Raw genomic sequence first — 49092 nt, 5'->3', positions numbered from 1 at the left:
GGCCCGGGACAATCCGGGCCTCGCGCTCGGCGCGGCCCTGGGCGCGGCGCCCGGCGAGGGCCGGCACACGGTCGCGCTGGTCCCCGACGGCACCGGACTCGACGGCCTGGGCCGCTGGGCGGGCGCGCTGCTCGCCGACGCGACCGGCGGACGGCTCCTGCCGGTGGCCGTGGAGTCCCCCGACTCCCCCGGCGCCACCGGGCCGGGCGTGCTCACAGTCGGTCTCGGCGGCGCCCTCGGCGCGGGCGTCGGCCCGGGCGTGGCCGCCGACGTCGCCGTCAACGGGCCGCTCGGCGCGCACCTGCTCACCTGGACCTACGCCGGCGCGACCGCCGCGGTGACGCTGCGGACCGACCCGTTCGCGGCGCCCGCCGCCGCGGCGGCCCACGACGAGGCGGACAGCGGGCCGCCGTCGTCGGTGGAGGACGCGATCGAGGTGTACGCCCCGAGCGGCGCGCCGGCCGACCTGACCGGCGCGCTGTGCTGGCTGCTCGACGGGCTGGGCGAACGAGAACACCTCGCGGTCACCGCGTACCTCGACCCGCGGGCCGACGCGGCGCTGGCCGGGCTGCGCCCGCTGCTGGCACGGCACACCCGGCGGCCGGTCACCTTCACCTGGGGACCGCGCCGGCCGGAGCACACGGACACCCGCGGCCGGCACCTCCAGATCACCGGTGCGGTCACCGATGATCTGGAAGTGCCCGGTCGTCCGTACACCTTCGCGCAGCTCCAGGCGGCCCAGGCCGCCGGTGACCGGCGGGCCCTGGCCGGCCGGGAACGACCGGTGCTGCGACTGCACCTGACCAAGCGGGCGGCTGGCGTCGCCCAGCTGCTGGATACGGCCGGACGGACATGCACGTGACGATCAATGACCTGGAATCAGCGGACCGAGACGCAGGAGGAGGTGGCCCGGTGAACCCGCTGCGCGACGTCCAGGACCGGCGGTTGCCCCGGATCCCCGAGCCGTGTGCCCTGGTGATCTTCGGGGTGACCGGCGATCTGGCCCGCAAGAAACTACTGCCGGCGGTCTACGACCTGGCCAACCGGGGGCTCCTGCCGCCCGGTTTCGTGGTGCTGGGCTTCGCCCGCCGGGACTGGGGCGACGGCGACTTCGAGTCGGTGGCGCACGAGGCGGCCAAGAAGCACGCCCGCACCCCGTGGCGGGAGGAGGTGTGGGCCCGGCTGGCCGGCAACATCAAGTTCGTCGGCGGCTCGTTCGACGACGACGCCGCGTTCGACCAGCTCGCCGCCACGCTCGACGAGCTGCGCGACTCGCACGGCATCGCCGGCAACGCCGCCTTCTACTTCTCCATCCCCCCGGCGGCCTTCCCGGTGGTGCTCAAGCAGCTCGCCCGCACCGGCATGGCGGACAACGACAGGTCCGGCGGCTGGCGCCGCGTGGTGGTGGAGAAGCCGTTCGGCAACGACCTGCCCTCGGCCAAGGCGCTCAACGACCTGGTCGACGACGTCTTCACCCGCCAGGACGTGTTCCGGATCGACCACTACCTGGGCAAGGAGACGGTCCAGAACATCCTGGCGCTGCGGTTCGCGAACAACCTGTTCGAGCCGCTGTGGAACTCCAAGTACGTCGACTCGGTGCAGATCACCATGGCCGAGGACGTCGGCATCGGCACCCGGGCCGCCTTCTACGACTCCGTCGGCACCGCCCGTGACGTGCTCCAGAACCACCTGCTCCAACTGCTCGCGCTGGTCGCGATGGAGGAGCCGACGAGCTTCGACGCCGACGAGATCCGCGCCGAGAAGCTCAAGGTGCTCAAGGCGATCACCGTGCCGCACGACGTCTCCGAGGACACCGTGCGGGGCCAGTACCTGCCCGGCTGGGTGGGCGGCGAGCGCGCCAAGGGCTACCTGGAGGAGGAGGGCGTCCCGGCGGGCTCCACCACCGAGACGTACGTGGCGGTGAAGCTGGGCATCCAGAACCGGCGCTGGGCCGGGGTGCCGTTCTACATCCGGGCCGGCAAGCGGCTGCCCCGGCGGGTCACCGAGGTGGCCATCATGTTCAAGAAGGCGCCGCACCTGCCGTTCAACGCCGCCGACATGGAGTCCCTCGGTCCCAACCAGCTCGTCATCCGCGTGCAGCCGGACGAGGGCGTGGTGCTGAAGTTCGGCTCCAAGGTGCCGGGCACCACGATGGAGGTCCGCGACATCGCGATGGACTTCCAGTACGGCGAGGCGTTCACCGAGTCCAGCCCCGAGGCGTACGAGCGGCTCGTGCTGGACGTGCTGATCGGCGACCGGACGCTGTTCCCGGACGCCGCCGAGGTCGAGCAGAGCTGGCAGGTCGTCGACCCGCTGGAACACGCCTGGGAGGGCACGACGCCGGAGCCGTACCGGGCCGGCGAGTGGGGACCCCGGGCCGCCGACGAGATGCTGGCCCGCGAGGGCCGGGCTTGGCGGAGAGCGTGAGCGAGCACTGCGAGCGAACCAGGAGGCTCCATTGATCGGGCTGTGGGACACCACCGGCAACGAGGTGGTCAAGGCGCTGGCCGCGGAACGGCGCAGCGCGGGCGGGGTGGCCAGCGGCATGGCGCTCACGCTGATCGTGGTGGTGGACGAGAAGCGGGTCCGGGAGGCCGAGGCGGCCGCCACCATCGCCGCGGCGGCGCACCCCTGCCGCCTGCTCGTGGTGGTCCGCTCCGACGTGGAGCGCGACCGCAACCGGCTGGACGCGGAGATCGTCGTGGGCGGCCGGCTCGGGCCGTGCGAGGCGGTGGTGACCCGGATGTACGGGCGGCTCGCGCTGCACGCCGAATCCGTGGTGATGCCGCTGCTGGTCCCGGACGTACCGGTGGTGACGTGGTGGCACGGCGAGCCGCCGGAGGAGATCGCCACCGACTTCCTCGGTGTGGTGGCCGACCGGCGGATCACCGACTCGGCGCAGGCGGCCGACCCGATCGCCGCGCTGCGGCAGCGGGCCCACGACTACGCCCCCGGCGACACCGACCTGGCGTGGACCCGGATCACCCCGTGGCGCACGCTGGTGGCGGGCGCGTTCGACACCACCCAGGCCCGGGTCACCGAGGCCAGCGTGGTGGCGCCCCCGTCGGATCCGACGGCCGCGCTGATGAGCGGGTGGCTCAAGGCCCGGCTCGGCATCGAACCGACCTGGGAGCGGACCGACGAGTTCCCGCGCATGCGTCAGGTGCAGCTGCGCTGCGCCAACGGCGACGAGCTGACGCTGACCCGCGACGACAGCATCGCGGTGTTCCGGCGTACCGGGCAGGAGGACCGCACGCTGCCGCTGGTGCGCCGGCCGCTCGGCGACGAGCTGGCCGAGGAGCTGCGCCGCCTCGACGCCGACCAGGTGTACGCGGAGGCGCTCGGCGCTGCGGCCGGGATCACCGGACTCGACCAGCGGCCGGCCCAGCGGGTGCACGTGTGGAAGGATCCGGCGACCGCCCAGCGGGCCGAGGCCGGCCTGACCGCGCACGCGGGCGCGACCGCGAACGAGTGACCGCCCGGACCGGGTGGTCGGAGGCACAGGTGACCGCCGGTGGGCGGTCGGAACACGAGGGCTCGACGGATGACTGAGGCGAGTGTCGCCGTACACGCCGACCCCGACCTGCTGGCGCAGGCGGTGGCGGCCCGGTTGGTGGTGAAGCTGCTCGACGCGCAGGCCGAGCGCGGCCAGGCGTCGGTGGTGCTGACCGGCGGGCGGATCGCCGCTGCGGTGTACCGGGCGGTCGGGCAGCTGCCCGCCCGGGACGCGGTCGACTGGTCCCGGGTCGACGTGTGGTGGGGCGACGAGCGGTTCCTGCCCGCCGGCGACCCGGAGCGCAACGAGACGCAGGCGCGGGCGGCGCTGCTGGACGCGGTGCCGCTGGACCCGGCCCGGGTGCACCCGATGCCGGCGTCCGACGGCCCGGCCGGTGACGACCCGGAGGCGGCCGCCGCCGGGTACGCGCGGGAGCTGGCCGCCGCCGCCCGGCCCGGGAACGCGATCGTGCCGCACTTCGACGTGCTGATGCTCGGCGTCGGCGAGGACGGGCACGTGGCGTCGGTGTTCCCGGAGCACCCGGTGCACCACGACAACCGCCCGGTCAGCGCGGTACGGGGCAGCCCGAAGCCGCCGCCGGTGCGTACCACGCTGACCCTGCCGACGATCAACACGGCCGAGGAGGTGTGGCTGATCGCCGCCGGGGCGGACAAGGCCCGGGCGGTGGGCATGGCGCTGGCCGGGGCCGGGCCGGTGCAGTTGCCGGCCGCCGGGGTGCAGGGCGTCTCCCGTACGCTCTGGCTGCTCGACCGGGCCGCGGCGGCCAACGTGCCGCCGCGCCTGCGCAGCCTCCGCTGAGGTGTAAGGAAGGGCCCCTTCTTAACGTCTCCGGTAGAGAAGGGGCCCCTTCTTAACGCCTCGGCTCAGTCGCGGCCACGACGTCGGCGCAGCGCGTCGAGGGCCTCGGCGAGCAGCGCCTCCCCCTCCTCCGGCGTGCGCCGCTCCTGCACGTACGCCAGGTGGGTCTTGTAGGGCTCGGCGCGCTGGCGGCCCGGCGGGTCGCCCGGGTCGGGGCCGGCCGGCTCGCCGCAGCGGGGGCACTCCCAGGTGGCCGGCGTCTCCGCCTCGGCGGCGATCAGGAACTCGACCCGGTGACCGTGGCGGCACCAGTAGACGACCGGGCGGCGCGGCGCGGGCTCCACGCGCTGGTCGAAGCGCTCGGGGGCGGACCCGATCCGGGTGCCGCGGATGACGTTGTTGCTGGGCACGGTTGCTCGCTCCCTGTCGTCGGAGGGGACCGCCGCCGGAGGGGGTGGGCGACGGGCGACGCGCGGAGAAACAAAACTGCGCGCGGTCCGTGACGGACCGCGCGCAGATTGTACGCTTCTCAGCGCCGACTCAGGTGCCGTTGGCCATCTGCAACCGCAGCCAGAGCCCGAGCCCGATGATGCAGGCGAACCAGACGATTCCCACCAGAACGGTGTAGCGGTCGAGGTTCTTCTCGGCCACGGACGAACCGGCCAGGCTGGAGCTGACGCCGCCCCCGAACATGCTCGACAACCCGCCGCCCTTACCGCGGTGCAGGAGGATCAGCAGGACGAGCAGCACGCTGGTGATGACCAGCAACGTGATCATCGTGTAGGCGAACCAGATCGGCATGGCGGGGGTCAGTCCTCTCGTTGCGATCACTGCCCGGACCTGTCGGGCACTGCGGCACCGGCCGGTGGACGGGCAGCGTCAAGGATAGCGAGCGATCAGCGGGCGGTGTGCTCCGGGAACCGGCAGATCTGCGCGAACTCCTCCGCGTCCAGGCTGGCGCCCCCGACCAGGGCCCCGTCCACGTCCGGCTGCGCCATGATCGCGGCGACGTTCGACGCCTTGACCGACCCGCCGTACAGGATCCGGACCTGCTCGGCGGTGCCCTCGTCGTAGGTCTCGGCGATGCGCTTGCGCACCGCGCCGCAGACCTCCTGGGCGTCCTCCGGCGTGGCCGTCTTGCCGGTGCCGATCGCCCAGACCGGCTCGTACGCGACGACGACCTTGGTGACCTGCTCGGCGGTGAGCCCCTTCAGCGCGCCGTCGAGCTGGTCGCAGCAGTGCCGCACCTGCCCCGACTGTTCCCGGACCTCCAGGCCCTCGCCGATGCAGAGGATCGGGGTGAGCCCGTTCGCCAGCGCCGCCGACACCTTCGCGTTGACCAGCGCGTCGTCCTCGTGGTGGTACTGCCGCCGCTCGGAGTGGCCGACCACCACGTAGCCGCAGCCCAGCTTCGCCAGCATCGGCCCGGCGATGTCACCGGTGTACGCGCCGGACGGATGCGGCGACAGGTCCTGCGCGCCGTAGCCGATCAGCAGCTTGTCGCCGTCCACCGCGGTCTGCACGGTACGCAGGTCGGTGAAGGGCGGCAGCACCACGCACTCGACGTCGGTGAGCTGCTTCTCGTTCAGGCTCGCGGCCAGCTTCTGCACCAGCAGGTTGGCCTCGAGGTGGTTCAGGTTCATCTTCCAGTTGCCGGCCATCAGCGGCCGGCGGGTCGTGCTCGCCATTCAGTTCTCCAGAGCCGCGATGCCGGGGAGGGTCTTGCCCTCCAGGTATTCCAGGGAGGCGCCACCGCCGGTGGAGATGTGCCCGAACGAGGACTCGTCCAGGCCCAGCGCGCGCACCGCCGCGGCCGAGTCGCCGCCACCGACCACGCTGAACGCGTCGGCCTTGGTGATCGCCTCGGCCACGCCCCGGGTGCCGTTGGCGAACGCCGCCATCTCGAACACGCCCATCGGGCCGTTCCAGAAGATGGTCTTCGCCTGCGACAGCGCGGCCGCGAAGCCGGCCACCGTCTCCGGGCCGATGTCCAGGCCCAGCCGGTGGCTGGGGATGCCGTCGGCGGGCACGGTGTCGTGCGCGGCGTCCGGCGCGAACGCGTCGGCGGCCACCACGTCGACCGGGAGCATGATCTTGCCGGGCGCGCGCTCCATCAGGTTGCGGCAGGTCTCGACCATGTCCTTCTCCAGCAGCGACGTGCCCACCTCGTGGCCCTGGGCCTTGAGGAAGGTGAAGCACATCCCGCCGCCGATGAGCAGCCGGTCCACGGTCGGCAGCAGCGCCTCGATCACGGCCAGCTTGTCGGAGACCTTCGAGCCGCCCAGCACCACCACGTACGGCCGCTCCGGGGAGCCGGTGAGGCGGCTGAGCACCTCGACCTCGCGCAGCACCAGCCGGCCGGCGAAGTGCGGCAGCCGGGCCGGCACGTCGTGCACGCTGGCGTGCTTGCGGTGCACAGCGCCGAACGCGTCGTCCACGTAGGCGTCGCCGAGCGCGGCGAGCTGGTCGGCGAACGCGCCCCGCTCCGCGTCGTCCTTGCTGGTCTCGCCCTTGTTGAACCGCAGGTTCTCCAGCAGCGCCACCTGGCCGTCGGCCAGGTCGGCCACGGTGGACCGCGCCGAGTCACCGACGGTGTCCTCGGCGAAGTGCACCGGGACGCCGAGCAGCTCACCGAGCCGCCCGGCGACCGGGCGGAGGCTGAACTGCGGGTCCGGCGCGCCCTTCGGGCGGCCCAGGTGCGAGCAGACGACCACCTTCGCGCCGGCCTGCACCAGCGCGCTCAGCGTCGGCAGGACGGCCCGGATCCGGCCGTCGTCCGTGATCTCACCGGTCTGCTTGTCGAGCGGGACGTTCAGGTCGGCGCGCACCAGCACGCGCCGACCCGACACCCCCTCGGCGAGCAGGTCGTCGAGGTTGCGGATGCTCACAGCGAGCTACCGACCAGCTTGACCAGGTCCACCAGGCGGTTCGAGTAGCCCCACTCGTTGTCGTACCAGCCGACGACCTTGACCTGGTTGCCGATCACCTTGGTCAGCGGCGCGTCGAAGATGCACGACGCCGGGTCGGTCACGATGTCGGCGGAGACGATCGGGTCCTCGTTGTAGGTGAGGATGCCCCGCAGCGGGCCCTCGGCGGCGGCCTTGAGCGCCGCGTTGACCTCGTCCACAGTGGTCTCCCGGCCGACCGTGACGGTCAGGTCGGTGGCCGAGCCGGTCGGGATCGGCACGCGCAGCGCGTAACCGTCCAGCTTGCCCTTCAGCTCCGGCAGCACCAGGCCGATCGCCTTCGCGGCGCCGGTCGAGGTCGGCACGATGTTCAGCGCGGCGGCGCGGGCCCGGCGCAGGTCCTTGTGCGGCGCGTCCTGCAGGTTCTGGTCCTGCGTGTACGCGTGGATGGTGGTCATCAGGCCCTGCTGGATGCCGAACGTGTCCTGCAGCACCTTCGCCATCGGCGCGAGGCAGTTCGTGGTGCAGGAGGCGTTCGAGATGATGTTGTGCTTGGCCGGGTCGTACTGGTCCTGGTTGACGCCCATGACCACGGTGACGTCCTCGTTCTTCGCCGGCGCGGAGATGATGACCTTCTTGGCCCCGCCGTCGAGGTGCGCCTTCGCCTTGGTGCCGTCGGTGAAGAAGCCGGTGGACTCGATGACGACGTCGGCGCCGACCTCGCCCCACGGCAGGTTCGCCGGGTCCTTCTCGGCGTACGCCTTGATGGTCTTGCCGCCCACGGTGATCTCGTCGGCGGTGGCCTTCACCTCGTGCGGGAGGCGACCCAGGATGCTGTCGTACTTGACAAGGTGGGCGAGCGTCGCGTTGTCGGTCAGGTCGTTGACCGCCACGACCTCGATGTCAGCGCCGGACGCCAGCACTGCCCGGAAGAAGTTGCGGCCGATCCGGCCGAAGCCGTTGATGCCAACCCGGATGGTCACAGGTCCCATCTCCTCGCGTTCTGGTCCGCCGGCGCCAGACCGGGGCCGGCGGAGGTGTGTGCGCCGACCGTTGGAGCCGGCCGTCGACATGTCATCTCGGCCACCCCGCCGCGGTCACGGAGACCTGACCGCCCGAGGCGGTGAGCACGGCGAGGGATGCCTGTGCGCGGCCCCCTTGCCGTACGCAGCGACCATATCCGAGCGTGCGGCGTCGCGCTGCGGCGGGTGGTGATCCCGCTCGCGTGCTCGCCGCCCGAGTCCTATCAGACCACGAGCATGTCGGGCGTGACTGCCGCTTCCGTATCCGGGATGCCCAGGTCGCGGGCGCGCTTGTCGGCCAGCGCGAGCAGCCGGCGGATCCGGCCGGCGATGGCGTCCTTGGTCAGCGGCGGCTCGGCGAGCGCGCCCAGCTCCTCCAGGGACGCCTGACGGTGCTCCAGCCGCAGCCGGCCGGCCGAGGTCAGGTGGTTGGGCGCGTCGTCGGCGAGGATCTCCAGCGCGCGGGTCACCCGGGCGGCGGCGGCCACCGCGGCCCGGGCCGAGCGGCGCAGATTGGCGTCGTCGAAGTTGGCCAGCCGGTTGGCGGTGGCGCGCACCTCCCGGCGTACCCGCCGCTCCTCCCAGGCCAGCACGCTGGAGTGCGCTCCTATGCGGGTGAGCAGCGCGGCGATCGCGTCGCCGTCCTTGACCACCACCCGGTCCACGCCGCGCACCTCGCGGTTCTTCGCGGTGATGCCGATGCGGCGGGCCGCGCCGACGAGCGCCAGCGCCGACTCCGGGCCGGGGCAGGTGATCTCCAGCGCGCTGGAGCGGCCCGGCTCGGTCAGCGAGCCGTGCGCCATGAACGCGCCCCGCCAGGCCGACACGGCGCAGCAGACGTTCGCGGCCACCACGTGCGGCGGCAGGCCGCGCACCGGGCGGCCCCGCACGTCGAGCAGGCCGGTCTGCCGGGCGAGCGCCTCGCCGTCCTTGACCACCCGCACGATGAAGTGGCTGCCCTTGCGCAGGCCGCCGGAGGCGAGCACGTGGATCTCGCTCGGGTAACCGTAGACCTCGGCCACCTCCCGCCGCAGCCGGCGGGCCACCGCGCCGGTGTCCAGCTCCGCCTCGACCACGACGCGGCCGGACACGATGTGCAGGCCGCCGGCGAAACGCAGCAGGGCGGCCATCTCCGCCCGCCGACAGCAGGGCTTGGGCACGTCGACCCGACTCAGCTCGTCCTTGACCGCAGCCGTCATCGCCATAGTGCGCCCCCTCACGGACCGGTTCCGGCGTGTCGCCGGTGATTACGTACGTGTCTAACGATCGGCGCGCAGGACAGGCACCAGCGCGGCGCCCAGTGCGGCTGGATCATGACGGGGCGTGCCGTCGAGGACGGCGACGGGAGCGAGGACCAGCCGGGCACCAAGCGATTCTGCCGCACGTTCGACCGCCGCGGGATCACCCACCGCCGTGGAGTCCGCCAGCACCCGGTCCACCTTCAGCTCGGGCAGATAGCGCCGCAGCGTGTCCAGATGGTCGGGCAGGGAGAGCCCCGAGGTCTCCTTCTCCGCCACCAGGTTGAGCGTCACCAGCCGCCGCGCCGGACTGGAGACGATCGCGTCGGCCAGGCCCGGCACCAGCAGGTGCGGCAGCACGCTCGTGTACCAGCTGCCCGGCCCGAAGATCAGCCAGTCCGCGGCGCGTACCGCTGTCACCGCCTCGGCGCACGCGGCCGGCGCGGGTGGGTTGAGCCGCAGCGACTCGACGGTGCCCGGGGTGACCGCGACCTGGTGCTGGCCGCGCACGGTGGACACCTCGTCCGGATGGGCCGGGTCCGCGCCGCGGACCCGGGCCTCGATGCCCACCGGCTGGCGGGACATCGGCAGCACCCGCCCCACCGCGCCGAGCATCGCGCCCGCGTGGTCGAGCGCGGCCACCGGATCGCCGAGCAGCTCGGTCAGGCCGTGCAGCAGCAGGTTGCCGACCGCGTGGCCGGCGAGCGAGTCGCCGGCGCGGGCGGGCGGGACCGGCGCGGCGAGCGTCGGCGGGGGCGGCGTCGCGGTGGTGAAGCGGTACTGGAACAGCGCCGCGCTGCGCCGGGTGGCCGGATGGTCGCCGGCCAGCGCCACGAGCGCCTGACGCAGGTCACCCGGGGGCAGGCCGCCGCGCTCCGCGCGCAGCCGCCCGCTGGACCCGCCGTCGTCGCCGACGGTGACCACCGCGGTGATGTCCAGGTCCAGTTCGGGTACGCAGTGCCGCAGCGCCCGCAGCGACGCCGAGAGCCCGTGCCCGCCACCGAAGGCGACCACCCTGGTCGGGGTCACTCCCGCCCCAGGTCCCGGTGCTGGGCGTTGGCGGCGATACCGGAGCGGCGCAGCCGGGCGGCCAGCTCCTCGGCGATCGCCACGCTGCGGTGCTTGCCGCCGGTGCAGCCGACCGCCACGGTCAGGTAGCGCTTGCCCTCCCGCTCGAAACCGGCGGTGGTGGCGTTGACCAGGTCGGCGTACCCGGCCACGAAGGCGTCCGCGCCCTCCTGGCCCAGCACGTACGCGCTGACCGCCTCCTCCCGGCCGGTGTGCTCGCGCAGCTCCGGCACCCAGTACGGGTTCGGCAGGAACCGGGCGTCCATCACGAAGTCGGCGTCCGGCGGCAGGCCGTACTTGAAGCCGAACGAGATCACGGTGATCCGCAGCCGGCGGGCGTCCTCGCCGCCGAACAGCTCCTCCACCCGGCGCCGAAGCTGGTTCACGTTCAGGTGGCTGGTGTCGATGATCACGTCGGCCTGCTCGCGTGCCTCCTCCAGCAGCGTCCGCTCGACGGCGATGCCGTCGGCCAGCCGCCCGTCGCCCTGCAGCGGGTGCGAGCGGCGCACGCTCTCGAACCGGCGGATCAGCACCTCGTCGTCGGCGTCGACGAAGACCACCCGGGGGGAGAAGCCGCGCTCGCGCAGCTCCCGGATCGCCCCGGCCAGGTCGGTGGAGAAGGCGCGCGAGCGCACGTCCAGCACCATCGCCGTACGCCGGGCCGCGCCGCCGGCCTTGAAGGCCAGCTCGGCCATGTCGAGCAGCAGCGCCTGGGGCAGGTTGTCGACCACGTAGTAGCCGACGTTCTCCAGCGCCCGGGCCACCGTGCTGCGCCCGCCGCCGGACAGCCCGGTCACCACCACCAGTGAGGTGTCCGACTCGGCCGGCGCCGTCTCCGCCTCGCTCGGCCCCAGGTCACCCGCTGTACGCGCCTCGCTCACCCGCTACCCCCAGCCGTGGCGCCGCGGCCGGTCGGCCGCGCATGGTCAATCAGCGACTCTAACGGCTGCGACCCCGTCCGGGATTCCACGGGGTGACCACCGGAACATGTCGCCACCCCCGGACCGGCTCGCCGGACGGGCGCTGTCGGGGGACGCTCGTAGACTGCGCGGATGGTCTCCCCCACCGACGAGCGGACCACCTCCGCACCGGCCGGCTCCCCACCGACCGGCGACGCGCTCGACGTGTTGCGGCGGGTCTTCGGGTACGACGCCTTCCGCGGCTTCCAGCAGGACGTCGTCGAACACGTGGTGTCCGGCGGCGACGCGCTGGTGCTCATGCCCACCGGTGGCGGCAAGTCGCTGTGCTACCAGATCCCCGCGCTGGTCCGCGACGGCGTGGCGGTAGTGGTCTCCCCGCTGATCGCGCTCATGCAGGACCAGGTCGACGCCCTCACCGCCGTCGGCGTACGCGCCGGTTTCCTCAACTCGACGCAGGACCCGGCGCAGCGGCGCCGGGTCGAGGCGGCCTACCTGGCCGGCGAGCTGGACCTGCTCTACCTCGCCCCGGAAGGGCTGGCGGTGCGGTCCACGCTCGGCCTGCTGGAACGCGGCCGGATCGCGCTGTTCGCGATCGACGAGGCGCACTGCGTGTCGCAGTGGGGGCACGACTTCCGCCCCGACTACCTCAACCTGTCGATGCTGCACGAACGCTGGCCGGACGTGCCGCGCATCGCGCTGACCGCCACCGCGACCCGGGCGACCCGCACCGAGATCGCCACCCGGCTGCGGCTCACCGAGGCCCGGCACTTCGTGGCCAGCTTCGACCGGCCCAACATCCAGTACCGGATCGTGCCGAAGCGGGAGCCCCGCCGCCAGTTGCTCAGCCTGCTGCGCGACGAGCACCCGGGCGACGCCGGCATCGTCTACTGCCTGTCCCGGGCCTCGGTGGAGAAGACGGCCGAGTTCCTGGTCGCCAACGGCATCCCCGCGCTGCCGTACCACGCCGGGCTGGACGCCACGACCCGCGCCACCAACCAGCAGCGCTTCCTGCGCGAGGACGGTCTGGTCATGGTCGCCACGATCGCGTTCGGCATGGGCATCGACAAGCCCGACGTACGCTTCGTCGCCCACCTGGACCTGCCGAAGTCGGTCGAGGGCTACTACCAGGAGACCGGCCGCGCCGGGCGCGACGGCTTGCCGTCCACCGCCTGGCTGGCGTACGGCCTGCAGGACGTGGTGCAGCAGCGCAAGATGATCGAGACGTCGGAGGGCGACCTGGCGCACCGGCGCAACCTCGCCGCCCACCTGGACGCGATGCTGGCGCTCTGCGAGACGGTTCGCTGCCGCCGCGCCCAGCTGCTCGAATACTTCGGCGAGACCGGTGTGGCCGCCTGCGGCAACTGCGACACCTGCCTCGACCCGCCCGAGTCCTGGGACGGCACTGTCGCCGCGCAGAAGCTGCTCTCCACCGTCTACCGGCTCGACCGCGAACGCAACCAGCGCTTCGGCGCCGGGCACAGCATCGACATCCTGCTCGGCAAGCACACCGACAAGATCGACCAGCACGGCCACGACTCGCTCAGCACGTTCGGCATCGGCACCGAGCTGCGCGAGACCGAGTGGCGGGGCGTGGTGCGGCAACTGCTCGCCGAGGGTCTGCTCGCCGTCGAGGGCGACTACGGCACGCTGGCGCTGACCGAGGCCAGCGCGGACGTGCTCGGCCGCCGCCGTACGGTCACGCTGCGCAAGGAGCCGGAGCGGCCGGCGGCCGGCCGGTCCGCCAAGCCCCGGGGCGCGGCCACTGTGGTCGCCGACCTCTCCCCCGCCGCCGCGCCGGTCTTCGAGCGGCTCCGCGCGTGGCGCGCGGCCACCGCCAAGGAGCAGGGCGTCCCGGCGTACGTCATCTTCCACGACGCGACGCTGCGGCAGATCGCCGCCGAGCCGCCGGCTTCCCTGGCCGAGCTGTCCCGGGTCAGCGGGGTGGGCGAGAACAAGCTCGCCAAGTACGGCGAGGCGATCCTGGCCGTACTCACCGATTCCTGACGTACGCGGAAGGGCCCGACCCCTGTGGTGGGGGGTCGGGCCCTTTCGGTGTGCGTGCTGCCTGTTCTTGCTCTGCAGCCATGGGTGCGGCGGTGTTGGTCTTAGCTGGTGCTGTAGCCGCGGGTGGCGATCCAGTCGGCGAGGTTGTCGATGCTCATCCGGTAGGTGGCGGTGTTGGGGTCGGCGCTGTCGGCGATGGTGACGGTCTTGCCGTCGTCGCGGTAGCCGATGACGCTGATGTAGTGGCCGCCTTCGAAGGAGTGGGTGGTGCCGTCGGTGTCGGTGGCGGTGCCGGCGATGTTGGCGACCACGGCACGGCCGGCGTCGACGGTCTTGACGACGTCGGCGCGCAGCTTGTCGGTCTGCTTGTCGTCGGCCTTGGGGGTGCTGATCTCGACCGACTTGTAGGCGTCCTTGGCGCCGGTCTCCTTGTTCAGCACCGGGGTGATGTCGTTGATGGAGTTGGTGCCGGCCTCGGTGGTGCCCATCTCCTCGGCCATGGCGTGCACGTCGATGTTCTTGCCCTGCACGCTCAGCGCGTTGCGGGCGGCGGCGGGGCCGCAGAAGTAGAAGTTGGGCTGCGCCTCGTAGCGCACGTCCAGCTCACGCTCACCATGACCGCTCTTGCGGTCGGCGACGATGGCGGCCTTCTCGGCCGGGGCGGCGTGGGCGGCGATGGCGGGGCCGGCGATGCCACCGGCGGTGGCGACGACACCGGCAGCGGTCAGAACGGTCTTGCGCAGCAGAGTGGTAGCCATGATGGTTGCCTCCCTGAAATGGGGGATACGCGGCGGGGGTGCCGCGGAGGGGAAAAGTCTTGGGGGGCGCCCGTCGAGCGGGCTGGCACGCGGGCGCCCCGAAAGGGGGCTGCTCCGCGGCTCGGGGATGTAACGACCACCGGGCCGAGGTCATTCCCGCCGGCGGGGGTGCTCGTCATCGGGGGATGTAACGACGGCCGGGCCGGGGCGATTCCCGTGACCTGACCCGTGGCGCCGGGCGGACCGGGTTGAGCGCTCGGCCCTGGTGCCTGGGCGGTCAGCCATGTACAACGCCTGCACCCCACCCCGGATTCCGCCGTGAGCATGGCGCCGACCACAACGCGCCACCCCGCAAACCGGACACCGGCCCCAGGGCGCACTGGGCGGCGCCTTCGCGGTGCACGCGCACGGCAGACCTTGCAGTCGGCCCCCCGGACAAGCCTCACAAAGCGGTCATACGTTAGGCGCGAACTGCAAGGTGGGCGGTTCCGCCCACCGGGAACAACCATGGCTGGAACGGCGTAGGTGTCAAAGGCGGGCGGAGACACCCATGGCGTTCCACCCGAGGCACCTGGCGACGGCGACTGGAGCGGCATGGGTGTCAAAAGCAGCCCGAGACACCCACGGCGTTCCACCCACGGCACGCGACGGCGGTGGCGGGCCGGCGGGCCGGACAACGGGCGTTTGTTGACGCACGCTGGACAGCGGCCGGGGGCCACGACGGCAGGCGCGAGCAGGCGCGAGCAGGCGCGAGCAGGCGCGAGCAGGCGCGAGCAGGCGCGAGCAGGCGAAGGGTCAGGAACGGGGGGCGGCCGTGGTGGCGTCGGTGGAGCCGTCCAGCGCGGCCAGGATCGCCTCGGCCGTACGCCTGCCCACCCCGGGCACCTCGGTGATCTCCTCCACGGTGGCCGACGACAGCCGCTTCAGCGAGCCGAAGTGCCGCAGCAGCGCCTTGCGGCGTACCTCGCCGAGGCCGGGGACGTTGTCCAGCGCCGATTCGGTCATCCGCTTGGAGCGCCGCTGCCGGTGGAACGTGATGGCGAAGCGGTGCGCCTCGTCGCGGACCCGTTGCAGCAGGTAGAGCGCCTCGGAGGTGCGGGGCAGGATCACCGGGAACTCGTCGTCGGGCAGCCACACCTCCTCCAGCCGCTTCGCCAGCCCGCACAGCGCCACGTCGTCGATGCCCAGCTCAGCGAGCGCCTTCGCGGCGGCGGCCACCTGCGGCGGGCCACCGTCGACCACCACGAGCTGCGGCGGGTACGCGAACTTGCGCGGCCGCCCGGTGGTCGGGTCGATGCCGGGGCGGTCCGGGTCGGAGGCGGTCTCCTCGCCCAGCTCCCCGGTCTCGGCGCGGGCGTCGAGGTAGCGGGCGAAGCGCCGCCGCAGCACCTCGGACATGGCCGACAGGTCGTCGGTGGCGCCGCGCACGATGAAGCGGCGGTACTCGCTCTTGCGGGGCAGCCCGTCCTCGAACACGACCATGCTGGCGACCACGTCGGTGCCCTGGATCTGGGAGACGTCGTAGCACTCGATGCGCAGCGGCGAGGTGTTCATGCCGAGCGCGTCGGCGATCTCGTCGAGCGCCTGGCTGCGGGTGGTCAGGTCGCCGGCCCGCTTGAGCTTGTGCCGGGCCAGCGCGTCCTTGGCGTTGCGCTCGACGGTCTCCAGCAGCGACCGCTTGTCGCCGCGCTGCGGCACCCGCAGCGACACCCGGCTGCCCCGGCGGGTGGAGAGCCAGTCGGCGAGCGCGTCGGCGTCGCCGGGTAGCTCGGGCACGAGCAGCTCGCGGGGCACGTCGGCCTCGCCCTGCTCGCCGCCGTACACCTGGGTGCAGAAGTGGTGCACGAGGTCGCCGGTGCTCAGCTCCTCGGTCTTCTCCACCACCCAGCCGCGCTGGCCGCGCACCCGGCCGCCGCGGACGTGGAACACCTGCACGGCGGCTTCGAGCGGGTCGTCGGCGAAGGCGACCACGTCGGCGTCGGTGCCGTCGCCGAGCACCACGGTCTGCTTCTCCATCGCCCGGCGCAGCGCCGCGACGTCGTCGCGCAGGCGGGCGGCCCGCTCGAACTCCAGTTGCTCGCTGGCGTCGAGCATCTCCTTCTCCAGCCGGCGGACCATGGTGTCGGTGCGGCCCGCCATGAAGTCGCAGAAACCGTCGACGATCTCCCGGTGGCGTTCGGCGGTGACGCTGCCGACGCACGGCGCGGAGCACTTGCCGATGTAACCGAGCAGGCAGGGCCGGCCGACCTGCCCGGCCCGCTTGAACACCCCGGACGAGCAGGTCCGCGCCGGGAAGACGCGCAGCAGCAGGTCGAGCGTCTCGCGGATCGCCCAGGCGTGGGAGTACGGCCCGAAGTAGCGCACGCCCTTGCGCTTCACCCCGCGCATCACCTGCAACCGGGGGTATTCCTCGTCGAGTGTGACCGCGAGATAGGGGTACGACTTGTCGTCGCGGTAGCGGACGTTGAACCTCGGGTCGTACTGCTTGATCCAGGTGTATTCCTGCTGGAGCGCCTCGACCTCGGTGGCGACGGTGATCCAGTCGACCGACTCGGCGGTGAAGACCATCTGCCGGGTGCGCTGGTGCAGGCCGACCGGGTCGGCGAAGTAGGAGTTGAGCCGGCTGCGCAGGTTGCGCGCCTTGCCGACGTAGATCACCCGGCCGGTGCCGTCGCGGAAGCGGTAGACCCCTGGCGACTCCGGGATGGTGCCGGGCGCGGGACGGTACGTCGAGGGGTCAGCCACGCTGTCAAGCCTAGTCCGCACCCCTGACACCCGGCCGCCGCCGCGCCCCCGGGTGACCGGGGGCGCGGCGGGTGGTCAGGCCAGGCGGATCTGGTCGCCGTCGACGGTGATGTCCTTCGCGGCGAGCGGCTTGGTGGCCGGGCCGCCCTTCACCGAGCCGTCGACGATGGAGAAGCGGCTGTTGTGGCAGGTGCAGTTGATCGTGCCGCCGTCGACGTTCGACACCGGGCAGCGCTGGTGCGTGCAGATCGGGTCGAACGCCTTGAACTGGCCGGCCTCGGGCTGGGTGATGACCACGCCCTGGCTGGCGAAGACCGCGCCGCCGCCGACCGGGATGTCCGAGGTGCGGGCCACGGAGTTGCTGCCGGCCCGGTCGCCGCCGCCGGCGTCCCCGGTGGCGGTGGCGCCGGGCGGGCCGCCGCTGGTCGGGGCGAGCCCGGGCGAGGCCTCGTCGTCGCTGCCGCAGCCCGCGAGGACCACTGCCGCGCCGACCGCCCCGGCTCCGGCGAGCAGGGCACGGCGGCTCTGGGTGACCGGTCGGGTCAACGCCTGATCATCACTCATATCCGGCCTTTCTCTCGGCTTACTGCGGAAACACGCACCAGCGTGGGGCACGGTTCATACTGGCGCGTCAACGTACCGGGCATCGCATGGAGGACGTCGGTCAGCGCGCCGCGGCCGGCACCTTGCGGGCCCGCGGCTTGGCGCCGCCGTTGCCGTTGGCCTTGGCCGCCCGGCTGGTGGCCGCCTTGGCGCCCTTGGCCTTGCCGTCGAGCTTGAGGATCGGCCGCAGGAACTGCCCGGTGTGGCTCTCCGGCACCTCGGCGACCTCCTCCGGCGTGCCGGTGGCGAGGACCGTGCCGCCCCGGTGGCCACCCTCGGGGCCCATGTCGATGAGCCAGTCGGCCGTCTTGATCACGTCGAGGTTGTGCTCGATGGTGATGACGGTGTTGCCCTTGTCGACCAGCCCCTCCAGCACCATCAGCAGCTTGCGGATGTCCTCGAAGTGCAGGCCGGTGGTCGGCTCGTCGAGCACGTAGACGGTGCGGCCGGTGGAGCGCTTCTGCAGCTCGGAGGCGAGCTTGACGCGCTGCGCCTCACCGCCGGACAGCGTCGGCGCGGGCTGGCCGAGGCGCACGTAGCCGAGGCCGACGTCGACCAGCGTCCGGAGGTGCCGGTGGATGGCCGGGATGGCGGAGAAGAACTCGGCCGCCTCCTCGATCGGCATGTCCAGCACCTCGGCGACCGTCTTGCCCTTGTAGTGCACCTCGAGTGTCTCGCGGTTGTAGCGCGCGCCCTTGCACACCTCGCAGGGGACGTAGACGTCCGGCAGGAAGTTCATCTCGATCTTGATGGTGCCGTCGCCGGAGCACGCCTCGCAGCGCCCGCCCTTGACGTTGAACGAGAACCGGCCCGGGCCGTACCCCCGGACCTTGGCCTCGGTGGTCTCGGCGAAGAGCTTGCGGATGTGGTCCCAGACGCCGGTGTAGGTGGCCGGGTTGGAGCGCGGGGTACGCCCGATCGGCGACTGGTCCACGCCGACGACCTTGTCCACGTGCTCCAGGCCGGTGATGCGGGTGTGCCGGCCGGGCACCAGCCGGGCGCCGTTGATCTGGTTGGCGAGCACCGTGTAGAGGATGTCGTTGACCAACGTCGACTTGCCCGAGCCGCTGACTCCGGTGACCGCGATGAGCTGGCCGAGCGGGAAGCTCACGGTGAGGTTGCGCAGATTGTGCTCGCGCGCGCCGTGCACCACCAGCTCGCGGCCCGGCGTCTGCGGCCGGCGGCCGGCAGGCGTCGGGATGGACTTGCGCCCCGAAAGGTACGCCCCGGTGACCGACTCGGTGTTGTCCAGCAGCGCCGGCACCGACCCGCTGTGCACGATCTTGCCGCCGTGCTCGCCCGCGCCCGGGCCGATGTCGACGATCCAGTCGGCCACCCGGATGGTGTCCTCGTCGTGCTCGACCACGATCAGCGTGTTGCCCAGGCCGCGCAGCCGCAGCAGCGTCTCGATGAGCCGGTGGTTGTCGCGCTGATGCAGGCCGATCGACGGCTCGTCGAGCACGTAGAGCACGCCGACCAGGCCGGAGCCGATCTGGGTGGCGAGCCGGATGCGCTGCGCCTCTCCGCCGGAGAGCGTGCCGGCGGGCCGGTCCAGGGAGAGGTAGTCCAGCCCGACGTCGAGCAGGAACTTCAGCCGGGCGTTGATCTCCTTGAGCACCCGCTCGGCGATCATCTTCTGCCGGTCGGTCAGCTCGATGCCGGCCAGCAGGTCGGCGGCCTCACCCACGGACAGGTTGCAGACCTCGGCGATGCTCTTGCCGGCCAGGGTGACCGCGAGCACCTCGGGCTTGAGCCGCGCGCCGCCGCAGGCCGCGCAGGGCACGTCCCGCATGTAGCCCTCGTACTTCTCCCGGGACCACTCCGACTCGGTGTCGGTGTGCCGGCGCTCGATCCACTGCACCACGCCCTCGAAGCCGGTGTAGTAGGAGCGCTCGCGGCCGTACTTGTTGCGGTAGCGCACGTGCACCTGGTCGTCGGAGCCGTGCAGGATCGTCTTCTGCGCCCGCGACGGCAGCTTCCGCCACGGCGTGTCGATGTCGAAGTGCTCGGCCTCGCCCAGCGCCTCCAGCAGCCGCAGGAAGTATTCGAGGTTGTGCCCGGTGGCCCACGGCTGGATCGCGCCCTCGCGCAGCGTGCGCTCCGGGTCGGGGATGACCAGCTCGGGGTCGACCTCCTTCTTCGTGCCCAGGCCGGTGCACTCGGGGCAGGCGCCGTAGGGCGCGTTGAAGGAGAAGACCCGGGGTTCCAGGTCCTCGATCGCGAGGGGGTGGTCGTTCGGGCAGGCCAGGTGCTCGGAGTAGCGGCGCTCCCGGGCCGGGTCGTCCTCCGGCAGGTCGACGAAGTCGAGCAGCACCAGGCCGCCGGAGAGACCGAGCGCGGCCTCGACCGAGTCGGTCAGCCGCTGCTTGGCGCTCGGCTTGACGCTGAGCCGGTCGATCACCACCTCGATGGTGTGCTTCTCCTGCTTCTTGAGCTTCGGCGGCTCGGTCAGCGGGTGCACCACGCCGTCGACCCGGGCCCGGGCGTAGCCCTTGGCCTGCAGCTCGGCGAACAGGTCGACGTACTCGCCCTTGCGGCCGCGCACCACCGGCGCGAGCACCATGAACCGGGTGCCCTCGGCCATGGCCAGGACCCGGTCGACGATCTGCTGCGGGCTCTGCTTGGAGATCCGCTCGCCGCAGATCGGGCAGTGCGGCTCGCCGATGCGGGCGAACAGCAGGCGGAGGTAGTCGTAGACCTCGGTGATGGTGCCGACGGTGGAGCGGGGGTTGCGCGAGGTGGACTTCTGGTCGATGGAGACGGCGGGGCTGAGGCCCTCGATGAAGTCGACGTCGGGCTTGTCCATCTGCCCGAGGAACTGCCGGGCGTACGACGACAGCGACTCCACGTAGCGGCGCTGCCCCTCGGCGAAGATGGTGTCGAACGCCAGGCTCGACTTGCCCGAACCGGACAGCCCGGTGAAGACGATCAGGGCGTCCCGGGGCAGGTCGAGACTGACGTCACGCAGGTTGTGCTCGCGCGCGCCACGGATGATCAGTCGGTCGGCCACGGTGCGTGTGCTCCCGGAAGAAGAATATGAGGCGGATCTGTGCACCAGACGCCGGGTCTGGGTGGTTTTCACAGGTTGTCGGGGCGCAGAGAAGACGCCTCGGCAACTCTAGCCCCGACGTATGACAACTTCCGTCTCGCGAACATTCCCCCAGCTCAGGCCGGTCGGGCGGGAACCACCCACGCCCACCCGACCGGCTCGCGCAGGTTCAGAATGCCCCGGGTGCCGGGGGCGGCGCCGGACGCCCGGTACGTCGCCGCCCGCCACGCCAGCCGCCCCGCCGTTCGGCCGCCAGCCGGGCCGCGCGCCGGCCGCCCTCGTACTCGATCTCCCGCTGCAACCGGCGCCAGCTCTCCCAGCGGCGCACCGGCAGCGCGCCGTCCTCCAGCGCGTCGCGCACCGCGCAGCCCGGCTCGGCATCGTGGGCGCAGTCGCCGTACCGGCAGCCGGCGGCCAGCTCGGCGATGTCGGCGAAGGCACGGTCCAGGCCGGCCGCGCCGTCGAGCAGGCCGACCGCCCGTACGCCGGGGGTGTCCAGCACCGCTCCCCCACCCGGCAGCGGCACCAGCGACCGCCAGGTGGTGGTGTGCCGGCCCTTGCCGTCGACGCGGCGGATCGCCTGGGTGCGCATCACGTCCGCCCCGGCCAGCGCGTTGACCAGGCTCGACTTGCCGGCACCGGAGGGGCCGAGCAGGCCGAGCGTGCGCCCGGGGCCGACGAACCCGCGCAGCGGCGCCAGGCCGGCGCCCCGCTCGGCGCTGACCGGCAGCACCGGCACGCCCGGCGCGAGGTCGGCCAGCTGCCGGGCCACCGCCTCCGGGTCGGCGGCCAGGTCGGCCTTGGTGAGCACGACGAGCGGCTGCGCCCCGGATTCGTGCGCCAGGGAGAGCAGCCGTTCGATCCGCGCGGCGTCCGGTTCCGGGTGCACCGGCTCGACCACCGCGGCGGCGTCGAGGTTGGCGGCCAGCACCTGGCCGCTGGCGTCCTTGCCGGCGGTACGGCGCACCAGCGCGGTACGCCGGGGCAGCACCGCCTCCACGGTGACCGGGCCGTCCGGCCAGGTGGACAGCAGTACCCAGTCGCCCGCGCAGGGCAGCACGGTCAGGTCACGGGCGGCGGCGGCGAGCACGGCGCCGCCGAGGCTGGCCCGCACCGGCCCCTGCGGGCTCAGCACGGTGCAGACGCCCCGGTCCACCCGGGCGACCCGCCCGGGACGGTGGCCGGCGCGCCGGTCGAGGTGGGCTGCCCAGCCGGCGTCCCAGCCGAGGGCGGTCAGGTCGAGAGTCATGGTGTCCTCTTCGGTGTCGAGGGATACGTGGTGGAGCACACGCGCTGCGACCGGCATGCACACCACCTCCTCTCCGACTCCCGGTGCCGCGTTGGCGACGACGCGGACCGGGCGGCCCAGGTCGTCGGCCCCGACGGTAGGTGCCGCGCCGACGCGCCGAAAGCGATTTCCCCGGCGGCGCGGCCCGCCCGGGCCCGCTACTGTCGAACCGTGAGAACGCGATGACCGCCGACCCCCTGCTGCTGACCGGTCCGCTGGCCGAGGCGAACGACCGTCTCCTGCGTACCGTGTCCGGCCTGACCGCGGCGGACGTCGCGGCGCCCTCGCTGCTGCCGGGCTGGTCCCGGGCGCACGTGCTCACCCACCTGGCCCGCAACGCCGACGGGTTCGTCAACCTGCTCACCTCCGCGCGCACCGGCGAGGACATCCCGATGTACGCCTCGGCGCAGGCCCGCGCCGCCGACATCGACGCCGGCGCCGACCGGGGTCCGGCCGACCTGCTCGACGACGTACGCCGCAGCGGCCAGCGCTTCGACGCGGCGGTCGCGGCGATGCCCGTGGACGCCTGGGGCGCCACCGTGCAGACCCGGCGCGGCCCCTGGCCGGCGGCGATGCTGGTCTGGGGCCGGCTGCGCGAGGTCGAGGTCCACCACGTCGACCTGGCGGCCGGTTACCTTCCGGCGGACTGGCCGGAGGCGTTCGCCCAGCGGCTGCTGCACGAGGTGGTGACCGGGCTGTCCGGCAATCCGGCCGCGCCGGCCATGGTGCTGCGCTTCGACGGCGCGGCCTCCGAACTCGTCGTGGGTGGCCCCGAGGGGGCGCCCACGGTCACCGGCCCCGCGCCGGAACTCGCCGCCTGGCTGACCGGCCGGGGCGCGGGCGAGCTGCTCACCGTCGACCCCGACGGCCCTCTGCCCAACCCACCGGAATGGATCTGAACATCGTCATGACCTACACCGGAGACGTCACGCCCGGCGGGCCGCCGGCCGTGCGCGAGCTCGACCGGCTCACCGTCACCAAGCTGTCGGTGGGCCCGATGGACAACAACGCCTACCTGCTGCGCTGCAACGCCACCGGCGAGCAGGTGCTGATCGACGCCGCGAACGAGGCGCCGCGCCTGCTGGAGTTGGCCGGCGACGGCGGGCTGGCCGCCGTGGTGACCACGCACCAGCACATGGACCACTGGGTCGCGCTGGAAGAGGTGGTGGCCAAGACCGGGGCGCGCGCGCTCGTGCACGCCGACGACGCCGAGGGCCTGCCCATCTCCGCCGAGCGGCTCGGCGAGGGCGACACGGTGCCGGTCGGCGACTGCGCGCTGGAGGTCATCCACCTGCGCGGGCACACGCCGGGCTCGATCGCGCTGCTCTACCGCGACCCCTCCGGCACCCCGCACCTGTTCACCGGCGACTCTCTCTTCCCGGGCGGCGTCGGCAACACCGACCAGGACCCGGAGCGCTTCGGGCAGCTCATCGACGACGTCGAGGCCAAGCTCTTCGACCGGCTGCCCGACGACACCTGGTTCTACCCGGGCCACGGCAAGGACAGCACCATCGGCGCCGAGCGGCCCGCGCTGCCGCAGTGGCGCGCCCGCGGCTGGTGAACACGCCCGGTCCGGCCTCCCCCGTGGCGGCCGGGCCGGGCGCGGTCAGCCGGTGACCGCGCGCAGGCGGCGCCGGGTGGCGAGCAGCACCGGGCCGGCGAGCAGCAGCCCGACCGCCATGGTCAGCACCGTGGGGTTGAGCGCCGCGGGCAGCAGCCCGGTCAGCGCCCGCGCGGTCAGGCCCAGCGCCACGTAGAGCCCGGCCCAGGCGGTCGCCCCCGCCGCCGCGCAGGCCAGGAACCGCCGGTACGACATCCGCAGCCCGCCGGCGGCCAGCGGCAGCAGCGCGTTGAACACCGGCAGGAACGGCGCCACCAGCACGATCCGTCCGCCACCGCGGTGCAGCAGCGTCTCGGCGGCGGTCCACCGGGACTCGCCGATCCAGCCGCCGACCCGGCTCTCCCGCAGCTGCCCGCCCCAGCGCCGTCCGGCGAAGAAGCTCAGCGACCAGCCGGCCAGGCAGCCGGTGACCACCGCGGCGACGGTCAGGGCCCCGCCGGCCGGGCGACCGGCGCCGACCGCCGCGAGGACCGCCGCGTCGCCGGGCACCAGCACCCCGATCAGGGGTACGGCGTCGGCGAGCATCACGATGCCCAGCAGACCCATCAGGAGGGTGGTGGGCAGCTCACCGGCGGCGGCCACGAGATCGTTCATGAGCTGCACGCTATGGCCCGCCGGTCACCCGGCACATCGGGCATGATCCCCCAGTGGCCCCCGACACCCGACCCGGAGATCCCTGAGGGTCATCGGGGTCGCAGCACCTGCACCCGGCGTACCGGGGAGTCGACGGAGGGCTCGGTGGTCGGCACCGGGTAGCTGGCCACCAGCTCCAGCCCGCCCGGCGGCAGGTGACCCCGGTCCGGGTCGCCGACCAGCACCTCGACGCCGTGGTCGGCGCAGCGCCGCAGGTAGGGCAGGACCCGCGCGGCCAGTCCGGCGTCGTAGAGCACGTCCCCGGCCACCAGCAGGTCGGCACCCGCGACGCCGTCGAGCAGGTCGTCGCCGTCGGCCGCCACCCGGACCCGGTTGGCGCGGGCGTTCACAGTGACGGCGGCCACCGCGTACGGGTCGATGTCGTTGGCGACCACCTCGTCCGCCCCGGCGAGCGCGGCGGCGATGGCGACCAGCCCCGATCCGGCGGCCAGGTCGAGCACGCGCCGCCCGGCGGCCAGTTCGGGGTGGTCGAGCAGGTGCCGGGCCAGCGCCTGCCCGCCGGCCCAGACCGACGCCCAGTACGGCGGCGGCAGCGACCGACCGGCGGCGGCCTCCATCCGGGCCCACCACAGGATGGCGTCCTCGGCCAGGTGCAGGCGCACCTCGGGCACGAACGGCGTGTCGACCAGTCGCAGGCGGTCCGGGCCCGCGCCGGGCACCGCGATCTCCTGTTCCAGGTCGGCCAGAGCCGTCTGCGTGCTCATCGGGGCAAGCATGCCGCGCCCCGCCCGGCGCCGGGGTCATTTTCCCGGCGCGGCACGTATTCACGGGCGCGCCGCGCGCTTCCGGCAGCGGATTGCGGTCCGGACGGTTACTGTCGGGGTGGTACAGGGCGACCACCGGCCGCGGGGCCGGCGCTCGCCCGCATTGAACAGGGAGAGACGCATGGCAACCGGCACGGTCAAGTGGTTCAACTCGGAAAAGGGCTTCGGCTTCATCGAGCAGGACGGCGGAGGCCCGGACGTGTTCGTCCACTACTCGGCCATCCAGAGCAGTGGCTACCGCGAGCTGAACGAGGGTCAGAAGGTCGAGTTCGAGGTGACCCAGGGCCAGAAGGGCCCGCAGGCGGACAACGTCCGTCCGATGTAGTGACGTGCCGGTGGCGGCGGTCGGGGCTCCGACCGCCGCCGCAGCGCATCATCAGGACGGCGCGGCCGGCAGGTCGCGCCGTCTCCGTAGCGGCCCGGCCAGCAGGATCAGCGGGGTCAGCGCCAGCCACGCGGTCATCACCCGGATCGCGCCACCCGGCCCCCAGGCCGCGCCCAGCGCGCCGGCGAGCAGGGCGGCCAGCGGAATGGTGCCGTAGTTGAGCAGATGCATGCTCACCGTGACGCGGCCGAGCAGCCGGTGCGGGGTGTACGTCTGCCGGAAGCTGCCCTTGACCACGTTGCCGATCGCGACGCCCAGGCTCACGAGCACACCGCCGAGCACCAGCCACGCCGTGCGAGCGCCGGGTCCGGCGAGCGGGATGAGCAGCGCGGGCGGCCCGGTGAGAGCGCCGGCGACCAGCAACGTCCGGGCGCTGCCGATCCGGCGGGCCAGGCGCGCGGCGAGCGCGGCGCCGATCACGCCGCCGAGGCTGGCGAGTCCGATCAGGAGGCCGACCAGGCCCGCCGGGAGTTCGGCCGAGCGCACCAGGAACACCACGAGCACCGCCTGGTAGCCGGTGAGCCCGATGTTGCTCGCCGCCCCGAAGACCGTCAGCACCCGCAGGTACGGGTCGCGGACGACGAACCGCAGTCCGGTGGCGACCTCGCGGCGCAGCGACGTCGTCCCGGCGTCCCGGTGCGGCCGGGCCTCGACCGCGCTGATCCGGCGCAGGCAGAGCGCGGACAGCAGGAAGGTGAGCGCGTCCAGCGCCACAGCGGTCACCGCGCCGACGAGCTGGGCGACGAGACCGGCCAGTCCCGGGCCGACGAGGTAACTCGCGGTCTGGGTGGCGTGCAGCCGGGCGTTCGCCTCGGGCACCTGCTCGGGACGCAGCAGCGTGGGCAGGTAGACCTGGTCGGCGGTCTCGAAGAAGACCCGGGCCAGGCCGGCGCCGAGCGCCACGACCAGCAGGTGCCCGACGGTGAGCATCCCGGCCAGGGCGGCCACCGGGACGCTCGCGAACAGCGCGGCGGCGGCGAGGTCGGCGGCGATCATCACGGGCCGGCGGCGCACCCGGTCGACCCACGCCCCGACCGGCAGGCCGGCGAGCAGCCAGGGCAGCCACGCCGCGGCGGTGAGCACCGCCACCTGGAACGTGCTCGCGTCGAGCACCGCGACCGCGACCAGGGGCAGCGCCACTGCGGTCATGTTGCTGCCGACGGCGCTCACCGTGTGGCCGGTCCAGAGCAGCCGGAAGTCCCGGTGCCGGAACAGCCCGCCGCGCGGCGGGGCGACCGGCCCGGACGTGCGCGCGGGGGCGGTCATGACGCGCGCCCCGGTAAGGCGCTCGCGGGCGGCGCCGGAACGCGGTGGGCGGTCACGGCCGGCCCGGGACGCCGTGGGCGAACACGAAGACCGGCTCGCGGTGCTGCCCGTCCTCGGGCGCCGGCCGGTCGGCCCACCGTGCGAAAAGCGCGATCACCTCACGGCTGAGCTCGGCCAGCTCGTCCGGGGTCAGGTGCAGCCACTTGTCGGTGCTGAACGGCCCCTCTCCCCACGCGGCGTGCGCCTCGTCAGGGGCGGCGTGCCAGGCGCGGACCAGCTCGGCGTGCCGCTCCAGGTTGAGCGAGCTGGCCGCGTCGGCCACCACCCGGGCCGCCGGGTCGTCGTCGAAGTCGCTGTTGGACCAGCGCACCCCGCGATCGCGCAGCCGCCACCAGCGTTCCCGGCGGTCGCGTGCCAGCTCGGGCGCCTCGACCAGCAGGTCGGCGGCGGCCAGCACCTTGAGGTGGTGGCTCACGTTCGCCGGCGCCTGGTCGGTGCGCTCGGCGAGCATGCCGACGGTGCACGGGCCGTACACCTTGAGCACGTCCATGAGCCGGCGGCGCAGTGGGTGGGCGAGCGCGGCGAGCACCCGCGAGTCGGTGATCTGCCGGACGGTCCGCTGTTCCATGCGCCCGAGTCTCACATCCGCAAGAGCTGTTGCGCAACAGCTCTTGCGGAATGCGCCGGCCGACGGCGCCGCGACCCCGCGGTCGCGGCGCCGGACCGTCAGGCGATCAACCGCCGGGACAACTCGTCGGCCACGTCCCGGGCGATCTGCGGCGGGATGGCCTCGGCGATCTTCTCCGGCGGCAACCCGGCCAGCACACCGGAGACGATCTGCTGCTCGTCGGTGAAGTCCCGGCCGGACAACTCGTTCACCTGCGCGACCAGCGCCGGCCAGGCGCGCAGCATCGCCAGCATCTGCTGCAACGGCGAGTTGGGCATGGGCGGGTTGACCAGCCCGGTGGTGTTGGCCGGCGAGATCAGCCAGTTGCGCAGGTTCTGCAGGTCGGCCAGGACGTCGCCCACAGTGCGGTTCTTCGAGCCGGTGTCCTTGATGAGCCGGTCGGTCTGTTCCATGTCGTCCTCCGGTTTCGCGGTGGCGATCATTCCGATCGCGGTCAGATAGCGGCGGAACAGCGGGGTCAGGTCACGCCCCGCCTTTGTCGAGTCACGGAAGAAGCTGAAATGCGTGTGGTACAGGTGGCTGCTGTCGCCGCTGGTGCGCCGTCCCAGCCGGTCCCAGCGGCGCACGGTCCGCCCGTCCGGGGAGTAGATGATCTCCCGGATGTCCCGGGTGTCGGCCGCGTTCGCCACGCACTGCGCCACCATCCAGGTGGAGAACGTCCGCAGGTTGTGCGTACCGCCGCCGGAGCGGACGGAGAACGTGCCGACGTCCAACGCGGACGCGTACAGGGTCAGGCCGGACCGGTCCCGGGTGGACTCCACCACCGAGTAGTCGTTCGTCACGACCCGGTCGGATCCGCAGTGGTAGCCGCCCCGGTGGTTGGGGTCGCCGACGATGCCGACCTCCGCCGGCTCCAGGTCGTCGGCGCGTACGGCCTTCTTGTCGACGTTGAGATAGGTGAGCAACAGGTTCCGGACGGCCAGCAGGTTCGCCGGGGCCGACGTCATGGCAGATCCCCTTCCGATCGATGACCGGCGAGGGCACGACAATCACACCGCGTGATGGCGTGCGATCCGCGGACGCGCCCCGCCGGATAACTGCACGGCACCGGGCACTTGCTCCGAGCTTAACCACGGTTAGGCAGAAGTGCCCAGCTCAGGGACGGTTTTTTGGACTATCAGCCCGCTGTGGACGGTGTCCGCGTGAGCGGCAGCTCCAACCCCGAGGGATGCTCACGATCGCTGAGAATCTCTCGCCAACCAGCACGAAGAGTCACGGCAGTGCCGAGTGGCTCACCGGTGCCGGGATTGCGCGCGTACCGGGGGTGGGCGCCACCGGAGACCTGGACCCGCAGCCGGTGCCCGGGCGCGAAGCGGTACGCGGTCGGCCAGAGCGTCACCGGCACGGCGACCACACCGGACGGATCACGCGGGAACCGGCCCGGCTCGACCCGGACCAGCCCGTCGCAGACGTTCCAGGAACGCCCGCGCCGGTCCACGTCGCACAGACGCACGAACACGTCCAGGTACGACAGTTCGCTGCGCACGTGGATCTCGGCGCGTACCGGCCCGGCCACCTCGACCGGCTCCGGCAGCGGCCCACCGGTGTAGGTGAGCACGTCCGGCCGGGCCTCCACCGGCCGGTTGTCGACCGCGCCGGCCCGCTGGGCCACGAGCAGCGGCCCGCCCAGCGACGGGGTCGGGTCGGCCGGGTCGTACCAGAAGCGGTCGGGCGCGGTGCCGGGCTCCGGCGGCTCCGGGGCGAGCCCGCCGCCCGAGCGCAGGTGCCACCGCACGGGCGTGGCGGGCGGCGGCCAGTCCGGCAGGTCACGCCAGCCGCCGCCGGCGCCGCCGACGTGCACCCGCACCGGCGCGCGCTGCGGCGCGGGTCGCCCGGCCAGGTGCGTGTCGAGCCAGTCCAGCCCTTCGCGCAGCGACGCCAGGAGCAGCCCCGGGCTGCCATGGGTCCAGGGGCCGACGACCAGGCGGGGTCGCGCTCCGGCGGCCCGCAGGCGGGCGTAGTCGTCGAGCTGGGCCGGCAGGAAGATGTCCTGCCAGCCGCTGACCATGGCGACCGGGGCGCGCACCTCGGTGATCCGTTCGCCGAAGACCCGGGTACGCCAGTAGTCGGCGTCGGGGGTGTGATGGCGCAGCCACTCCTGGAAGAACGGCACCGTGACACCGGTGGCGACCCGGTCCGCCTCGGCCAGCGGCAGGTGCGCCAGGGCACGGACGAGGCGGGGCTGACCGCGCTTGAGTTCCCACTGCCGGGCCAGCCAGGGCACCGTCTGCGCCTGGAGCAGCTCGGCCCAGGTGAGCACCGTGTCCAGGGCGAACGACTCCCCCGCGTACGTGGAGTCGCGGGTGCCCGACGCGGTCACCACGGCGACCATCGCGCGCAGCTCGTCGCCCGCCTCGGCGGCGAGCGCCCACTGCACGAAGCCCTGGTAGCTGGCACCGAACATGCCGAACGCGCCGGTCCACCACCGCTGGCGGCGCAGCCAGTCCAGCGTGTCGAGGCCGTCGTCGCGCTCGTGCACCAGCGGCGCGAACTCGCCGCCCGAGCCGTACGTGCCGCGGCAGGACTGGATGACCACGTGGAAGCCCCGCTCGGCGATCAGGCGGCCGAGCAGGCGGATCGGCCCGCCCCGCCCGTACGGGGTGCGGATCAGCACGCAGTGCGCGCCGGGCAGGTCGGGGGCGTAGTGGTCGGCGCGCAGCGTCACCCCGTCGCGGACCCGGACCGGGATGTCCCGGGTGACGGTGACCCGCCCGGTGCGGGCGGCCGGTAGTCGCAGCGCCGCGGCGGCGGCCCGGGTGACCAGCCGCACGGTCAGTCGCCCTCCCCGGGGCCGGGTGCGGCGCCGCGGCGGGGCGCGGCGCGGATCTCGTCCCGGTGGGTACGCATGGAGCGCACCATCTCCGCCATGAACCGCTGCACCACGGCCAGCTCGTCGTCGGTGAAGCGGTCCATCACCTCGTCGGTGCGGCGCCCGAGCGGGCCGAAGAAGCTCTGCGCCAGCGTGGCGCCACGGTCGGCGTAGTGCAGGAGGATCTTGCGGCGGTCGGCGGTGTCCCGGTCGCGGCGGATGTGACCGCCGCGTTCCAGGCGGTCGACGAGCGCTGTCACCGACCCGGAGGAGATGTTGAGCGCCTCACCGAGGCGGCCCGGGGTGATCGGGTCGCCGACCAGCTCGGCCTCCATCACCGCGATCAACGCCTGCAGGTCGGTGGCGTTGAGCCCGTGCAGTCCGGCGAAGGCGTGCCCGATGTGCTGGGCGTCGACGGAGTATCGGCGCAGGTCGTTGGTGATCTCGGCGATCATCCGCCCGCGCGGGTCGTCCCGTCGCCGGTACATCCTGTGCGCCACCGTTCGCCGACACCCCCTGCCCGAACTGATCCGGTTGCAGCATAGAACCACCCCGGATAATCTCGCTTATCAAGATACTCGTTCAGAGAGAATCCTCCGCGACCAAATAGTGAGGGCATCCGATGTCACTGTTCTCCCGCGTCGTCCGGGGCCGGCTCGCCGCCTGGCTCACCCTGGCCGTCGCGCTCGTCGTCGGCGTAGTCGCCTTCGGGCTGCCGAAGCCGGACAATCCCGACCCGGTCTCCGGCACCGGCCTGTCCGTGAAATGGCAGTCGACGCAGGTCGAACGGCTGCAGGACCAGTTGCCCTCCAAGGACGCCCAGACCGCCCTGGTGGTGGTCAGCCGCGCCGACCAGGCCCCGCTGAGCGGCGCCGACCGAGGTCAGCTCGACGGCCTCACCGGCCAGCTGAGCTCACTCGCCGCCGGCGGCCGGGTCTCCCCCGCCCAGGTCTCCCCGGACGGGACCGTGGCGCTGGTCGCGGTGCCGCTGTCCACCGAGGGCGGCCCGTCGGCGGTGGTCGACGAGGTGGAGAAGCTCCGTGAGGCGGTCGGTGACCTGCCCGGCGAGCTGACCGTCGAGGTCACCGGCGGGCCCGCGTTCACCGCCGACCTGGGCAAGGTGTTCCAGGGCGCGGACACCACGCTGCTGCTGGTCACCGCCGCCGTGGTGGCGGTGCTGCTGCTGGTCACCTACCGCAGCCCGTTCCTGTGGCTCGTACCGCTGCTCGTGGTGGGCGCGACCGAGCAGATCACGCTGCGCGTGGTGGAGTCCCTCGTGCCCGCGTTCGGCATCTACCTGCCCAGCGGCCAGGTCACCGGCATCGCCAGCGTGCTGGTGTTCGGCGCCGCGACCAACTACGCCCTGCTGCTCATCGCCCGCTACCGGGAGGAGCTGCGCCGGGAGGAGGACCGGTTCGCCGCCATGCGCTCGGCGCTGCGCCGCACCGCCGAACCGATCCTGGCCAGCGGCAGCACCGTCGTCCTCGGCGTGCTCACGCTGCTGCTGTCCGAGCAGGAGACCAACCGGGCGCTCGCCATCGCCTGCGCCACCGGTGTGATCCTCGCCATGCTCTCCGCCCTGTTCGTGCTCCCCGCAGCCCTGCTGCTGTTCGGCCGGGGCCTGTTCTGGCCGTTCATCCCCCGCGTCGGCAGCGCCGCCCGCGAGGGTCGGATCTGGGGCCGCCTCGGCGAGATGGTCATCCGCCGGCCGCTGCCGGTCGCCGCGCTCGCCGTCCTGCTGCTCGCCGGCCTGGCCCTCGGCGGCCTCGGCATCCGCACCGGCCTGTCCGAGACCGAGCAGTTCAGCGAGAAGCCGGAGGCGGTCGCCGGGGCGGAGACGCTCGCCCGGGCGTTCCCGGCCGGCAGCACCCAGCCGGTTGCGGTGCTCACCAACCCGCAGGCCGCCCAGGCGGTGCTCGCCGCCGCCTCCGACGTCGACGGGGTCGCCTCGGCCCGGCCGGGCGCCGCCGGAGACCGGGTCGCCCAGATCGACGTGGTGCTCACCGCCGAGCCCGGCAGCGCCGCCTCCGACCGGGCCGTGGTGGCGCTGCGCGACGCCGTGGCCGCCGTACCGGATTCCGCGCCGCCCGCCGTGGACGGCGCGGACGCCCCCGACGGCGCCCTGGTCGGTGGTTCGGTCGCCGCGACCTACGACTCGAACGAGGCGAACACCAAGGACCTCAAGCTGATCCTGCCGCTCATCCTGCTGCTGGTCGGTGCGGTTCTGGTGCTGCTGCTGCGCGGAATCCTGGCGCCGCTGCTGCTGGTGGTGACCGTGATCGCGTCGTTCTTCGCCAGCCTCGGCGCGGCCTGGCTGCTCTTCGACCACGTGCTGGACTTCCCGGCGCTGGACAGCGGGGTGCTGCTGCTCGCGTTCGTCTTCCTGGTGGCGCTCGGCGTCGACTACAACATCTTCCTGGTCACCCGGGCCCGGGAGGACGCCCGGCGCACCGGCACCCGCGACGGCATGCTGTCGGCGCTGCGGGTCACCGGCGGCGTCATCACCAGCGCGGGCGTGCTGCTCGCCGCGGTCTTCGCGGTGCTCGGCGTGCTGCCGCTGATCACGCTCACCCAGATCGGCATCATCGTCTGCATCGGTGTGCTGCTGGACACGCTGCTGGTCCGTACCGTGCTGGTGCCGTCGCTGGCGTTCCTGCTCGGCGACCGGTTCTGGTGGCCCGGCCGGATCACCCGGGACGCCGACGCGCCCGGCGACGCCGTCGACGCGCCGGCCGAGCCGGTGCCCGCGCGGGACTGACCTGGACAGACAGGGCGGGGCCGGCACGTTCGCCGGCCCCGCCCGTTCGTTTGTTCCGTTCGCTCGTTCGCTCGTTCGCTCAGAAGCTCAGGCACTCGCACTCGGTCATCAGCGCCCGCACGTTGCGCACGTACTGCGGGTTGGGGATGGTCAGCGGCTGGTCCTCCCGCGCCACCGCGCCGTGCCCGTAGTTGTACGCCGCGATCACGGCGTTGAGCAGGCAGGAGTTCAACGTGGACGTGCACAGCGAGGCGTCGAGGCGGTAGTCGGACTCGAAGTACATGTCGCCGATGTACTTGGTCAGCCAGGCCAGGTACGTGCCGCCCAGGTAGGCGTTGTCGCGGTAGGCGTCGATGTCGTACGACTGCCCGAACCGCTGGTTCATCCACTCCGCCGTGGCCGGCATGACCTGCATCAGCCCGACCCCGCCATCGCAGGCGATGATGTTGGACTGCCACCCGCTCTCCTGCCAGGCGGTGGCCTTCATCAGGGCCGACGGGATGCGGATGTCCGGCGCCGAGGTGGGCCAGTAGGTGCGCGCCGCGGCATCGGCGAGCGCCGCTTTCACCTGGCTCTGGCTGGCCTTGGTGCCCCGGTAGCTCGGCTTACAGCCCTCGTCCGCCGGCTTCGGCGGGGCGGGAGGCACCTGGGTCTCGGTCGGCGGCTTCGGCTTGGCCAGCGGGGCCGTGGACGTGCGGGACGGCTTCGCGGCCGGTTTCGGTTTCGCCGACGCGCTCGGGCTGGGCCGCCCACCCATCGCCGCGACCGCCGGTGGCTCCTCGCTGGGCGCGTCGGCGGGCGCCTCCTGCGGTTCGTCCGCCGGCGCCGCCGTGGGCAGGTCCGCGGCGACCTCGCGGACCGGCCGTTCCTGTTCGCCGCACGCCGTCAGCGTGCCCGTCGCGAGCAGCGCTGCCACCGCCACCGCGGCCCACCTGCCGAATCCTCGCCGCATCCGACCTCCCCCGTCGTTGCCGTCGGCGCACCCTAACAAGGATCGGCAGGTCCGCGGGGTACCCGAGACGCCGACCGGCGCCGCCGGGGCCGCGGCGGCGCGTCCCGTGGGGCCGGGCCGCCGTCCGCCGGGTCCGGCCGCTCGGCGCCGTCCGCCAGCCGGTCCCGGGTCGCCCACGCCACCACGAACACGGTGGTCCAGGCGAGGCCCAGCAGCACCGCCGTGACGGTGCCGCTCGCGGTGCTGAGTCCCAGGTAGAGCCGCGCGCCGGTGACCATGACCACGCCTGCCGACGCGGCCGTCCACACGGCCACGCCGACCGGCCAGCGCACGCCGCGGGACAGCAGCCAGGCCAGCGTGCCGAAGCTCGCCGTCACCACCGCGTTCTGGGTCGGGAACAGGTCACCGGCCCGGTCCGGGCCACCCGGATCGGTCAGCTCCGCGACAACGACGAGCAACACCAGCGGCACCGCCGCGCCGACGGTGCCCAGCACCCCGAGCGGGTCGGCCCGCCACGGCCGGCCCCGCCCCGTCACCACGGCGGCCACCACGGCGACCGCGGCGATGAGCAGCCAGCCGCGCAGTCCCGACACCGCGGCCTGCGCCGCGTCGACCACCCCGGGGGTACGCCGGGCGGCGAACCAGTCGGAGACCAGCCCGTCGAGGACACCCAGCCCGCTGTGCCGGACCACCGCCTCCAGCAGCAGCGCCACGGCCAGCCCGGCGACGAACAGCAGCGCCAGCCCCAGCACCAGGTTGACCAGCAGGCTCCAGGCCGGGCCGACCCGCATCGCGACCAGGAAGAACAGCACGCCGTACCGGGACCGCAGCCAGCGCAGCGGCGGCAGCGCGGCGGCCCGGGCGGCCAGCGCGCGCACCGGGTCCGGGTTGCGCCCCAGCCAGCGGCCCGCCAGCACCACGCCGAGCAGGCACAGCAGCAGGGCCAGCACCGCCCCGGTGGCCTGGCCGAGCAGCTTCGACACCCGCTCGTACGACTCCCCGGCCAGGTAACCGGCCAGCACCGAGGCGCCGACCCAGCTCGCCACCCCGGCGAGGTTCCACGGCGCGAACCGCCGGTACGGCATTCCGGCCGACCCGGCCAGCCGGGGCGCCAGCGTACGGGCGAACGCGATCCAGCGGGCGGCCAGCACGCCGCGACCGCCCAGCCGGTCCAGCAGCGAATCGGCCCGCCGCCACCGGTGCGCCCCGATCCGGGCACCCACCCCCGAGGCGCGCAGCCGTGGGCCGTACCGCCGCCCGGCCCGCCACGCGAGTGTGTCTCCGATCACGGCGGCGGCGGTCATGGCCACCAGCACGGGCGCGAGGCGCAGCGTCCCCGCGTACGCTAGGAAGCCGACCAGAAGCAGGGTCGCCTCGCCGGGCATCAGCAGCCCGACGATCACCGCGGTCTCCGCCGCGACGATCGCCGCGGCGGCCAGGTAGATCAGCAGGGGCGGCAGCTCCTGCAGCCAGCTCAGCAGGTCAGGCATCGGACACCCCGCACGGGTGTCAGCATGCCAGTCGCTGGAACGGTCGGCACAGCACTTTCGACGCAGATCCGGGCGATCTCGGGGTGACCCCGAGGCGTGCCCGGGCTACCGCAGACAGGAGTATGGAGGGTATGCAGCTACGCACCGACCTCCGCAACGTCGCCATCATCGCCCACGTCGACCACGGCAAGACGACCCTGGTCGACGCCATGTTGCGGCAGGCCGGCGCCTACGGCGCCCGCGGTGAGAACACCGAGCGGGTCATGGACTCGATGGACCTCGAGCGCGAGAAGGGCATCACCATCCTCGCCAAGAACACCGGCGTGCGGTACCTGCCGGCGGACGGCTCGGAACCGGTCACCATCAACATCATCGACACCCCCGGTCACGCCGACTTCGGCGGCGAGGTCGAGCGCGGCCTGACCATGGTCGACGGTGTGGTGCTGCTGGTCGACGCCAGCGAGGGCCCCCTGCCGCAGACCCGGTTCGTGCTCCGCAAGGCGCTGCGCGCGCGGCTGCCGATCATCCTGGTGATCAACAAGGTGGACCGTCCGGACGCCCGGATCAAGGAGGTCGTCGACGACACGTACGAGCTGTTCCTCGACCTGGACGCCGACGAGGAGCAGATCGACTTCCCGATCGTCTACGCCTGCGCCCGCGACGGCATCGCCTCGCTGACCCAGCCCGCCGACGGCGCGGTCCCGGACGACAGCAGCAACCTGGAGCCGCTGTTCCGCACCCTGCTGGACACCATCCCCGCGCCCGCGTACGACGAGGGCGCGCCGCTGCAGGCGCACGTCACCAACCTCGACGCCTCGCCGTTCCTGGGCCGGCTCGCGCTGTGCCGGGTCCGCCAGGGCACGATCAGCAAGGGCCAGACCGTGGCCTGGTGCCGCACCGACGGCAGCACCCAGCGGGTACGCATCTCCGAGCTGCTGATGACCGAGGGCCTGGAGCGCAAGCCGGCCGAGTCCGCCGGGCCGGGCGACATCATCGCCGTGGCCGGCATCCCGGAGATCATGATCGGTGAGACACTCGCCGACGCCGAGAACCCGGTGCCGCTGCCGCTGATCACCGTGGACGAGCCGGCCATCTCGATGACCATCGGCACCAACACCTCGCCGCTGGTCGGCCGGGTCAAGGGCGCCAAGGTCACCGCCCGGATGGTCAAGGACCGGCTCGACAAGGAGCTGATCGGCAACGTGTCGCTGCGGGTGCTGCCCACCGAGCGGCCGGACGCCTGGGAGGTGCAGGGCCGTGGTGAGCTGGCCCTGGCGATCCTGGTCGAGCAGATGCGCCGCGAGTCCTTCGAGCTCACCGTCGGCAAGCCGCAGGTCGTCACCCGGGAGATCGACGGGAAGACCTGCGAGCCGGTCGAGCGGCTGACCATCGACGCCCCGGAGGAGTACCTCGGCGCGATCACCCAGCTCCTGGCAACCCGCAAGGGCCGGATGGAGCAGCTGGTCAACCACGGCACCGGCTGGATCCGGATGGAGTGGCTGGTCCCGGCGCGCGGCCTGATCGGCTTCCGCACCGAGTTCCTCACCGAGACCCGCGGCACCGGCATCCTGCACCACGTCTTCGAGTCGTACGAGCCGTGGTTCGGCGAGCTGCGCACCCGCAACAACGGGTCGCTGGTCGCCGACCGGGCCGGCGCGGTCACCGCGTTCGCGATGACCAACCTCCAGGAACGCGGCCAGCTCTTCGTCGAGCCGGGCACCGAGGTGTACGAGGGCATGATCGTCGGCGAGAACTCCCGCTCCGACGACATGGACGTCAACATCACCAAGGAGAAGAAGCTCACCAACATGCGCTCGTCGACCGCCGACGAGACCGAGAAGCTGATCCCGCCGCGCAAGCTGTCCCTGGAGCAGGCGCTGGAGTTCTGCCGCGAGGACGAGTGCGTCGAGGTCACCCCGGCCGCGGTGCGCATCCGCAAGGTGGTGCTGGACCAGACCCAGCGCGGCCGGATGGCGGCCCGCCGCAAGCACGCAGGCTGACCCACCCCGCCCCACCCGGAGCCCGGCCCGCCCCAGGCGGACCGGGCTCCCCCGTCTCTCCCCCTGCCCTGCCCTGCCCTGCCCTGCCCTGCCCGGTTGATCATGAGGTTGGCGGCGTTTTCGATCTCCATAACCGCCGCCAACCTCATGATCGACCGCCAAGCGCGAGATCTTGGTACGAAATGGCCCCTCCAGGGGCTGCCCCTCCAGGGGCCGATTCCTACCAAGATCTACACGGATCTCGGGATATGACCTTCTAGATCCCGGATAGTGGGAGATTGGGCGGTCTCCGCGGACGGCATGGGAGCGGCCGTCGGATGACGTGGAACTGGCGGACTGAGCCAGCAGTGGACGTCCCGACGCAGGCCGGAACCGGTGGGCGGAGGAGAAGCGAGCGGGCCGACGCAGGCGGAAGCCGGCGGACGGGCAGGAGCGGGCGGGCGGACACAGGCGGAAGCCGGACGGGCCGACCGACATGCGAGCCGGCAAGCGGGCGGACGCGGAAGCGCGCAGGCGAGCGCACGCGGGAATGGGGCAAGCGGGCTGGCCCGGAAGCGAGCAAGCGGGCGGATCCCGGAAGCGGGCGGACGAGTGGCCGACCACGGTGGAGGTCGGGCGACAGCGGTGGCGGCACGGCCCCGGACGAACGCCCGTAGCAGGACGATCGCGGGGACGAGGCGTCAGCGGGGCTTGGTGGCGGCGATCGCCAGGGCGTCGGGGACAGGCCCGGAGCCGGACTCGACCACCCGGGTCACCACCAGACCGGCCGCGGTGACGGCGTTGAGCAGGTCGGCCAGGGGCAGGTGCCAGGCGCCGACACGCGCCCGCACCCCGACGACGTTCCACGACCGCAGCGTGTGCTCCGGTGAGGCGTACCCGCCGTCGATCACGATCCGCTCCGGCTCGGACCGGTCGGCGAACGCGCCCACGTAACACGGGTGCACCCCGACGTGCACCAGCCGGCCACCGGGCGCCAGCACCCGCGCCGCCTCCGCGAGCGCGGCCGGATAGTCGGGCATGTCGGTGTGCGCGAGCACGCACACCGCGGCCGGCACCGCGCCGGCGGCCAGCGGCAGCGCTGTCGCGTCAGCCCGGGCCACCGGCAGCCGCGACCGGGCGTGGCGCAGTTGCCCGCCGGACAGGTCCACACCCACCGGCGTCCACCCGAGACGGCGCAGCTCGGCCGCGTGCGCGCCGGTGCCGCAGCACAGGTCCAGGCAGCGGCCCGGGCCCTCGCCCAGCAGGCCGGCCAGCACCGACCGGATCCGGTCCATGTAGACCGACGAGGTCTCGCTGGCGTACTCCTCGTACCAGTCGGCGATGTCGTCGTACAACGGGGTCGTCATCTCCGCACGCTAGCCCCGCACCGGGCCCGCCGCTGCCCCGCAGATCGGCTACGGTGCCCCCATGACCTGGGAGGAGCTCGACGCGCACCTGGACAAGGTGCCCGGCACCGTCTCCGCGTACGTGGGCCGGCCCGGCGCGCGGCCGACGTGGACGCGGCGCGCCGACGCCACCCACTACGCGGCGAGCACCATGAAGCTCGCCGTGCTGGTGGCGCTGTTCCGCGCCGCCGAGGCCGGCCGGCTCGACCTGGACGCGCCGGTGCCGGTGCGCAACTCGTTCGACTCCGCGCTGCCGGGCGCGCCCCGGTTCGCCAACGCCCGGAACTACGACAACGACGAGGCGGTCTGGGACCGCGTCGGCGGGGACGCGCCGCTGCGTTGGCTCGCCGAACGGATGATCGTCCGGTCCAGCAACCTGGCCACGAACATCTGCATCGGCCAGGTGGGGCTGCCCGCCGTGGCGCGGGCGTGGGCGCTCGCCGGGGCGCGGCTCAGCGTCACCGGCCGCGGCATCGAGGACTTCGCCGCCCGCGACTCCGGCATCGACAACCTGGTCACCGCCGCCGACCTGGCCGCCCTGCTCGGCGAGCTGGCGCTCGGCGCGACCCGGCCCGGCCCGCTCGCCTCGCCGTCTGCCTGCGCGGCCATGCTCGACGTGCTCGCCGCCCAGGAACCCCGCGAGGCCCTGGCCGCCGGGCTGCCCGACGGCACCCGCGTCGCGCACAAGAACGGCTGGGTGCGCGGCGTGCGCCACGGCGCCGGCGTGGTCTTCCCGGACGACGCGCCGCCGTACACGATCGTCGTCTGCACCACCACCGACCTGGCCGACGGCGGCGCGGACGGCGACGAGGTGGAGGACGACGCCTGCCGGCTGATCGCGCACGTCTCCGCGCGGGTCTGGGCGGCGCGACACGACCTGGCCGGCTGACCCGGCTACTCCAGCAGCCGCTCGCGCAGCGCCGCGCGGTCCGCGTCGGTCACCCCCAGACCGTCGCGCAGGTACGCCTCGAACGAGCCGTGCGTCCGGCGCACCTCGTCGTAGGCGGCGTCCAGGTATTCCGGGCGCACCTCCAGCAGCGGCCGCGCCACCGCCGGATCCAGGTCCGGCCGGCGCTGGATCATCGCGGACAGCAGCACCTCGCGCAGGCTCTCGGTCAGCTCGTTGTGCACCAGGTAGTCGGCGCGGATCGCCTCCTCCTGGACGCCCAGCGCGGTCAGCAGCACCACCGACAGCCAGCCGGTGCGGTCCTTGCCGGCCGAGCAGTGGAACAGCAGCGGCAGGTTCGCGTCCTCGACGGCCAGCCGCACCGCCGCGCTGAAACCGGCCCGCGCCGACTCGCCGGTGACGAACCAGCGGTAGATCGCCGTCATCGCCCCCGGCATGCCCTCCCGGGCCAGCGCCGCGTAGGCGTTCAGGTCGTGGCCCTGCAGCACCGCCGAGACGTACGTGAAGACGGGATGCGCCGCGTCGTAGACGGGCAGGTGCACCACGCGGGGCGCACCGGCCAGCCGGTCCGGCGGGGCCACCGCCTGCTCGTGGACGTCACGCAGGTCCACCACGCAGGCCGGGCCGAGCTTGCCCAGCACCGGCAGGTCCTCGTCGGTGAGCCGGCCCAGCGCGGGCGTGCGGATGAGCCGCCCGGCGCGTATCCGCCGCCCGTCTGTCGTCGGCAGTCCGCCCAGGTCACGCGCGTTCGGCGCGCCCACCAGCTCCCATTCCCGCCCGGTCATCGGCCCTCCCCTGCTCGCCGCCAGTTGGCTATAGGGTGCCCCACATGACCATCGCCGCGGTACGCACCCACCGTCTGTCGGCCCCCTTACACACCCCGTTCGTCACCGCGCTGCGCCGCACCACCACAGTGGACACGCTGGTCGTGGAGGTGATCGACGGCGACGGCCGCTCGGGTTTCGGTGAGGCGCCGCAGGTCTGGCAGGTGACCGGCGCGTCGGTGGCCGGCGCCGAGGCGTGCGTACGCGAACTGCTCGCGCCGCTGCTGATCGGCCGGGACGCCGACGACCTCCAGGCGGGCTGCGCGCTGGTGCGTCGCGCGGTGGTCGGCAACGAGTCGGCGAAGGCGGCGGTCGACGTGGCGCTGCACGACCTGGCCGCGCGGCGGCTCGGCGTACCCCTGGTGCGTCTGCTCGGCGGCACGGCGCTGCGCGTGCCGACGGACGTCACGCTGGCCGCCGGCGACGCGGTCGACCTGGCCGCGACGGCGGCGCGGCGCGGCGCCGAGGGGTTCGGGGTGCTCAAGCTCAAGGTCGGCACCGACGCCCGCGGCGACCTGGACCGGGTGCGCGCGGTGCGGGCCGCGGTCGGGCCGGACGTGCGCATCCGGCTGGACGCCAACCAGGGCTGGACGCCCCGGGAGGCGGTGCGGGTGATCCGCGCGATCGAGGACGCGGGGCTCGACGTCGAGCTGGTCGAGCAGCCGGTGCACCGCCGTGACCTGGACGGGCTGGCCTGGGTCAGCGACCGGGTCGGGCTGCCGATCCTGGCCGACGAGTCCGTCTTCGACGTGCGGGACATGGTCGAGGTGATCCGGCGGCGGGCCGCCGACATGGTCAACGTGAAGCTGGCCAAGTGCGGTGGGCTGCAACCGGCCCGCACGCTGCTGGACCTGGCCGCCGCGCACGGCATGGGCACCATCGTCGGCTCGATGATGGAGGGCCCGGTCGGCGTGGGCGCCGCCGCCAGCCTGGTCGCCGCCTACGGCACCACCGCCGTGTCGGACCTCGACGCCGCCTGGTGGCTGGCCTGGTCGCCGGTGACCGGCGGCATCCGGTACGAGGGCGCGAGCGTGCTGCTGCCGGACGCGCCGGGTCTCGGCGTCACCGGCCTCCGTGAAGCTAAAATTCAGTCACATGGTTGAGTAGCGGCAGAATTTTTCATATGGTCGCCCGGAGAAGCATTCCAGAGAGGGGTACGCGTGGCGCCTCAACCGTGCCGACAGGCCGTCGTACGGGTGCCGGTGGCGACCCTGTGGACAGCACCCGATGCGGTGCGCCCGATCGACCGGCCCGCTCTTGCCGACTGCCCCGACGTCGCCGGCTGGATCGCCGGGATGGACCGCGACCAGCGGGTCGGTGACTGCGTCCTGACCCAGTTGCTGCTCGGCGAGCCGGTACGGATCACCGAGACGCGGCCGGACGGCTGGGCCCGCGTCGTCGCGCTCGGCCAGCCCGCCGCGAAACACGGCGCCGACGGCTACCCGGGCTGGGTGCGGACCGCCCACCTGACCACAGCCGAGCCGGCCGGCGCCGCGCTGACCGTCGACGTCGCCCACACCACGCTGCACGCCTCGCCGGGCGGCGCACCGGCGCTTCGCGGCCTGGTGCTCGGCACCCGCCTGGAGTCGGCCGGGCGGCCGGTGGACGGCGGGCGACCGGTCCGCGTACCGGGTCGGGCCGACCCGCTGTGGGCCCCGGAGGGCGACCTGGTGCCGCTGCCGGCCGAACGCCCCGAGGCCAAGGAGGTGCTCGCGGTCGCCGAGCGGCTGCGTGACCTGCTCTACGTCTGGGGCGGCCTGTCCACCGACGGCATCGACTGCTCCGGGCTGGTCCACCTGGCCTGGCGGCGGCACGGGATCACGCTCCCCCGCGACGCCGACGACCAGGCGGACGCGACGACGCCGGTGGTGCTCGGCGACGAACGTCCCGGCGACCTCTACTTCTTCGCGCGGCCCGGCCGGCGCGTCCACCACGTCGGGATCGTCTCGGCCGAGCCGCACGGCGGCCGGCGCCGGATGCTGCACGCCTGCTACCTGACCCGCCGGGTGGTCGAGGAGGAGCTGCCCGCCGACCGGGCCGCCACGCTCGTCGGCGCGCACCGCGTCTGACCCTGCGGTCAGGGGCGGGTCTTGACCAGCTCCCGTCGCCGGTCCCGCGACGACTTCGCCAGGCTTGCCGCAGTGGCCACGGCCAGGGTGCCGAGGATGACGGTGAGCGACAGCCAGATCGGGATGTGCGGGGCCCACCCCACGGGCTCGCCGCCATTGATGAACGGCAGGTGGTTGTCGGCGAGCGCCTCCAGCATCAGCTTCACGCCGATGAAGCCGAGCACCACGGCGAGGCCGTAGCTGAGGTAGATGAGCCGGTCCAGCAGGCCGCCGAGCAGGAAGTAGAGCTGCCGCAGCCCCATCAGGGCGAAGACGTTGGCGGTGAAGACCAGGTACGGCTCCTGGGTGATGCCGAAGATCGCCGGGATCGAGTCGAGCGCGAAGATCAGGTCGGTGGTGCCGATCGCGATCATCACGATCAGCATCGGGGTGAACAGCCGCCGACCGTTCTCCCGGGTGGTGATCTTCGCCCCGTCGTAGTCCCGGGACAGCGGCAGCGCCCGCCGGCTCCACCGGATCAGCACGTTCTCGCTGAACTCGTCCTCGTCCGGCTCGCCCTGCCGGGCCAGGTTCACCGCGGTGTAGATGAGGAACGCGCCGAAGATGTAGAACACCCAGGAGAACTGGGAGATCAGCGCCGCGCCGGCCGCGATGAAGCCGCCACGCATGACCAGCGCCAGGATGATGCCGACGAGCAGCACCTTCTGCTGATACTGCCGGGGCACCCCGAAGCGGGCCATGATGATGACGAAGACGAAGAGGTTGTCCACCGAGAGGCTGTACTCGGTGAGCCAGCCGGTGTAGAACTCCCCCGCCACGCGGCCACCGGCGGTCAGCCAGAGCACCCCGCCGAAGATCAGCGCCAGGCCGACGTAGAAGCCCACCCAGAGGCTGGACTCGCGGACGCTGGGCTCGTGCGGTCGCCGGCCGATGATGAACAGGTCGGCGAGCAGGACCGCGATCATCGCGATCAGCGTTACCGCCCACACCAATGCGGACACGTTCAAATCCATCCTCCGGCAGACACGCGGCCTCGGGCACACCGTACGCCGGGTGGGCTGCAGGGGTGCGTCGACGCTGACAGGGGTGACTGTCGGAGGTCTCTTCCGCCGGAGCCTGACAGCAGGTTCCGACCGACGGAGCCGGGTCGGGCCACCGTAAGGTACCGGCGCTCTTCCGTGCTGACGACTCCACCGCGAGGGAATACTCCCCTCCTCGGGCGCCATTGTTCACCATCACACCCAGGTGCCGCATCTCCGGGCCGTCGTACGGCTGGGTGACGTGCGCCGCCTCACCCCGCGTAGCGCATCCTAGGAGGCTAGCCCAGCAACTCTCGCCCGGGCGTCTCCCCCGGTGCGTACACCCGGCGGGGTGGCATGGCAGGCTGCGGACATGGTTCTTGAGGTCGCGCTGATCGATGTGACGCCCGGAAACGAGGACGACTTCGCCGCCGCCTACGCGCAGGCACGGCCGATCCTCGCCGGCGCCGAGGGCTGCCGTTCCGTGCGGATGACCCGGGGCGTGGAGTCGCCCACCCGGTTCGTCCTGCTGGTCGAGTGGGACTCGGTCGAGGCGCACGACGTGAACTTCCGCCAGACCGACCGGTTCGCGCAGTGGCGCGGGCTGATCGGCCCGTACTTCGCCGGGCCGCCGCTGGTCGAGCACTTCACCGACGTCCCGGCCTGAACTGTCGTACCCGTGCCGTAGCCTGCGCGCTGCGCGGCCACCGGCCCCGACGGTCATCGGGGGCGCCGGGCCCGGTGGTCGCGCCAGCTCGTGCCGGTCGATCCAGCTCGCGCCGGTCAGCCCAGGTCGTGCGGATCGCGCTGACGGGGCACCGGCGCAGCCCCCAGCCGCCGGGCCACCAGCTCGGCCGTGGCATCGGGTGGCAGCGCGACCGCGAGCAGCCGCTCGATGACCCGTTCGTAGTGGCTCACGTCCGTCTCGGACACCAGGCGCACGTCGGTGGTCAGCGTCTCCACCAGCACGGTGCGCGGGTCCGCCGGATCGGGGTAGGCGTAGTAGGAGAACGGCGCGAGCGGGTGCGGGCCGTCGCCGCAGGACGCGCCGGGCAGCAGCCGGACGCTGACGCGAGGCCGCTCGGCGAGGGCGAGCAGATGCCGCATCTGGTCACGCCACACGTCACCGGGCAGGCCGTCCGGGTCGCAGACCCGCTCGTCGATCAGCGCCGTGTAGTGCGGCGGATCCGGCCGGATCAGCAGCTCCTGACGCGCCGCGCGGGCGCGGACCTCGGCCTCCACGTCCACGTCCCCGGTCAGCGCCGCGCCCGCCGATACGCGCAACCGGGCGTACGCCGGGGTCTGGAGCAGGCCGGGCACGAGCGCGCACTGATACTCGACGATGCGCTCGGCGCCCGCCTCCAGCTCGACGTACGCCCGCTGCCGTTCGCCCATCTCGCCGAGCGCCCGGGACCAGCCGCGTCCGGTGGCGGCGTCCCGGGCGATGACTATCAGCTCGTCCCGCTGCGGTGACGGCACCTGATAGACGTCGAGCAGGTCGAGCACGTCGGCCAGGTCGGGCCGACTCTGCCCCAGCTCGATGCGGGACAGCTTCGAGGTGGACGCCCAACCCAGCCGGACGCAGACCTGCTCCAACGTGAGCGACTCGCGACGGCGCAGCCGGCGCAGCTCCACACCGAGCCGCGCCCTCCGGACCACGGGACTTGCTGACAACGGCATGCACGCCTCCCAGGGGAGGAGAGTACGCATGACCATCACGCTCGGCAATACCTCGCCCACACAGCGCTACCACGCCCGGAGTAGGCGCCAGTCGTTCAGGGGCGGTAGGTGCCGAACGACCAGACGTGCCCGGACAGGTCGCGGGCGATGTAGTCACGGGAGCCGTAGTCGGTGTCGAACGGCGCCCTGATGATCTCCGCGCCGGCCGCCCCGGCCCGCTCGTGATGCGCGTCGACGTCGTCGATCGCCAGGTAGACGCGGTAGTCGTCGTCGGCCGGGCGGGGCTGCGGCGCCGGCCCCGGGCCGAGCATCACCAGATCGCCGGCGTACTCCAGCTCGACGTGGACCAGGGTGCCGTCGGGCAGCTCGTGCAGCTCGCGCACGGTGAGGCCGAACGCGGAACAGAGGAAGTCGACGGCGGCTCGCACGTCGGGATAGCGCAAGACGGGATAAACGCTCTGCATGCCGCCAGTCTGCCGCCGCCTCGGTCAGGCCGGATTGGACGAATGAGATCCCGGCCCGGCCAGCGCGGCCGGGGTGACGCCGGCGAACTCGCGGAACTCCCGGATCAGATGCGACTGGTCGTAGTAGCCCCACCGGGCCGCCCGCTCCGCCCAGCCGGTGTCGCCGGGCACGGCGAAGGGCGCAGTGAGCACGGTGCGGCCCAGGCTCGCGTACGCCCGGTCGAAACGCAGCAGACGGGCGACGGTCCTCGGCGGCAGGCCGAACTCCCGTCGGAACCGGACCGACAGGTGGCGACGCGACCAGCCCAGCTCCTCGGCCAGCGTGGCCACGCCGACCGCTTCCCCGCCGCCGTCCAGCCGCCGCCAGGCGGCCAGCAGGTGCGGGTCCACCGGCGTGGTCGCCGCCAGCCGCGCGGACAGCGCGGCGTCGAGCCGGGCGAAACGCTCCGGCCAGCCCGGCGCTGCGGCCAGCTCGTCGCGCAGCCGGGCCAGCCAGCCCGCCACCGCGTCGACCGGCGCCGCCCGGTTGGCCAGCTCGGCCAGCGGCAGCCCGAGCAGGCGGCGGGCCGCCGGGGCGGTCAGCATCACCTGGACCCCGGTGCCCGTCCCCACGGTGCGGGTGGCGCACCAGCTGTCGAACGGGCCGGCCAGGAAGGCGTTCGTGGAGTATGCGCCCCGGGCCGGGTCACGCGGGTCGGTGACGTCCAGCGGGTCGCCCCAGCCGAGGATCAGCACCACGAACGCGCCCGCCACCTCCCGGCGCACCAGCGGGACGGACACGTCCTCGCGGTAGCCGAGGTAGCTGTCCACCCACTGGCGCAGTCGCGGATCGGGGCGCGCGACGACGGCCTCGGTCAGCATCGCGCCGCCCCGGCCGTCACGCCGGTCACCGGACTCCTGCGGCGTCCATCCCGCGCAGCTCCTTCTTGAGGTCGGCGACCTCGTCCCGGATGCGTGCGGCCAGCTCGAACTGCAGCTCCCGCGCGGCGGCGAGCATCTGGTCGTTGAGCTCCTGGATGAGGTTGGCCAGGTCGGCCCGGGCCATGCCCTCGCGGGACGGGGTGGTCGCGGCGCCCCGGCGGCTGCGGGTCTCCTTCACCGGCGCCTTGCCCCGGGAGAGCTGCCGCACGGCACCGCCGACGTTGCTGTTCTCGGTGTCCTCCGCCTCGCGGTAGATGTCGTCGAGGATGTCGTGGATCTTCTTGCGCAACGGCTCCGGCTTGATGCCGTTCGCCTCGTTGTGCGCGATCTGCTTGGCCCGGCGCCGGTTGGTCTCGTCGATCGCGTCCGCCATCGACGGCGTGATCTTGTCGGCGTACATGTGGACCTGGCCGGAGACGTTACGGGCCGCCCGGCCGATGGTCTGGATCAGCGACCGGCCGCTGCGCAGGAACCCCTCCTTGTCGGCGTCGAGGATCGCCACCAGGGAGACCTCGGGCAGGTCGAGACCCTCCCGGAGCAGGTTGATGCCGACGAGCACGTCGTAGTCGCCCTTGCGCAGCTCGCGCAGCAGCTCGACCCGGCGCAGCGTGTCGACCTCGGAGTGCAGGTAGCGCACCCGGATGCCGTTCTCCAGCAGGTAGTCGGAGAGGTCCTCGGCCATCTTCTTGGTGAGCGTGGTGACCAGGACGCGCTCGTCCCGCTCGGTGCGCAGCTTGATCTCGTGCATGAGGTCGTCGATCTGGCCCTTTGTCGGCTTGACCACGACCTCCGGGTCGATCAGGCCGGTGGGGCGGATCACCTGCTCGACGAACTCGCCCTGCGCCTGCTCCAGCTCCCACGGGCCGGGGGTGGCGGACAGGTAGACCATCTGGCCCACCCGCTCCAGGAACTCGTCGAAGCGCAGCGGACGGTTGTCCGCCGCGCTGGGCAGCCGGAAGCCGTGGTCGATGAGCATCCGCTTGCGGGAGGCGTCGCCCTCGTACATGCCGCCGATCTGCGGGATCGTCACGTGCGACTCGTCGACCACGGTGAGGAAGTCGTCGGGGAAGTAGTCGAGCAGGCAGTGCGGCGGGCTGCCGGGCAGCCGGCCGTCGATGTGCATGGAGTAGTTCTCGATGCCGGAGCAGAAGCCCACCTGCCGCATCATCTCGATGTCGTAGGTGGTGCGCATGCGCAGCCGCTGGGCCTCCAGCAGCTTGCCCTGCCGCTCCAGCTCGGCCAGCCGCTCGCCCAGCTCGGCCTCGATGTCGCGGATCGCCCGTTCCATCCGCTCCGGGCCGGCGGCGTAGTGCGTGGCCGGGAAGATCATCAAGCTGTCGACCTCGCGGACCACGTCACCGGTCAGCGGGTTCAGGTAGTAGAGCTTCTCGATCTCGTCACCGAACAGCTCGATGCGGACCGCCAGCTCCTCGTACGCCGGGATGATCTCCAGCGTGTCGCCGCGGACCCGGAAGGTGCCGCGCTGGAAGGCCATGTCGTTGCGCGTGTACTGGATGTCGACCAGCCGCCGCAGCAACTGGTCACGGTCCAGCTCCTGCCCCACCTTCACCCGCACGGCCCGGTCGAGGTATTCCTCCGGCGTGCCCAGCCCGTAGATCGCCGAGACGGTGGCGACCACGATGACGTCGCGCCGGGTGAGCAGCGACATGGTGGCCGAGTGCCGCAGCCGCTCGACCTCCTCGTTGATCGAGGAGTCCTTCTCGATGTAGGTGTCGGTCTGCGGGATGTACGCCTCGGGCTGGTAGTAGTCGTAGTAGGAGACGAAGTATTCGACGGCGTTGCGCGGCAGCAGCTCGCCGAACTCCTTCGCCAGCTGGGCCGCGAGGGTCTTGTTGGGGGCGAGCACCAGGGTCGGCCGCTGCAGCCGCTCGACCAGCCACGCCGTGGTGGCGCTCTTGCCGGTGCCGGTCGCGCCGAGCAGCACCGTGTTGCGGTCGCCGCGCCGCACGCGACGCTCAAGCTCGTCGATGGCAGCCGGCTGGTCACCGGCCGGCTGGAACTCACTGACGACCTGGAAGCGGCCGTCGAGCCGGGGAATGTCGAGCGCCATGACACCAACCGTACGCCCGCGGTCCGACACTTCCGGCCACGACCACGGACCGTCCCTGATCAGCTTCGATATTCCCATTGTGTGGCTCATCTCACGGGTTTACCCTCGTACCGTAGGCCGCTCGCGGCGGCCGACCGGGCCGGCGACCGCCCCCTTCCGAGGGCCGGTTGCCCCCGGCGCCAGGGCCGCAGCACCCGGGTCGACCGGCGTGCGCGCCGACGGTGGTCGCGCGCAGGCGCTGACCGGCCGCCGCGAGCGCCCCTGCTCGTCACCGAAACCCCGCTCTCGCGTTTTCCACTCGTGGGGACCTCTCCCGACCGCCGGCCGCGACGCGAGCCGCCCGACACCGGCGCGCCCCCGTCCGCCGACGACGCCGGCCGCCCGCGCGGCGCGGGTCGCCCCCGCCGCCTCACCGCCCGGGGCGGCGGCGACCAGTCCGTGCCCCGTGC

General features: G+C 73.0%; 42 protein-coding genes and 1 pseudogene. 14 read left to right on the top strand and 29 right to left on the bottom strand.

Annotation, left to right across the window (positions count from 1 at the left end):
* The 4 genes and pseudogenes from KBX43_RS27925 to pgl all read left to right on the top strand — a co-directional run.
* Positions 1-862: pseudogene (locus KBX43_RS27925) on the top strand (glucose-6-phosphate isomerase); the annotation flags it as partial.
* A 50-nt stretch (positions 863-912) separates the two neighbouring features.
* The gene (gene zwf / locus KBX43_RS27920) at positions 913-2427 is read left to right on the top strand and encodes a glucose-6-phosphate dehydrogenase (protein WP_043329630.1); all 1515 of its coding nucleotides are present in this window, start codon (positions 913-915) and stop codon (positions 2425-2427) included.
* Between the two features lie 31 nt (positions 2428-2458).
* Positions 2459-3475 carry a glucose-6-phosphate dehydrogenase assembly protein OpcA gene (locus tag KBX43_RS27915; RefSeq protein ID WP_210888133.1) on the top strand — a complete coding sequence of 339 codons (1017 nt, stop codon included), beginning with the start codon at positions 2459-2461 and terminating at the stop codon, positions 3473-3475.
* Between the two features lie 69 nt (positions 3476-3544).
* Positions 3545-4315: a 6-phosphogluconolactonase gene (pgl, locus tag KBX43_RS27910; protein ID WP_043329628.1), complete on the top strand. Its 771-nt coding sequence runs from the start codon at positions 3545-3547 to the stop codon at positions 4313-4315.
* Between the two features lie 65 nt (positions 4316-4380).
* Here the strand turns inward: pgl and KBX43_RS27905 are convergent, their stop codons facing one another.
* From KBX43_RS27905 to rapZ, 8 genes are all read right to left on the bottom strand, one after another.
* Positions 4381-4725, bottom strand: coding sequence for an RNA polymerase-binding protein RbpA (locus KBX43_RS27905; protein ID WP_043329627.1), 345 nt, complete (start codon positions 4723-4725; stop codon positions 4381-4383).
* 130 nt (positions 4726-4855) lie between these two features.
* Complete coding sequence (gene secG, locus KBX43_RS27900) at positions 4856-5116, bottom strand: preprotein translocase subunit SecG (RefSeq protein ID WP_043329626.1); 261 nt, start codon at positions 5114-5116, stop codon at positions 4856-4858.
* A gap of 95 nt (positions 5117-5211) precedes the next feature.
* Positions 5212-6003 carry a triose-phosphate isomerase gene (gene tpiA / locus KBX43_RS27895; protein ID WP_043329625.1) on the bottom strand — a complete coding sequence of 264 codons (792 nt, stop codon included), beginning with the start codon at positions 6001-6003 and terminating at the stop codon, positions 5212-5214.
* Positions 6004-7203, bottom strand: a complete 1200-nt coding sequence (gene pgk / locus KBX43_RS27890) for a phosphoglycerate kinase (RefSeq protein ID WP_166456860.1) — start codon at positions 7201-7203, stop codon at positions 6004-6006.
* Positions 7200-8204, bottom strand: a complete 1005-nt coding sequence (gap, locus tag KBX43_RS27885; RefSeq protein ID WP_043329624.1) for a type I glyceraldehyde-3-phosphate dehydrogenase — start codon at positions 8202-8204, stop codon at positions 7200-7202. The genes pgk and gap overlap by 4 nt, the downstream gene beginning before the upstream one ends.
* A gap of 263 nt (positions 8205-8467) precedes the next feature.
* Complete coding sequence (whiA, locus tag KBX43_RS27880) at positions 8468-9448, bottom strand: DNA-binding protein WhiA (protein ID WP_030503240.1); 981 nt, start codon at positions 9446-9448, stop codon at positions 8468-8470.
* A gap of 54 nt (positions 9449-9502) precedes the next feature.
* The gene (locus tag KBX43_RS27875) at positions 9503-10510 is read right to left on the bottom strand and encodes a 2-phospho-L-lactate transferase CofD family protein (protein WP_113972483.1); all 1008 of its coding nucleotides are present in this window, start codon (positions 10508-10510) and stop codon (positions 9503-9505) included.
* A complete protein-coding gene (gene rapZ, locus KBX43_RS27870) occupies positions 10507-11430 on the bottom strand; it encodes an RNase adapter RapZ (RefSeq protein WP_043329622.1) in 924 nt (307 codons plus the stop codon). The genes KBX43_RS27875 and rapZ overlap by 4 nt, the downstream gene beginning before the upstream one ends.
* Positions 11431-11601: 171 nt before the next feature.
* Here rapZ and recQ point away from each other — a divergent pair, with 171 nt between their 5' ends.
* Positions 11602-13473, top strand: coding sequence for a DNA helicase RecQ (recQ, locus tag KBX43_RS27865; protein WP_210888130.1), 1872 nt, complete (start codon positions 11602-11604; stop codon positions 13471-13473).
* Between the two features lie 101 nt (positions 13474-13574).
* Here the strand turns inward: recQ and KBX43_RS27860 are convergent, their stop codons facing one another.
* The 5 genes from KBX43_RS27860 to rsgA all read right to left on the bottom strand — a co-directional run bounded on the left by KBX43_RS27860 (position 13575) and on the right by rsgA (position 21877).
* On the bottom strand, positions 13575-14231 hold the full coding sequence (locus KBX43_RS27860) for a C39 family peptidase (protein WP_210870610.1): 657 nt from the start codon (positions 14229-14231) through the stop codon (positions 13575-13577).
* Between the two features lie 795 nt (positions 14232-15026).
* Complete coding sequence (uvrC, locus tag KBX43_RS27855; protein ID WP_210888127.1) at positions 15027-16976, bottom strand: excinuclease ABC subunit UvrC; 1950 nt, start codon at positions 16974-16976, stop codon at positions 15027-15029.
* A gap of 75 nt (positions 16977-17051) precedes the next feature.
* On the bottom strand, positions 17052-17540 hold the full coding sequence (locus KBX43_RS27850) for a Rieske (2Fe-2S) protein (RefSeq protein WP_064445299.1): 489 nt from the start codon (positions 17538-17540) through the stop codon (positions 17052-17054).
* Positions 17541-17640: 100 nt separating this feature from the next.
* Positions 17641-20589, bottom strand: a complete 2949-nt coding sequence (uvrA, locus tag KBX43_RS27845) for an excinuclease ABC subunit UvrA (RefSeq protein WP_043329614.1) — start codon at positions 20587-20589, stop codon at positions 17641-17643.
* A 208-nt stretch (positions 20590-20797) separates the two neighbouring features.
* Positions 20798-21877 carry a ribosome small subunit-dependent GTPase A gene (gene rsgA, locus KBX43_RS27840; protein WP_210888141.1) on the bottom strand — a complete coding sequence of 360 codons (1080 nt, stop codon included), beginning with the start codon at positions 21875-21877 and terminating at the stop codon, positions 20798-20800.
* A gap of 221 nt (positions 21878-22098) precedes the next feature.
* On the opposite strand from rsgA, the gene KBX43_RS27835 reads away from it, so the two are divergent.
* Together KBX43_RS27835 and KBX43_RS27830 are read left to right on the top strand one after the other, a co-directional pair.
* The gene (locus KBX43_RS27835) at positions 22099-22815 is read left to right on the top strand and encodes a maleylpyruvate isomerase family mycothiol-dependent enzyme (protein ID WP_210888125.1); all 717 of its coding nucleotides are present in this window, start codon (positions 22099-22101) and stop codon (positions 22813-22815) included.
* An 8-nt stretch (positions 22816-22823) separates the two neighbouring features.
* The gene (locus tag KBX43_RS27830; protein WP_043331130.1) at positions 22824-23477 is read left to right on the top strand and encodes an MBL fold metallo-hydrolase; all 654 of its coding nucleotides are present in this window, start codon (positions 22824-22826) and stop codon (positions 23475-23477) included.
* Positions 23478-23522: 45 nt separating this feature from the next.
* On the opposite strand, the gene KBX43_RS27825 is transcribed toward KBX43_RS27830, so the two are convergent.
* On the bottom strand, positions 23523-24131 hold the full coding sequence (locus tag KBX43_RS27825) for a DedA family protein (RefSeq protein ID WP_069089083.1): 609 nt from the start codon (positions 24129-24131) through the stop codon (positions 23523-23525).
* A gap of 89 nt (positions 24132-24220) precedes the next feature.
* Positions 24221-24895, bottom strand: coding sequence for a methyltransferase (locus KBX43_RS27820; RefSeq protein WP_043331125.1), 675 nt, complete (start codon positions 24893-24895; stop codon positions 24221-24223).
* A gap of 181 nt (positions 24896-25076) precedes the next feature.
* Between KBX43_RS27820 and KBX43_RS27815 the strand changes: the two genes are divergently transcribed.
* On the top strand, positions 25077-25280 hold the full coding sequence (locus KBX43_RS27815; RefSeq protein WP_013287480.1) for a cold-shock protein: 204 nt from the start codon (positions 25077-25079) through the stop codon (positions 25278-25280).
* Between the two features lie 51 nt (positions 25281-25331).
* On the opposite strand, the gene KBX43_RS27810 is transcribed toward KBX43_RS27815, so the two are convergent.
* The 5 genes from KBX43_RS27810 to KBX43_RS27790 all read right to left on the bottom strand — a co-directional run bounded on the left by KBX43_RS27810 (position 25332) and on the right by KBX43_RS27790 (position 30591).
* On the bottom strand, positions 25332-26606 hold the full coding sequence (locus KBX43_RS27810; RefSeq protein ID WP_210888122.1) for an MFS transporter: 1275 nt from the start codon (positions 26604-26606) through the stop codon (positions 25332-25334).
* 52 nt (positions 26607-26658) lie between these two features.
* Complete coding sequence (locus KBX43_RS27805; RefSeq protein WP_210888119.1) at positions 26659-27234, bottom strand: helix-turn-helix transcriptional regulator; 576 nt, start codon at positions 27232-27234, stop codon at positions 26659-26661.
* Positions 27235-27332: 98 nt separating this feature from the next.
* Complete coding sequence (locus tag KBX43_RS27800; RefSeq protein WP_043329608.1) at positions 27333-28241, bottom strand: hypothetical protein; 909 nt, start codon at positions 28239-28241, stop codon at positions 27333-27335.
* A gap of 170 nt (positions 28242-28411) precedes the next feature.
* Positions 28412-30064 carry a CocE/NonD family hydrolase gene (locus tag KBX43_RS27795; protein WP_374226028.1) on the bottom strand — a complete coding sequence of 551 codons (1653 nt, stop codon included), beginning with the start codon at positions 30062-30064 and terminating at the stop codon, positions 28412-28414.
* A 2-nt stretch (positions 30065-30066) separates the two neighbouring features.
* Positions 30067-30591: a MarR family winged helix-turn-helix transcriptional regulator gene (locus KBX43_RS27790; protein WP_210888115.1), complete on the bottom strand. Its 525-nt coding sequence runs from the start codon at positions 30589-30591 to the stop codon at positions 30067-30069.
* A 134-nt stretch (positions 30592-30725) separates the two neighbouring features.
* Here KBX43_RS27790 and KBX43_RS27785 point away from each other — a divergent pair, with 134 nt between their 5' ends.
* Positions 30726-32861, top strand: coding sequence for an efflux RND transporter permease subunit (locus KBX43_RS27785; RefSeq protein ID WP_210888113.1), 2136 nt, complete (start codon positions 30726-30728; stop codon positions 32859-32861).
* Positions 32862-32940: 79 nt separating this feature from the next.
* Here the strand turns inward: KBX43_RS27785 and KBX43_RS27780 are convergent, their stop codons facing one another.
* Both KBX43_RS27780 and KBX43_RS27775 read right to left on the bottom strand, forming a co-directional pair.
* The gene (locus KBX43_RS27780) at positions 32941-33813 is read right to left on the bottom strand and encodes a lytic transglycosylase domain-containing protein (protein WP_043329600.1); all 873 of its coding nucleotides are present in this window, start codon (positions 33811-33813) and stop codon (positions 32941-32943) included.
* Between the two features lie 32 nt (positions 33814-33845).
* Entirely contained in the window at positions 33846-35303 is a 1458-nt protein-coding gene (locus KBX43_RS27775) for a DedA family protein (protein ID WP_064445291.1), read from the bottom strand.
* A gap of 131 nt (positions 35304-35434) precedes the next feature.
* On the opposite strand from KBX43_RS27775, the gene typA reads away from it, so the two are divergent.
* Complete coding sequence (gene typA / locus KBX43_RS27770; protein WP_043329598.1) at positions 35435-37303, top strand: translational GTPase TypA; 1869 nt, start codon at positions 35435-35437, stop codon at positions 37301-37303.
* A gap of 680 nt (positions 37304-37983) precedes the next feature.
* On the opposite strand, the gene KBX43_RS27765 is transcribed toward typA, so the two are convergent.
* The gene (locus tag KBX43_RS27765) at positions 37984-38649 is read right to left on the bottom strand and encodes a class I SAM-dependent methyltransferase (protein WP_210888110.1); all 666 of its coding nucleotides are present in this window, start codon (positions 38647-38649) and stop codon (positions 37984-37986) included.
* 61 nt (positions 38650-38710) lie between these two features.
* Here KBX43_RS27765 and KBX43_RS27760 point away from each other — a divergent pair, with 61 nt between their 5' ends.
* Positions 38711-39577 carry a serine hydrolase gene (locus tag KBX43_RS27760; RefSeq protein WP_210888107.1) on the top strand — a complete coding sequence of 289 codons (867 nt, stop codon included), beginning with the start codon at positions 38711-38713 and terminating at the stop codon, positions 39575-39577.
* 5 nt (positions 39578-39582) lie between these two features.
* Here KBX43_RS27760 and KBX43_RS27755 read toward each other — a convergent pair whose 3' ends face one another.
* Positions 39583-40380, bottom strand: a complete 798-nt coding sequence (locus tag KBX43_RS27755; protein WP_064445288.1) for a tyrosine-protein phosphatase — start codon at positions 40378-40380, stop codon at positions 39583-39585.
* A gap of 44 nt (positions 40381-40424) precedes the next feature.
* On the opposite strand from KBX43_RS27755, the gene KBX43_RS27750 reads away from it, so the two are divergent.
* Together KBX43_RS27750 and KBX43_RS27745 are read left to right on the top strand one after the other, a co-directional pair.
* Positions 40425-41522, top strand: a complete 1098-nt coding sequence (locus KBX43_RS27750; protein ID WP_043329594.1) for a mandelate racemase/muconate lactonizing enzyme family protein — start codon at positions 40425-40427, stop codon at positions 41520-41522.
* Positions 41523-41651: 129 nt separating this feature from the next.
* A complete protein-coding gene (locus KBX43_RS27745; RefSeq protein WP_233514624.1) occupies positions 41652-42488 on the top strand; it encodes a C40 family peptidase in 837 nt (278 codons plus the stop codon).
* Between the two features lie 8 nt (positions 42489-42496).
* Here the strand turns inward: KBX43_RS27745 and KBX43_RS27740 are convergent, their stop codons facing one another.
* Positions 42497-43495, bottom strand: coding sequence for a TerC family protein (locus KBX43_RS27740; RefSeq protein WP_043329590.1), 999 nt, complete (start codon positions 43493-43495; stop codon positions 42497-42499).
* 385 nt (positions 43496-43880) lie between these two features.
* Here KBX43_RS27740 and KBX43_RS27735 point away from each other — a divergent pair, with 385 nt between their 5' ends.
* A complete protein-coding gene (locus KBX43_RS27735; protein WP_030503827.1) occupies positions 43881-44174 on the top strand; it encodes an antibiotic biosynthesis monooxygenase in 294 nt (97 codons plus the stop codon).
* Between the two features lie 116 nt (positions 44175-44290).
* On the opposite strand, the gene KBX43_RS27730 is transcribed toward KBX43_RS27735, so the two are convergent.
* The 4 genes from KBX43_RS27730 to uvrB all read right to left on the bottom strand — a co-directional run bounded on the left by KBX43_RS27730 (position 44291) and on the right by uvrB (position 48643).
* Positions 44291-45187 carry a DUF5753 domain-containing protein gene (locus KBX43_RS27730; RefSeq protein ID WP_030503826.1) on the bottom strand — a complete coding sequence of 299 codons (897 nt, stop codon included), beginning with the start codon at positions 45185-45187 and terminating at the stop codon, positions 44291-44293.
* A gap of 95 nt (positions 45188-45282) precedes the next feature.
* Positions 45283-45651 carry a VOC family protein gene (locus KBX43_RS27725; protein ID WP_064445287.1) on the bottom strand — a complete coding sequence of 123 codons (369 nt, stop codon included), beginning with the start codon at positions 45649-45651 and terminating at the stop codon, positions 45283-45285.
* A gap of 24 nt (positions 45652-45675) precedes the next feature.
* Positions 45676-46512 (bottom strand): helix-turn-helix transcriptional regulator, encoded by an 837-nt coding sequence (locus tag KBX43_RS27720; protein ID WP_064445286.1) that lies wholly within the window; start codon positions 46510-46512, stop codon positions 45676-45678.
* A gap of 25 nt (positions 46513-46537) precedes the next feature.
* Positions 46538-48643, bottom strand: coding sequence for an excinuclease ABC subunit UvrB (uvrB, locus tag KBX43_RS27715; protein ID WP_043329585.1), 2106 nt, complete (start codon positions 48641-48643; stop codon positions 46538-46540).
* Positions 48644-49092 lie beyond the last annotated feature (449 nt).

The sequence above is a fragment of the Micromonospora sp. C41 genome, from assembly GCF_018070485.1.
GTDB lineage: Bacteria > Actinomycetota > Actinomycetes > Mycobacteriales > Micromonosporaceae > Micromonospora > Micromonospora chalcea.
Note: the sequence above shows the minus strand (reverse complement) of the source record. Positions and strands in the feature narration are given on the sequence as shown.

What these genes read in the sequence shown, in the direction of transcription:
- pgl (WP_043329628.1), top strand. Translation starts at nt 3,545, where the DNA reads ATGACTGAGGCGAGTGTCGCCGTACACGCCGACCCCGACCTGCTGGCG.
- secG (WP_043329626.1), bottom strand. Translation starts at nt 5,116, where the DNA reads ATGCCGATCTGGTTCGCCTACACGATGATCACGTTGCTGGTCATCACC.
- tpiA (WP_043329625.1), bottom strand. Translation starts at nt 6,003, where the DNA reads ATGGCGAGCACGACCCGCCGGCCGCTGATGGCCGGCAACTGGAAGATG.
- whiA (WP_030503240.1), bottom strand. Translation starts at nt 9,448, where the DNA reads ATGGCGATGACGGCTGCGGTCAAGGACGAGCTGAGTCGGGTCGACGTG.
- recQ (WP_210888130.1), top strand. Translation starts at nt 11,602, where the DNA reads ATGGTCTCCCCCACCGACGAGCGGACCACCTCCGCACCGGCCGGCTCC.
- KBX43_RS27860 (WP_210870610.1), bottom strand. Translation starts at nt 14,231, where the DNA reads ATGGCTACCACTCTGCTGCGCAAGACCGTTCTGACCGCTGCCGGTGTC.
- KBX43_RS27850 (WP_064445299.1), bottom strand. Translation starts at nt 17,540, where the DNA reads ATGAGTGATGATCAGGCGTTGACCCGACCGGTCACCCAGAGCCGCCGT.
- rsgA (WP_210888141.1), bottom strand. Translation starts at nt 21,877, where the DNA reads ATGACTCTCGACCTGACCGCCCTCGGCTGGGACGCCGGCTGGGCAGCC.
- KBX43_RS27835 (WP_210888125.1), top strand. Translation starts at nt 22,099, where the DNA reads ATGACCGCCGACCCCCTGCTGCTGACCGGTCCGCTGGCCGAGGCGAAC.
- KBX43_RS27830 (WP_043331130.1), top strand. Translation starts at nt 22,824, where the DNA reads ATGACCTACACCGGAGACGTCACGCCCGGCGGGCCGCCGGCCGTGCGC.
- KBX43_RS27825 (WP_069089083.1), bottom strand. Translation starts at nt 24,131, where the DNA reads ATGAACGATCTCGTGGCCGCCGCCGGTGAGCTGCCCACCACCCTCCTG.
- KBX43_RS27820 (WP_043331125.1), bottom strand. Translation starts at nt 24,895, where the DNA reads ATGAGCACGCAGACGGCTCTGGCCGACCTGGAACAGGAGATCGCGGTG.
- KBX43_RS27815 (WP_013287480.1), top strand. Translation starts at nt 25,077, where the DNA reads ATGGCAACCGGCACGGTCAAGTGGTTCAACTCGGAAAAGGGCTTCGGC.
- KBX43_RS27810 (WP_210888122.1), bottom strand. Translation starts at nt 26,606, where the DNA reads ATGACCGCCCCCGCGCGCACGTCCGGGCCGGTCGCCCCGCCGCGCGGC.
- KBX43_RS27805 (WP_210888119.1), bottom strand. Translation starts at nt 27,234, where the DNA reads ATGGAACAGCGGACCGTCCGGCAGATCACCGACTCGCGGGTGCTCGCC.
- KBX43_RS27800 (WP_043329608.1), bottom strand. Translation starts at nt 28,241, where the DNA reads ATGACGTCGGCCCCGGCGAACCTGCTGGCCGTCCGGAACCTGTTGCTC.
- KBX43_RS27790 (WP_210888115.1), bottom strand. Translation starts at nt 30,591, where the DNA reads ATGTACCGGCGACGGGACGACCCGCGCGGGCGGATGATCGCCGAGATC.
- KBX43_RS27785 (WP_210888113.1), top strand. Translation starts at nt 30,726, where the DNA reads ATGTCACTGTTCTCCCGCGTCGTCCGGGGCCGGCTCGCCGCCTGGCTC.
- KBX43_RS27780 (WP_043329600.1), bottom strand. Translation starts at nt 33,813, where the DNA reads ATGCGGCGAGGATTCGGCAGGTGGGCCGCGGTGGCGGTGGCAGCGCTG.
- KBX43_RS27775 (WP_064445291.1), bottom strand. Translation starts at nt 35,303, where the DNA reads ATGCCTGACCTGCTGAGCTGGCTGCAGGAGCTGCCGCCCCTGCTGATC.
- typA (WP_043329598.1), top strand. Translation starts at nt 35,435, where the DNA reads ATGCAGCTACGCACCGACCTCCGCAACGTCGCCATCATCGCCCACGTC.
- KBX43_RS27765 (WP_210888110.1), bottom strand. Translation starts at nt 38,649, where the DNA reads ATGACGACCCCGTTGTACGACGACATCGCCGACTGGTACGAGGAGTAC.
- KBX43_RS27760 (WP_210888107.1), top strand. Translation starts at nt 38,711, where the DNA reads ATGACCTGGGAGGAGCTCGACGCGCACCTGGACAAGGTGCCCGGCACC.
- KBX43_RS27755 (WP_064445288.1), bottom strand. Translation starts at nt 40,380, where the DNA reads ATGACCGGGCGGGAATGGGAGCTGGTGGGCGCGCCGAACGCGCGTGAC.
- KBX43_RS27750 (WP_043329594.1), top strand. Translation starts at nt 40,425, where the DNA reads ATGACCATCGCCGCGGTACGCACCCACCGTCTGTCGGCCCCCTTACAC.
- KBX43_RS27735 (WP_030503827.1), top strand. Translation starts at nt 43,881, where the DNA reads ATGGTTCTTGAGGTCGCGCTGATCGATGTGACGCCCGGAAACGAGGAC.
- KBX43_RS27730 (WP_030503826.1), bottom strand. Translation starts at nt 45,187, where the DNA reads ATGCCGTTGTCAGCAAGTCCCGTGGTCCGGAGGGCGCGGCTCGGTGTG.
- KBX43_RS27725 (WP_064445287.1), bottom strand. Translation starts at nt 45,651, where the DNA reads ATGCAGAGCGTTTATCCCGTCTTGCGCTATCCCGACGTGCGAGCCGCC.
- KBX43_RS27720 (WP_064445286.1), bottom strand. Translation starts at nt 46,512, where the DNA reads ATGCTGACCGAGGCCGTCGTCGCGCGCCCCGATCCGCGACTGCGCCAG.
- uvrB (WP_043329585.1), bottom strand. Translation starts at nt 48,643, where the DNA reads ATGGCGCTCGACATTCCCCGGCTCGACGGCCGCTTCCAGGTCGTCAGT.